Raw genomic sequence first — 57,671 nt, forward strand, 5'->3', positions numbered from 1 at the left:
GGTCAGGCAGTTTATGGCCGCCCGAGGTCTGGAACTCTCGGAAGAGAAGACCAGGATCACCAACATAGCGGAGGGTTTCGATTTCCTTGGCCAAAACGTGCGCAAGTACGGCGGCAAACTGCTGATCAAGCCAGCGAAGAAAAGTATCAAATCGCTGCTCGACAAGGTCAGGGAAGTCATCAAGGGCAACGCGAGTGTCACCCAAGAGGCGTTGATCCGTAGGCTGAACCCGATCATTCGGGGTTGGACTATGTATCATCGCCACGTCGTGGCAAAAGCGACCTTCTCAACGATCGACTCGCACATCTGGCACCTGCTCTGGAAGTGGGCAAGACGTAGGCACCCCACGAAAGGAGCCCGGTGGGTCAGGAAACGTTACTTCCGGTGTGACGGACATCGGTCCTGGGATTTTGCAACGAAGGGTTCGACCGAGGATGACACCTGCGGCCTGCAACTCTTCCGCGCAGCGACGGCCGCCATCCAGCGCCACATCAAAATCCGGGGACTGGCTAATCCGTTTGATCCGGCATGGGACATCTACCTTGCCCGCCGTCGAACCGCGAAACGTTCCGCCGGGCTGTCCGGTGCCACCCAGTGGCGCTAAAGGAATGGCTTGAGCCGGATGCGGGGCGACCTGCACGTCCGGTTCTGAGGGGGCGGCGGCGCAGTAATGCGTCGCTGCTACCCGACCAGGTCCACGGGGCGAACGCGCGAGAAAAGACGGTGCTGTGCAAGCAATTGTGCCGTGACCAAGTCGCAGCGTTCTTCGCCAACCTCCCGACCCGCCTGATCGGGATGGAATTCTGCGGCAGCGCGCACTACCGGGCTCGCAAGCTGCAAGCGCTTGGCCATACGGTGCGTCTAATGGCGCCGCAGTTCGTGAAGCCTTATGTGAAAAGCAACAAGAATGACGCGGCCGATGCACAAGCCATTTGCGAGGCTGTGACGCGACCGACAATGCGGTTTATACCGATAAAGAAGGTCGAACACCAGGCAGTGCTCTTACTGCACCGCGTGCGCCAGGGTTTCATAAAGGCTCGCACCGCTCAGGCCAACCAGATTCGTGACCATACTGGCTGAGTATGGCCCTGGTTGTGCCGCAAGGCATTGCCTACATCGCCCTGCTTGTGCCGGATCTGATCGAAGACGCGACTAACGATCTGCCTGGCGCGTTCCGGCAGCTTATCGACCGACCGCTCGAGTACCTCAAGTTGCTAAGTTGCAAGACAGACAGGTCGACGAGATCGAGACTCAGATCATAGCCTGGCATCGTAAGGACGAAATCAGCCGCCGACTCGAACAGGTGACTCCCCGCACATGCCACATTACCGACATGGCGACGACGCGACGCACGTCGCCGCCACGTTCGTGCTCAAAGACCGAGGTCGCTCAACCCCGGATGATCGTCGGGACGACGGCCCAAGGGCCAATGAAACTTGCGCTCCGATTCCTTTATCGGCATGTCGTTGATACAAGCAAAGCGACGTTGCATCAGTCCGTCTTCGCCGAACTCCCAGTTCTCGTTGCCATACGAACGGAACCAGTTGCCGGCATCGTCTCGCCACTCGTACGCATAGCGCACTGCAATCCGGTTGCCACCGAACGCCCACAGTTCCTTGATCAGACGGTAGTCGAGTTCCTTTCGCCACTTGCGGTCGAGAAACGCCTGCGCTTCTGCCCGGTTGTTCGCAAACTCCGTGCGATTACGCCATCTTGTATCGAGCGAATAGGCGAGCGCGACCTTTGCCGCATCCCGGGTGTTCCAGCCATCTTCCGCAAGTCGAATTTTTTCTTTGGCCGTTTCCAGCGTGAACGGAGGAAGCGGCGGGCGAACTTCATGTTGTTGCGATGACATATCAACTCTCCTTTACGAGGCACCTTATTGGGCTTTAGTCTTCGAAAAATCAAAACGGCCGGGTCGGCAGATACTTGCCGTTGAGCGTGATGATCGCGCGCTCGCCGCCTTCTGGATCCTGCACCGTTTGAATATCGAGCTTGAAGTTGATCGCGCTGATAATGCCGTCGCCGAACTTCTCGTGAACGAGCGCTTTCAACGTCGAGCCGTACACCTGCACCATCTCGTAGAAGCGATAGATGGTCGGATCGGTCGGCACGCCGCCGGGAATGCTTCCGCGAACTGGAATGATTTGCAGCAGGCGAACCGCCTCGTCGTCGAGCCCCAGACGCTCGGCAACGAGCTTCGCAGCCTGCTCAGGCATCGCATGCTGGCCGAGCAGCGCAGCCGTTGTATAAGCGACGCTCAGGCCCGTGCCTTCGTTGATGGCTTCGAACGTCAAGTTCTTGCGGGTTTTCGCGTCGATGATGTTATCGGTCAATGCCTCGCGCGCGTGCTGCCTGGTTTGCGATTGGGTCATGATGTTGCTCCTTGAATCAGTGAAGGGAGTAAAGCCGGTAGGCGGAAGGGATGTGTCGATCTTCAATGCGCCGCGATGCACTCGGCAGGCGTCGCGGTGACGTCCGGATGCTCCGCCAGCGAAAAGAACTGACGCTTCGCGTTATCGAAGGCGTCGATGGAGCCCGATTCGATGTCATAGACCCAGCCATGCAGCTTCAGGCGACCTAGCAGGCCGCTGAAATACCTCCAGCGGACGTCAGCGCGGGGACTGGCTGGGGCGTTGATCTGAGGAGTCCATCCAACCCAAGATTTCATGCGCGGCGCAGACACCTTCACGGAGAGCTTGTTCACTATGCGGCGGCTGGATGATTTCGTGCCGAAGTCCCATCCGCTGCGCTCGATCCGCACCATGGCGAATCAGGCGCTAGCGAAGATGGACCGGTTGTTCGCGCAGATGTATGAAGCCGATATCAAGGGCGGCCGGCCCAGCATCGCGCCGGAGAAGTTGCTGCGGGCCATGCTGCTGCAGGTGCTCTACAGCGTCCGGTCAGAGCGTCAGCTCATGGAGCAGACGCAGTACAACCTGCTGTTTCGCTGGTTCATTGGCTTGGCCATGGATGATGTGGTCTGGGTGCCCACCGTGTTCAGCAAGAACCGCGAACGGCTGATCCAGCACGACGCGGTAATCGAGTTCTTCAATGAAGTGTTGGCCATCGCGCAGAAGAAGGACTGGCTGTCGGGCGAACACTTCAGCGTGGACGGCACGCTGATTCAGGCGTGGGCAGGCCACAAGAGCTTCGTGCCCAAAGACGGCGGCGACAATGACGATAACGACGGCGCTAACTTCAAGGGGCGCAAGCGCGGTAACGAGACGCACGAGTCCAAGACCGATCCCGATGCCAGGCTCTATCGCAAAGGCAAGACCGCCAGTGAGTTGCGCTACATGGGCCATACGCTGAGCGACAATCGCCACGGCCTGGTGGTCAGCGCCATGGTGACCAATGCTGACGGATACGCCGAGCGCGAGGCCGCGAAGGTCATGCTCAACGATGCCAGGCAGGTGGCTGAGGACCTCGATTTGGAAGTCACCGTGGGCGCGGACAAGGGCTACGACGCGGAGGAGTTCATTCAAGCTTGCCTGGAGATGAAGGTGACGCCGCATGTCGCACAAAACACCTCGGGGCGGCGCTCGGCCGTCCCTGATGCCATCGCACGCAGCGAGGGTTATGCCATCTCGCAGCAGAAGCGCAAGCTGATTGAACAAGGTTTTGGATGGGCCAAGACCGTTGGGCGCATGCGTCAGGTGATGGTGCGCGGACGGAAGAAGGTCGACCAGATGTTCGTGTTGAGCATGGCCGCCTACAACCTCGTACGTATGCGTTCCCTGGGACAAATCCGTCCGCTGTCGCAGTAATCGCGGAAATGAGGCTGGAAATGGGCGTCAAATCACCGAAAAAATCGATGAAGTGACGCCAGGTTCCCGGATTGTGAAAAATGGCGAGCCCTTCAGCCTTGTAGGAAGAAACTTCGCCTTTTGTGCGGTGAGTACTTCAGCAGCCTGCTTCTATGATGAGTCGGAAGGCAAGAATTTTTACGCAAATTGATCCAACTTCTTCCTTAATCTAGCTCGCGCTTACCACAGGCGTCTGTCGCTGTTGTTCACCAGTTTCAAAGTTCCCGGTCATCTTTACGTGAGACTTCGACGTCCCACCAACTTCTATCCGCTGGTATTTGCCCAGCCCAATCCTGCATGCGCGTTGCGCTAAGGCGACCTTGATGCGAGAAGCCCCATCTAGTAGTGTCGGTTGCGTTTGCAACCAGCAGGCTGCACGGGCTTGTCTACTTCGAACTGACTTGCGATATGACGGACAGGAGCAGCTAATGCGAGCGTTGCCGCCATGCCTTCAAACTGCTGCCACCTCGCCGGCTGAACGTTTTAATCCTGTGGTCTTGCTGTTTTTCAGAAGCGCTCCCTCGGGTAGGATTCCATGCGTCAGATAGCGCCACAGAGCGATGACCAGCCGTCGCGCCACCGCGACTATAGCGATGCGCTTGCCCCGCTTGTTCTGGCTATTGCCTTGGGTGCGCTGCACGTACCACTGCGCCATCGCACTGCCGGGCTGATAGCGTAACCAGAGCCACGCCATTTCGATAAGCAGAGAACGCACGCGCCGGTTGCCCTGCTTACTGATCCCCTGGTCGACCCGGCTCTGGCCGCTGTCGTACGGCTGCGGCGCCAAGCCGACACAGGCGCCCACCTGCCGGCGGTTGTCAAAGCTGCGCCAGAACAGCTCGAGCACCAGTCGTGTCGCGCCGACCGGGCCAACCGCCTTGAGCCGTTGCAGGTCGGCAATACGCTTTTGTGCGGGTTCCGGCAATTGCCTGACCAGGTCTTTTTCCAGTGCAGCGAGTTGCTGCTGGGCTAAGGCCAAGCGCTGACACTCCCGGGTCAGCCGCGCATGCAACTGCGCAGGGATTGCCGCGCCGTCGTAGCAGGAGATTTCTCCCTTTGCTAGCCGCTTTGCGATATCGCCTTCGACGTCTTGCCAGCAACCCACTGTTCGCAGCAGCTTGCGTATCCGGTCGCGGTGCTGTAGCGTTTCTTTTTGAAGTTCACCCCGGTCGCGCACCAGGTGCCGCTGGGCTTCGGTTTCAACGGCCGGTACGCGAATCACGTGCATGCGGTCATGTTCGCCGCGCAGCCAGGCGCGCAGGCACAACACCAGCTTGATCGCATCGAGTCGGTCGGTCTTGGCCCGCCGCGCGTGCCGCTCCACCGGGATGCTGGCGGGGTCGCAGATCACTACTTCGTATCCGAGCTTCGATAGCGCCCGCTCGATCCAGAAGCCGTCCTGACCAGCCTCGTACAACACGACGGTGCGCACGCCAGGGCCAATTCCCCATTTCGTCTTGATCTTCTCGATCGCTTGCATCGCTTCGTCCAGGCGGCATGCCGGAACTTTTGCAGCTACAGTCTGGATCGCAGGCTTCTCCCGTTTGCCGTCGTGCAGGGCGATTTTCCAGGTGTTGTTGGACAGCTCCAGGGCCACTGCCAATACATCTTCTGCGGGCATAGTATGATTGATACGGGTCGGTTGCATGACGTGCTCCAAGGTGAATGGGTCGCACCTTTACTTTAGGATCGCTTTGCGTGCGTTACCGACCCGCCTTCATTCATAGGATCTAGCGCGAGCGCCAGCGCGACGGAAGGATGAGTCTTGAGGTTGTTCAGTTGAGCGATGACGTTCTCGCACACCATCGAGTCGATGCGCTCGCGCTCGGTTGCATGCTCGCGAGCATCGTTGACGAGCTTCGCTGAGTCGGCATAGCACAACCAGTTCGCGACGGCGGGCATGTGATCGAGACACTTGCTGGTGGCGACAGCTGTCATCGCGCCGCAGTCCGAATGGCCGCAGATCACGGCATCGGTCACGCCCAGCGCGGCAACCGCATACTCGACGGTGGCTGAAACACCTCCCGGCTCAGGGCCGAACGAAGGCACGATATTGCCGGCATTGCGCATCACGAACAGGTCGCCCGGTTCGCGCTGTGTGACCAGTTCGGGCACCATGCGGCTGTCCGAACATGAAATGAACAGCGTTCGCGGCGTCTGACTGGTCGCAAGCTTCCGGAACAAGTCCTTGCGCGCCGGGAATACGTCCCGTTGAAACTTCAGAAAACCGTCGATGATCTCGTGCATGATTCGCTCCGTTCAGTGACGCAGTGCGATGCGATGAACAAAGAATGGATGCAATCAGCAATAGTGTCCAAGATCGGTTTATGATCCTGACGATAGGAAATATCAATAGTTACGAGGCCCGCATGCTGCTGCGTCATATCCGCTCTAGCGGTCGCTGAACACCGGAATTTCACGCGCGCTGCCGAGGCGCTGCACGTTTCGCAGCCGACGCTCTCGCAGCAGATCAGGCAACTGGAAGACACGTTGCGCACGCAGTTGCTCGACCGCTCGGGCAGGACCGTGCAGCTGACGGATGCGGGCGCGGCATGGGCACGCTACGCGAAACTCGCGCTACAAGACATCGATGCGGGCATGAGGGCGATCCACGATGTGGGCGAGTTGAGCCGCGGCAATCTGCGTCTGGCCGTGACGCCGACATTCACCGCGTATCTGGTCGGCCCCGTTATTGACCGCTTCCATGGCTCGCACCCGGGCATCGCGATCGACATTCAGGAGATCCCGCAAGATCAGATCGAAGCCCAGCTCGCCGACGACAAGCTGGACGCAGGCATCGCCTTCGAACCCGTTCATGCCGCGGAAATAGGGAGCCAGCCTTTGTTTCAGGAGACGCTGAGCCTCGTGGTCAGCGGAGGCCATGCGCGTGCGACGCGCCGCAAGCCGCTGGCCGCGCCAGACTTCGCGAAGGAACCACTGGTTCTGCTGAACAATGCATTCGCAACGCGTCGCTATATCGACGAATACTGCGCACGACAACGCGTTCGTCCGCTCGTTGCCATCGAGGTGAGTTCAATCAGCGCGATCTTTGAGATCGTGCGCCGCGGGCAGCTCGCCACCGTATTGCCAGACGGGATCGCTCGTGAGCACCGCGAACTGCATCCCGTGCCACTCGACCCCCCGCTGCCCGCCCGCACAGCCGCGCTCCTGCAGCGCAAAGACGCCTACCGAACCGCGGCGAGCGACGCGTTCGTCAAGGTATTGAAGGAGAGCTTCGAACGTCATAGCGTCAACAGGCGGTAGCGCGCCGAGGCGCGCTTAAAACAGAAGTACCTGGAGACGGTGGCTTTGAGTATTTCCTTTCCCCTGCCCGACAGCTGAACACTTGCTGACTGTGACCGAACCAGGGATGGCCGTTTTACCTCAAGACCTGCCGCTCGTCGGTTGAGGCCTGCAACGGCAGCGTTGGGTCGCGAAAAGCCTATTGGAGGCGGCGATGCCGCGTGACGAGATAATTTCGTGAACGTGAAATTACGGATTTGGTACCGCTCATCTGCCTCTGCCGCGTGCCAAACCGGGCGGTGGATCAGGTTTCCCAGTCCGGTCACCTTGGAACCGGGTTTTTGGTGACACGTCTCAACGCGGTCGCTTCGCCTCGGAGAAAAATGGATGCAGACCGCGTAGACCCCACCACAAGCAGGGGCTGCACGAGTTTTCGTAAGGGTTTATACTACGTCCGTCTCCTCCCTTTCTCCTCAAGGGATTCGTGCCCGCCATTGCAGCGGGCTTTCTTTTGCCGGCGCTCCAAGGCGCCGTTGAGTTCCGGGGCCTGACGCGCACATTGCGCTCGCTGGCGGCAGGAAGGCATTGTCCAGCGTGGACGCGCATGGCGGTAGCTAAGCTTTGTGACCAGGCGAGTCCAGGTCGACAAAGCGGGGACGAACCATGCCCATTTGCCTCGGCGCTTTGCTGTGGACAGCCCGGCAGCTTCACGCAAGCAGCGTGAACTGCTGGACTGATCAGACGCTCTCCGACACAAGACTCCCTGCAACGAGCGCGTGGCGGCTCGTCAGCATCCGCCGCGTCTGCGGGACTGTGCCGATTCTGCAGGCGGTGATGCATCGTCTCGCAGCGGATCAACATCATCGCCGCGGGCTCCTCAGCCGCGCCGTCAGGTTCCGCGGCGACTCGCAGATAGACTTGCCGTGAGACAACGGCGATGATCACAATGATGGCGCCGACGCCGAGTGCTCGGACGGCGATGCGCAGGTATGGCGCCATGGCGAAATACACTGGATAAGCAAGAGGCGATGGGCTGCGAGCCTACACGAGGCTGTCTCGCGACGATGTCACGCCTTGGCAGGATTGACACGATCCGTTTTTGCCGCAGCGCCAGGGCTTGTGCATTACGTGACACCGAGCGGCGGTGATGAAAAGTATCCCGGTAATCGATCGAAGCCTTACCGAGCGGCCACTACTGGGCCGTGCCCACGCCCCCTTCCCGCTGGACGGTAGCAACGGCCACAATGAGGTGTTTCCCGGTGCCCATTGCATCAGCGGCGGCAAGTAGGCACCTTCTACAAGAACGGCGAGGAAGTCTAGGCGTGCATTGCCGTCTATGCAGCCGCCCATTTCGATTTTTCTGACCCAACGCCTGCGCGTCGACGCCCGCCACCGGCGGACACCCCTGCTCTTCGTCTCCAATCAAAACATAACACCCCAAGCCACAGTAAAATTTCGCTCTTCGGGCGTTATGTTAAAAACGCACCCTAATGCCCCCGAGCAAACCAAAGATTGGCCACGCCGCAAGCGGCCCGCAAACCGTTCCCTGCTGCGGCCCAAGGGGCCTCTAACTGCTAGCGTACCTCGCCGCTCTCGGATAATGCGGCAAGAGCAAGGAAAAGGCTCGCCTAATCATTAAAATCGGATGCGCTAGCCGACCATGCGATCAATCGCGTCGACGAGCTCATGCCGTGGGCTGTAGCTGACCAGCTTCCTGTCCGCTCATAACGCTGCCCGGAACTACGTCAATACGGTACTCACGCACCGCTTACTGGGAAGCCGCGCGCTCTTGTAACGCGATATGCTTGTTTGGTCGCCAGATTTCGTACATCATGCTCGCGCGAGCATTGGATTAATCCCTGTCAGATTCCATCGGGCAAGTCCCGAGCGTGCTTAGGGTTAGCGGCAATTGGAATCTGGCAATCCCCACCTAGGAAGGAAGTCATGACTGTTGCGAAGAAAGTCGCGGCAAAAAAAACTGCAGCTGTGAAGAAAGTCCTTGCGAAGAAGGCTGCTGCCGCCAAGACAATTGTTCCAAAGAAGGCGACCCCTGCAAAGAAGGCAGTGCCCGCTAAGAAGGCTGCTGCGAGGAAGGCAGTGCCCGCTAAGAAGGCTGCTGCGAGGAAGGTCGCGCCCGCTAAGAGGGTTGCCGCCGAAAAGGCCGTGCCGGCTAAGAAGGTTGCCGCCAAGAAGGCCGCACCCGCTAAGAAGGTGGCTGCTAAGAAAGTAGTCGCCAAGAAGGCGGCGGTGAAAAAAGTCGCACCGGCGCAGAAGGTCGTCGCGAAGAATACGGCTGCCAGGCTGTTCTCTTTCGGCATTGGCGGCTTCGGGGCGGCGCTTGCCAAACGTTGACGTTCGCGACGTCTTTCTCGGCCAACGGCTGAAGTCGGATTTCTGCGCGGTCTACGCGTCAGCGATGGCACTTTCGCTCTGTGGCGTTCCGACCTCCAAGCAGCAGGCATGTGCGATGTTCGGAGTCAGACGCCGCGGTTGGTGTCCGCCAGACCATGGCACACTGCGAGACGTCCTGGAATCGTCCGTGCAAGGTCTTTCCGTGACCGTAAGGAAGCACGCCGGTCGCCACCCCAAGAGCCTATTCGCATTGCTGCGCCAAAAGCTCAATTGTTCGCCGGCAGTCATGCTCACAGCCACGTGCAAGCTACTCAAAGAGAATGTGTCTGCGCACCATGCATTTGTAGCGACGATGGCGACGCTGGATGGCATTGGGGTCGTGGACTCCCTTGCGTCCGTGCCCCGGCGCGACGCCAAGTGTAATGCTTGGATTCCCTGCGCCCAGACGGCGTCTAATGGTCTTCTACACGTCGCCAACGCTCGCTGGGCAATAGATTTATCCGCCCCACTCTACACAGTTGACTTCGCATTCACCTCATTCCATGAATAACGCGATTGAAGAACTGAAGAAGTTCGTCCGCCGGAAGAACACGGCTTTTTCAAAGTATGTGGCGCTGGATATCGAGAAATCCGGCCCCACGATACAGGATGAACTTGTGCATTTCCTGAGTACGACGATGGACCAGGTGCGGGTGAACAAAGCACTCGACTGCACGAGGCGCGTTCTCGCCATCGCAGATCTCGAGGACTTCGAGATGTTCCGGGAAGGGGTCTGGAAACGTGAAGCCACGCGCGGGATGGCCTACGACAAGCAACGCGATCATACGGCGCACACGCTTAACAACTGGTTACTGGGATGGTACTTCTACAGCCACTCTGACAGGATTTATTCGGCCATCAACACCGCCATCGAGAGGCGTGACTGGAACCCGAGCGCTTCCCACAAGTTCTCCTTCGATCAGTATTTTGGCCATACGTGGCAGTACACGAGTCTATTGCACGATATCGGATACCTGTTTGAAGGGTCCATCACAAGCATGGATACCGGAAATCAGAGCAAACAGGCGGAAATCGGCCTGCGAACTGCGGACGAGTACTTCACGATGGCGTTCTGGAAGCAAACGGGTGCCACCTCGGTCCACGCGCATCCAGAGTTCCGAAAGTTGGTATCGATGCCCGACGCGCCGCAGGAAGCATCGTTGTCCAAGATTGCGATCTACCTGCGTGCCCTCGGGCGGCTCAACAACCTGGCGAAAGAGGTAGCGGCCGATCTTCAACATTCTGCAGGAAAGCGGAGATCCGCTAAATTGGAACTGCCAGGCGATGCATTCGATTTGTGGCAAGCCCATTTCAAGCATTTTGGACAGGCGGATGCGGCTCAACGCATTGAGGACTTGCAAGCCGCGTTCCTCGAAGACGTGACCAAGGGAATGCCCGGCGCCGACATTCGTGTCTTGGATCACGGCGTGTGCAGTGGCTTGCTGCAGCTGAAGATTGCGACATTCTTCTACAACTTGTTTGCGAACTTTGACAATCTTGAAGACGACGGTGGGGAGTATTCGCCCGCCGCTGTGGCAGCAAAGATGAGAGCTCGTGAAGACACTGTTGCCGTACCTCATGACTACGAGTTCTGGTGGAGCGGCATAGTGTGGGCCAGTGCATCGGCAGCCTTGCACAACATTCAACAACGCGGCGAACGATGGGCATCCGGCGTGAAGGGACGCACACTCGCACTCGCCGATGAGCCACTGACCTACCTCGGGATCCTCGTCGACTGCATTCAGGACTGGGACCGGTACTTCGTCTATGACTCCCGTACCCGGAATCCGGTACAAGGAATTGAGGTCGACCTCGGACATGAGCAAGGCAAGATTATGATCAAGGTGCCAGCCCCACTCTTCAAGAAAATGACCGAGGACCTCGATAAGGCCCTCTCGGATTGGACCGAGATCGTAACGCTCACAAGTAAATAGAGTGAGGCGTAAGCAATGCCCCGTGCTTTGCTTACGACGGTAAAAACCCCAGCTTTCCGATGGAAATAGCTGGGGCCTGTCTCAGATAGCGGGGACGGCGCTCGGAGCACAGGGACCCTCGACCGCAGCGCGTTTCCGGTCCGGACTACGATATGGCTAGGTGGCTTCGCGGCTGCTAGGATCCATTCCCGCGCATCGGCGACTACGTGAGCCGATAGCTTCGTTGCTCACTGCCGACCCAATTTTGCATCTTGCTAACGTCGGCCAGGAACTCGCTCGTCGACCCAAATGACGCCGACGGTGATGGCGACTCCCTCGTCCGGTATCCAGTAACGCGGGGCTTCGCAGCGGTTTTGGACGCGTGCCAACTGCCACGCAAAGTCGCTCTGCTCTGGCACGCACCTGATCTGTCCGAGCGTGCCTTCCCTGAACCGGGCGCCGTGCGCCCGATGTAGCAAGGGAATTCTATTTCCTGGCAGGGCCCCCCTATGAAGAACTCATGCCTGCGGCGCAATCACCAATCCCGCGCCGGCATCGAATGGGTCAAAGCCCTCACCCATACCTTCGAACGTAGCGGAGCCGACCAATTTCGCCGTGAGGGCCATAACGCTCAGCGGAGCGACTTTCACGATTGCCTCCGCCCACAAAGCCGCGACGCCGGCTACATGTGGCGTGGCCATGCTTGTACCACTCATTTTGACCAGACCACCTCCGAGCTTTGCCGAGTCAATCCCAACCCCAGGTCCTGAGACGTTCGCTCCCGTATTAGAAAAGTCAGCGACCTCCAACCCACCGTCCCGCTCACCAAGCGCAGCCACCGAGATCATCCCCTCCGAAACGGCAGGAGGCGATACGGATATCTCGAAGCGCGGATCAACCTTGCGCTGACTTTCATTACCTGCCGCGGCAATCATTACCGTAGGGTGTGCTCGGGCTCTAATGAATGAGGCCAATCGCTCAAAAAGCATTACATTAGCTCTATATCCCTCGAGCGCCCGCGATGTAGCTATCGGAGGCGGATATCCCATATCCATCAGTTGCTGCTGATAGCTAGGGAAGTCAAGTCCCAGCGACATCGAGATGACATGAGCACCATTCTCTGCAGCCCACTGTATCGCACTAGCTATCGTTTCAGTGGATCCTCCGCGCCCACCACCAAGCACTTTACCAATCAGCGCCCGTTTGACACCAGGTGCCACCCCGATGCGCATCCCATCCACTGCGCGTCCGAAGATGGTTCCGGCACAATGCGTGCCATGGCCGTCGGTATCCTTGGCCGTGCCGTTGTCGCCCGTGAAATCTCGCTGGACCAATTCAACACCATCAAAGGCCGCATGGGATGCATCGATACCTGTATCCAGTACCGCCACGACTATGTCCTTGCCAGTGTACGGGGAGGTGTTCGCCTTTACAGCCTTCACTCCCCACGCCAACGTCGCCCCGCCTACTGGAATAGCGTCTTGAGGAGTCACATACGGCTCTATCAGGCTCATAGGCATCGCCGGAGCAATAGCTAGGACATCTGCATCCCTCGTGACGCTTGGAATGTCATTCCGGTGTAGTTCAGCTACCTCAACGCTCACTTCTCCACGAGGAAACATTACGTCCATTTGATTGGCGAACGCTCCTCTGAAAACATCGCGTGCTAGCATCCGGTTCCCGCGCAAAATCACGCATTTCTGCTTCATGTCATTCCCCCCTACCGCCTTGAATTCTCCCCTCCCCAAACTATGAAGCCCTTGAGCGGGAGTGGCCCATCCTACCCGCGCTCAAGAGCAACCAGATCAACAGCGGTTCTTACACTCTTCAACGCCTGCTTGAGCAACTGCCATACAAGCGGCCGCCGCTATTGGGTTGAGGCCGGCACAGGCCGCTGCGGCAGCAGCACCGGCAGCAACACAGGCAGCCTGACATGCCGGCTTAAGTATGTCACCTGGAAATCCGAGAGTCACCGCCTGCGGTTGAGCGTCCTTCGCGATAGTAGTGTCGGGAACGATCTTGTCCTCATGCGACATTACCTTCGCGGCCAGCATAATGCCTTCAATCTTTCCCTTGTCCTTTTCAGACACCTCCTCCCACAATTCTGATGAAACTTTTAGTTCTCGCATGATCATCTCCTTTGTTCAGTCCCTATCCGACATTGGCAAACGAAGTCTAGTAAAAAATTACGCATCTGCTAACAAACATTTGTTCCGCCAATAACAAATGACAGACGCATTTTCCCCTCACCTCCATTGCGAGGGGATCGAAACATGATGAAATTTCTTCCCACAATGAAACTCTCGTTTTCCTTGGCCATCGTTGATGGAGGAAGGCAAGAACAACAGTATTCACAAAAAGAAAAAAGTCAACGTTTAGATCCCTCCCCCATAGCAAGATTTATAGAATCTTGGCGACGTAATGTCGCATTCGGAATGAGCGCAGCACGCTTGCATGCGTTTCACGACATTTCAGGCGTCAAGGGCCTAACAACCGGGCTCCGATCGAATGTCCGTGAAACATACGACACCGAAATACCAAACCCAGCTCCGAACGGAACTTAATACGCGAGCGTCTTGGATTTAGTTGGGGTGCCGCAGACGAACGACAGCTATAACACCAGGATATTGTCACCCGACTGGGGGAGAGCCGTCTGATTGCGCTAGCAAGACGATCTCAGCGCACTCCAGTGCAGAACGCGATCCGGTATAGCACAGGGGAAGATCAATGGCAGCCACTGTTAGCGGCTGCTGCGTCGAACAGGCAGGTCTTTTTCTTTACACGCCTCTCTGCCACTAGAGCGCATACATTAGAAAATTGCGGAAGACAAACGATGGAGTCCACTGACGGTCGACCTGCCTGTGTCGGTGCGCCGAAACGCCGGCGCCCAAGCTGAAGGCCCATCCATTGATCAAACTGCCATGCGACCTGAGCACTAAAAGGGGGCATCAGCATGTGAGTTGTCTGTCCCAGATTAATATTCGCTTGGCTACGTAATACCGCTTTCGTAGCTTGGACGGCCGTGGCACTGATGTCGGTGAACTACCCTGGTCGCTTGGAGGATCAAATCGTATGGCGCTCGACACGGCCGGGTGCTGACGACGCCCGACAAGCACAACGTTATCGTACCTTATCGCCGCATCCCAGCAATGCCAGCGCCTCACGGGCGTCCCGACCCAGCGCGCTGCGGCTAACCGTGACTGGCCAGAGATGGCGGAATCGCAATGGCGGTAGCCGGCGGTCAGGGACAGTCGCAGCTCGGCAGTAGACAGCCGGCCGAGGACGGCTGCGAAAAAGCAGGGATTGAAAGGGACGCGCGGGCGGTGACGTACCTAACTCGGACTGACCGTGCCGTATGGCGGGGCCTATGCAACTGGTGCGCCGCTAGGCATTAATGAACGCCAACGGGGCTCTTCGACTCCACCGGGCCGGCCTTGGCCTTGGAGTTGGGGCGGACATTGGGACGCCGAAACCGAGGTTCGCCAAGCCCGACCGCACGTGGTCGAGGTGAAAGGCAATATGGGCGTTACGACCTTCACTAGGGTGCGCGACTGGCAGATACTTGTATGCATGGCCCATGGTTCGCAGTTCAAGGATCTCGCCGGCGAGATGCTCAGTGACTTCCATAATCATCCCTGGGCGGATTGACCGGCGTGCGCGGCTTCAATAGATCCCACGGCATCGCGCCCCAAGAAATGATTGTCACGTCGTTTGGCCTGTAATGGGGACGGGTGGCCTCCAGCAACGCCTCAAAGCCTTCCAGACACCCGTCGTAGCCTGCCCGCACCTTTCCGGTTGTCCTCTCTTCTGGCTCTCGGTAATCAGGATAAATGTTCACGAACAGGAGCGTGCCGAGTTCCCCGGACAGCAGGGGATTGGTTACGGCCACGAAGTAGCGCTCAGCGCGCCCGGGCAAAACTTCACGTATGCGATGCAGGCCATCTTGGCGCATGGGCCAGCTCAAGCTATGTGGCTCCAATACACGTTTGGGTACGATGGGATACCAGTCGTGTCCGACGATGACGACCAAGCGCCGGCCGGTCGCCTTCCCATACGTGCGGTGCAAAGCATGGTCGGTCCACGGACAGATGCCGAAACTGAAGCCGAGGTCATGGGTCTCGCACAAGGCGATCATGCGTGCGGCCAGTTCGGCTGCCGGCATGGGGTGATTCTTCCGCGCTTCGCCCTCAAGCTTCTCTACGGCCACGCTGAAGGCCTCGTACTCACTAAGCGTGGCCCGGTGAAAATCCGGGGTCAGGTAGCCCCACGGACGGGTTCTCCCGAAGTCCCAATAGCGGGCCAGTTCCGGCGTGATGCGCGGAAAGATCTCGCGATAAGCCTCAATGATCCTTTGGGCTTCCTGGCGGTCATAAGGATCGATGTCGGAGGGCGATTTACTTACCGGTGGGGCCATAGGAGTGTGCCATTCTTGTCCGAGCCGTAGCCCCTAGCAGGGTTCATCGTCCTGCCATTCTCGCAACCTTCTGGAGCGTTTCAGATTTTATTCTTTTTTGACCCACCTCACCCTTGAATGAGAAGTTTTCCTCGTCGAGAGAAGCACCAACGTCGTCAGGGCAGCCGTGGCCCGGCGGTACGCAGCCGCCCGAGGACGGCTGCTTCGGACAGACGATCGCCGACGTACGCGAGCGGACACTAACGGCTGTTCCGACCGAGATTCATGATGGCTACATGAAAAAATGTACAGCCAGCGTTATGATGGTGAGAATAATCTCGAAGGGGGTCCATTCAAGCATGCCACTGACTTACAAACAATATCAGGATGAGGTAACGCAGGACATTGCCAATGTCCTCAAGTTGGCCAGTTGTCAGCCAATTCTTTTCGTCGGATCGGGCTTTGCGAAACGCTATGCTCAGGGGCCCAACTGGTCAGAGCTGTTGACGCTACTTGCCAAGGACTGCCCGCTTATAGACAAGGACTTCGCTTACTACGAGCAGACCTATAATAAGGACTACGCGAAAATCGGGACCATCTTCACTGATGCGTATCGCGAGTGGGCATGGGGGAAGGGAAAGGGCAAGTTCCCTGCAGATTTCTTTGATGGCCAGTATAAAAGCGACATCTTCATCAAGCATGCGGTTAGCGAGCATCTGAAGAATCTCGGGCCGAAGAAGGGATCGTACGGAACTGCAGCGATGGATGCAGAAATTGAAGCCCTCAAGAAGATCAGTGCCCACTCAGTGATCACCACTAACTATGACACTCTTGTAGAGTCGATATTCCCGCAGTACGAGAGGGTTATCGGGCAGCAGATTCTGAGAAAGCCGTACCTTGCAATTGGCGAAGTGTTCAAAATTCATGGCTGTGTGACCGACGCACAATCAATCGTGATTAACGGGGCCGACTACGCTAGGTTTGAAGAGGACCACAAGTATCTGAGCGCTAAGTTGCTGACTTACTTTGTGGAACATCCTCTGATTTTCATCGGCTACCGCGCTGACGATCCGAATATCAAGAAGATTCTCTATGATGTAGACAAGATGGTTCGTATGGACCACAAGGGAGATTACGACCTCGTGCCGAACATCTACATACTTGAACGTGATGAAACGATAGGCGAGCTTTCCTATCCGGCGCGAGACAAGGGCATCACTGTTGCCAAGGACACCAACGTCCGTATCAAAAGCATCTCCGCATCGTCTTTCGAATGGGTGTACAAGGCTTTTGGCCAAGCCGGCAACCTTGAGAAGATCGATACGAAGCTCCTGCGCTCACTCATGGCGCGTTCGGTCGAGCTTGTGCGATCTAGTATCCCGAAGAAGCATGTGGAGATCGATTTCAAGACGCTGGAGCATGCCGTCAACTCTGGGGAAGAGTTTGCAAAGTTGTTTGGAGTTACGTCGCTGTCAGATCCATCACAGGTAAATCTGAGCTATAAGTACCTGCTCAGCGGTGTCGCGACAGCACTCGGACTAAAGAAGGGCTGGAACGATGCGCAGAAGCTGCTTACTATCCTCAAGGAGAACGACGACTTCGATATGAAGGCGTCAGACAACAAGTACCATATCTCGATTCCGTCCAGCAGAACTAACGTGATACATCGATATACAGAAGCGGCTGTCGATCTGCTTCGTAAGGTCCAGTCAGGTGAGCCGTACGTCATTGATCGCCAAGAGGTGAAGGTAGACGATGCAGCCAAGGGTGTGGCTGCTTGAGCGAAGGAACGGCGCAAGTGCGCCGTTCTTTATTGGGCTACTTGAAACGGGGCAAAACCACTCACAAATCCTGTGGGTTGTCATCTCGCTCTTCCCCCCAATACCACGCGTCCGAGCCGGAGCCGTTGGACTGATCGTGATTGAGCGCATGTTGCTGCTCCCATAGGTGTTTTCCCTTACCCCTTGTAGACGAGAAGGCGTTACTGAAACTGGCATACACTTACCGCCTCATTTTTATCAGTTTAACAACGCCGTGAGTGACAAAAACAAACCGTCTCGACCGACGCAGGTTCCGAATAAGCCTCTACCTTCCAGGCCAAGCCGGCAGATTAATGAGTCCACGGGCGACAGTTGGGAACGGAAAGGGGGATTTGTGAGGCCACGCGACAGTTGGGCGCCCCCGCCGCCCATGCCGAAGAAGAGCAAGTAATGGCTTGGACCGAGGAGGACGTCTGGAATAAGCGGCACGACCTTTTGCGATGGTGTCGCCTGTCCCGCGCCTATCATCAGAAGCGGGAGCGCTTCTTCGACATCCTGGACAACTCCACAAAGGCGCTTTCGGTGCTTGGCGCGACAGCGATCTATCCCAAGGTAGTGCCGCCGGGATATCAGGCATACATAGCAGCCATTGTAGCGATCACATCCACACTGAGTCTTGTGCTCGGCTACGCAAAGCGTTCGCGGGCGCATGCGGACTTGGCGAAGACCTTTGTTGACATCGAGAGTCGCATCATTGCAAAGGGCATCTTCGATGACGCAGTGGCCGATGCATTCGAAGCGGAGATTGTAAAAGCGGAAGGTAGCGAGCCGAGAGCGTTGGGCGCACTAGTTCGTATCTGCCAAAACGAAATTCTGGCTGCAGAAGGCAACGGCTCTGCCATTAGGCCTTTGCGGGTCCATCAGAGGTTGTTCGCGCATTTCTATGACTTCGACCTATCGGACGACAAGAAAAAGCGCTATTCATTGCCGACGGTTCTGCTAGTTGCCACCGCTGCAGCCGCCGGCTTCATGGCTCAACAAGTGCTTCCCAAGTAGTTCTACGGGAATGGGTTGTCCAATCCCGTAGTGTTGCGGTCCCCCTCCATTTACCAGCAGCGATCCGCTGCCCCGAGCGTCCTTACCATCCACCATGGCGTTACCCGCAGCTTCCTGCGGCCCCACCGGACTGAGCTGATGGATGCCGAGCCGGCGCCGGGCCTCGCGAGAACCGCATGACGAGCAGATACTTACCACCTGGCCGCTGTATCTACTGCGATGCGCCAGAAAATTTGACCCGAGAGCACATTATTCCGGCCGGCCTGGGCGGCAACTGGGTCTTGCCCGAGGCGAGCTGCAGAAGATGCGCCGCAAAGACAAGCGCTGCAGAGCTCCACGTCATGCGCGTCATGCTTGGCGATTTTCGAGCAACGGCCGGTGTTGGGTCGAGTCGTCGCAAGAAGCCGATGACACGGGATGCGATACGAGTTGCAGACGAAAGCTCAGCGCCCATGGGAACTGGTCGGCGGACCGGACCCAAGTGTCTCGGTTCCGCCGGTCCCGGGATCGCAGCATATCGTCAGCCTGTATGGCTGTGACGACGGCTACATCGTGGCGCGAGTTCATCTTTTTGCTGCTATTGGGATGCAGCCGTATGACGCGGTCGTGGGGCGCCACAGATAGAGACGTCCTGCCAATGCGCCAGCCTCCTCCAACACACGCCTAGAATTGCGCTGCAACTCCCCTTTTTAACAACGTAGCCACCATATGGGGCCAGATTCTACATCGACATCTCTGCGAACATCTGCACTCGCTTGGTCTTGAATTTGTTTGGCGCATAGTCGTTAAGCCATTCATGCGGCGTTTCCTTGAGAAACTGAGGAGCCTGATCGGGAGTTCGCGACTGCCTGTAGCGCATGCGGGAGGTCAACTGAACGACCGAGCGATAGTAGTAGTGGAAAAAGAGGCGATTAAATTCGGTGAAGTAGATGTCGGCTACGCGCCGGTCACCGCGGATGATCATCATGTTCTCGTCATTGCCGCGCGTCGATGCGTCCGAAAAATTAGCAGAGCCGGTGACCACAATGGGGTCGTCACCGATCGGATCGACCAGCATGAACTTGGAATGAATATACGCGACGTGCTGGTTCATATCCAACAAGCGCGTATTGGTTTCCTTGGCGAACTGATAGACCGGATCCTCAAGGTAAGCGCCAAACGCCTTATAGACGTTGTTCTTTGAGTTTATTGGCGTCCAGTCCTCATTATTCTTGCTATTCGGATTTGGGCCATCTTCCTTCTCTATAAGTAGAAGGGTGAGCGGTCCGTCCACATCGTGCTGTAGCAGCGCCTCGCGGAATTCCTTGCCAACACCAAATGCGAGTGTGACGCAGGCATGGGACCGCGACTCCGACAACATCGACACATAACGCTGCAGCATCTTCAAGCCGCGGCGTGGACTAAAGATCGGCGTGATGCCCGGTGCGATGTCGGCGTCGTCGACAAATGTCGGACTCAGCTCCTCGATGCTCGAAGTGAACGCCTGGTTGTCCGCCCTGCCGTCGGGCGAGCTACCATTTAGGGCGCCGGGGTCCGATTCGAGAATCAACCAATAGGCGCGAAACGCTTCGGCGGTGGCGCGGTCACGCACCCAGTGGCCGACATTCGTTTGTCCGTGAATACCTCCCATGGAGAGATTCGTCGATCCTGTCCAAACCGCCTCGGCATACGACTTTCCTTTGCGGCGTAACACCATGAACTTATTGTGCTGGATGTCGTTTGGCCGCATTTGGCGGAGGTGGTAGTGCTTCTTCGGTATCTTCACCTCTTTTAGCATCGCCAGATTCTCCGTGCGGGGAAAGGCTTTATGAAAGACGCCTTTCTTATCCGTATAGGAGTTGTCCTTGGCATCAACAATCAGGCGCAAGTGAACGCCTGCTCTGGCGGCATTAGCGAGAGCCTCCGCAACCGGCTGATATCGGAACTCGTAAAAGCAGCCCAGAAGCTCGTCTCCTGGCCGTGCCTGATTGATGAACTTGAGAAGCGCCTCGTCAAGTTCTCGACTCAGCCAGTCCAGCGCACGCTGGCGCTCCTTCGAATCCTCGATTTTGGTGGGCGGCAGGTTGCGAAATTCCCGGGCGTAGGCCTGGCTGCTAGCGGCTCCGCGATTAAAGAAGATGTCGTGCGTGCCTTTTGTAAAGAGCTCCTCCGTGGTGACTTCGATAGCAATAGGCGTAGCGGTGCGATCGAGTTTCTTCGGCGTGCCGCGAAGAGGGTGGAATAGATAGGTGTAGCGCCCGCCGGGCTTCGCCGTGAAATCGTCCCAGACGAAACTTTGAATTGGGTGGTCGTAAGTAGATACGCGTGTGGTCTCGTCCGGATTCGGCAGGACTGACGGGAATACTTTCATGCCTGTCATGAAATACTGCTCATTCTCCTTGTGATCGATGCGTTCGACACCGAATCCCAGAAGCCCCGTGCGAGCAGCGTTTGTTGCCGTGATACCGAATGACACCGTATTGACCCCAGCAACCGCGAACACCTGAAAGCCCTCTTCCTTCCTTGATTTGAATCGCATCGCACCTCTCCCGGTAGTTGGTGTGACACGATTTGTAGTTGGTAAGCTGCCAAGTACGCGATGCAACTAAGGCAGGGTGTTGTCGCGAAGCGACAGGGAGTCGCGAAATTGTAGACGTGGCATTCACTATCACAGCCGGCAGCGGCAACGTGAGGCCCACTTCCTCGGTGCCCTGCATCACGGCAATCAGCTCGCCCTCCTGCGAATAGGCGCGCAGATACAGGTCAGCCCCATAGAAGCCGTCGAAGGGTTCGCCCTCGCCCTCATGCAGCGCCGTGGCCTGTGCCAGCGCGTCGCACAGTCGTTCGGCCGTGATCGGCCCCTTGATCCTCGCCCGCATGTGTCGCGCCTCGTTGTGTCATACATGCGGGCGCATCCTAGCGCGAATCGGGCGCGAATTACCTCCCAACGCGTGGGCCAAGAAGCAGTGTGCGATTAGCGGCCGGGGAGCTGGTATGCGGCGCCCGAATAGCCAGCGATCCCCCGCCAGGCAATAAGCTCATGCCGACGCAATCTACGCGGTTGCTTCCCTCGGGGCCATGCAAGATAAGGGAATACGCTATCACTAGGGATACAGATCGGAAGCCTGGGATAACAGGCGGGGGTTATCCAGCGCGGAAAAATTCCCTACTCTGCCCCGCATTGACCGCCCGCCGCAGCCAGTCGGGCATGTCGCCCTGCCCGTCCCAACTCTGCCCCGCGGCGTTGCGGTAGCACACCACGGGCGCGGGTGCGGGTGGCGGCGGCGGTGGCGGCGGATCGAAGCACCCGGCCGCTGCCAGCTCCTCCATGGTCAGCCCGTAGTCGGCCATCTCCGCCTGGATCCAGCGGATCGCCGCCGCCCGCTCAGTTTTTGCTGTCATTGCTGTGGTCACTGCTGTCGCTGCCGTCTTCCGGGGGGGAGGCCGGCCGTCGGCGCGCCCTCGCCCTGCTTGTTGTCGTCCTGCTTGTCGTCCTGCGCCCCTGACCAAGATACGCCCTTATGCGCTGCAGAGCATAAGGGCGTATCTTGGTCGTAGGCCTCGACATCCCGCTAGCCGCTTCCCTTATCCCCGGCACATGCGCAGACCTGGGCACCCGTCAGGCCGATCCGGCTGATCGTCCCGTACGGACCAGGCGGAAGCTCTGACGCCATTGCCCGCGTCATCGCGGCCGCGATGTCGAAAGGCCTGGGTGGTGGATAACAAGGGCAGTGGCCAGGGTGTTATCGCCATGCAGGAGACCGCGCGCGCCGCGCCTGACGGATACACGCTGGTGCTCGGTCACGTTGGCACGCTTGCCGTTAGTGCCGATGGTGTTCGCGGTGGGGCCTACCGTTCATAGCGATTCCATCAAGGCATTCATCGCTCAGGCCAGGGCGAAGCCTGGCGCCATGACCTACGGTTCGGCGGGCAACGGAAGCGCTGGCAATGTTGCCTTCGAGATGCTCAAGCAGACCGCGCATATCGTTAGCAAAGCCGCACCGCACGGTCGTGCTCATGGCGGAAACTTCCGAACGGCGTCAGGTGCCCTCGATCACCTGGCGAGCGGTCCAGGTGGGGGCGGCTCCCGATGAGAGAGCAAAACGACAAACCCGCCGACTGGCGGGTTTTTTTCGCTGGCACTATGCAATGCCCGCGAACGGCCTTAAGCTCAGGAAAGACTCTGGTCTGCCAGGACCGGAGCCTTCCCCTCTGCGCTGTTACGTCAGCAGCCAGAACTTCACCAGATGGGTAATGCAGTAGATAAGACCCACGGCGTGATAAGCCACCTCCAGGTGGTGATTGAAGTCAGTCATTTAATATTTCCTGTAAGGGTTTTTTGATCAGTCCGGATTCCCCCCGGACTGGTCGCATTATATTGGCAAGCCTGGCGCGCCGCTAGAGTTGCGAAAACCGCAACACCAGTCCTGGCAAGGGTTTTCGGGTTTTCGATGCTGAATCACGAAGCGAAATCGAAACGAAATTAATTAGCCGATATATGGATAGCCTTTAGTTTCTGCGCGCATATTCATCGGACGGGTACGACGATTTTTCGTTATGCCACAAGGGATTTTTGCCTTTCTGCTGTCTTGGCGACGCGGCGTTAGGTTTTAGGGTGTCTTAGGTCGCCTGTCCGCGCGAACATCCCAACGACGACCACAGCGCGCGACCGGCCCGCCCCTCACCGCGTTGTCGTTTTCGCGCAACAGACCACGGCACCACGACAAGCGTCGCAGGCCGCTCATGCACACCGCCAGCCCATCATCCGCGGATCCACGTAGGCTAGGCGAATGCGCGATCGCGTCGAGCGCGGCGGCCGCCCACCACGTATCTGCAGCATGGCCCCCCGGAGATGGCCAGGCGCGCGCGCAGGCGCTCGTAGACGGCCGGCTCCAGGTTGACGCACCCGTTAGTCACCCGACGGCGATCGAGCGGCGGCCGCGCGTAGAGCTGCTCCCGGACGCCCTTCCGTCCTGGTCAACCGCTACCAGGCCGGTGAGGGTTTGCCAGCGGCGAACGATGACGTCAACGTAGCGCGGATCCAACTCCACCAGGCGCGCTTGCATGCCCTGGCGCTCTGCCGCGATCAGCGTCGAGCCGGATCCGCCGAACGCGTCGACCACCACCGCATAAGGCCGCGCCGACATCGAGAGGTGCCGCTCGACCAGGGACACCGGCTTCATGGTCGGATGGCGGCGCGGTCGTTCCACGAACGAAGCGTTGGCGACCACCTTGGCTTTGCCGTCGACCACCAGCAACGAGTCGCCCCACGCGATCGCCCATCGACCATCCTCGAGCTGCTCGATACCGCGCCCCTTGGCCCAGGCCTCGACCGTGCTCTGCTTGCGACCCCCGTAGAAGCGATGCGCGGCGCCAGGCTTCCACCCGTACAGGATCGGTTCATGGATCCACTGGTAGTCCGAGTGGCCGAGCACCAGCGAGTCCTTACGCCAGATCAGGCAGGATGCGAGCTTTAGCCCTGACTCGGTAAACGCGCACCTGAACGCGAGGCCTTCCGTGTCGGCATGCGCGACATAAATCGCGGCGCCAGGCTTCATCACCGCGACCAGGCGCTCGAACGCCGCCGCCAGGAACTCGGCAAAGGGCCCGGGCCGACATCGCGTCGTTATGAATCTTCCCCGCCATGCCCTCGTAGTCGACGTTGTAGGGCGGGTCGGTCCAGACCACGCCGCATAGGCACCGTCCACCAGGCGGGCCCACAACGCCGCGTCGTGCGCGCTTCCGCAAGCGACGCGGTGCTGGCCGAGCGTCCAGATCTGTCCAGGTCGTGTCACCGGCTCGGCCGGGAGCGGCAGTGTTTCGTCCGGATCCGCACCGCGTGCAGCAGCAGCTCCCCGATCTCCTTGTCCGAGAAGCCGGTCAGCAGCTTATCGAATCCGAGCGCCTGCAGCTCGGCCAGTTCCTCGGCCAGCAGCTCGCGGTTCCACCCGCCGTTTTCCGAGAGCTTGTTGTCCGCGATGACATAAGCGCGGACCATCTCCGGCGACCAGCCCTCGGCCACCAGGACAGGGACGTCCTCGAAGCCGGCCTTCGGCGCAGCGAGCAGGCGCCTATGCCCGGCGATGACCGCGCCGTCTTCCGTCGCCAGGACCAGGGATAGTCCAGCCCCAAGTGGGCATCGACGCCGCCAGCTGCGCGACCTGGGTCGGCGAGTGAGTGCGCGGGTTGCGCGCGAAGGGTTTGAAGCGCGTCAGCGGCCATTTCTCCAGGTGATCAGCGGGATTTGCTTCGCCATCGCCGGAACGCCCAGGGCTACGGGCAGGGCATTTTGCCGCGAGCGAAAGGCATGGGAAAGAGTTGGGTCTTCTCTTACCAAGTGGCGCGGTAAAATCCGCCGGCCAACATAACCAGATACTCCGATGACCTTAGCCGCCAAAGTGCATGAGCTTGTAGCGCTGATTCCTTTCAAGGACATCCTTGTCAATGCGATAGGCGGATTCTTAGGAGGGCTTGCGCTCTTGTGGATTGCGGTGGGCTCTCGCGGAATCCGATCTCTTAGATCAAAGCTGGAAAGGCCAAGCCTGCGTATTGAGCGACGGATGACGCCGGAAAACATCTTTACGGGAATCGAGCTTGGTGCTCCTGCAGAGTGGGTACAGCAGCAACTAGGTGCGCCAACGAGGGTGGGAGATAAGTGGTGGGGATACAGATTCTCGGACTCTCTGGTCTCATTGAGCTTTAGCTCGAGTAACTCGGTGGAAACCATCGCTGTCGCACTGACCGACGACAAAACGACATTTGAGTTTCCAGCTTGGCACTTTGACTGTCCGCGACTCGGGAAGATGACACTTAAAGATCTACTCGCTGCGGAGCACCTTTCGATGGAGTTTCACGATTCGCTTCGCCACAGCGAACTGATGGTTACCGGAAGGGAGGGGCCGAGAGGCGCCTGGCATTACATCGCCTTCGGGGCATTAGACCCTCATTTTCCGGGCCCACTGCTTCCTGCTGAGTTCGTATGGGACAAGGAAAAGGAAGTACTCATCAGTGATCCACACAACGTCAAGATCAACTGGGCGGCAGTGTCCAGCACCTCTGACATTGGAGTGTTTCCCTGGGATTTTGGCATTGCGGTGGGTTGAACCCGGAAGGAGCGGAATCCCCGGTCGCTTTCTTGCGCCGCGAAAAATGAATCTTCCAGCCGGCTTACGGACCCCTCGGCCCGTAGTTTTGACCCACTCCCCTGGTGCATTTCTCATCACTAGCGATCGGAGTGCCTTCTTCGGCGCCCATACGCAGCACCTCCAGTTCCATGCCGTCCTCCAGGAGCAGGGGTGATCGCCCTTTTGCTGAAAATTGATACGGTCGCGCTCACAAATTTCTTGTAAATCAACGACTTGCGAAAGAGTCGACCTTCTCGATAAAAGGGAAGTCGAAAAAGCCTTGCTGCGAGAGGCTTTCCGGACAGTCACCGTATCAATCTGCAGCAAAAGGACGATCACCCCGCTTCGTGGCGCGCTGTCGCCAGCTCCGCGCGCAGCTCTTCGCGGTTGCGCTCGCTCTTCTGGCGTGCAGTGCGCTCCTGATCCAGTTCGCGCAGGGCTCGTCGCTCGCTGGCCTCGGCCCGCTCCTGGGCAATCTTCACCTGTTCGCGGGCGCGCTCCAGCTCGGTCGAGAATTGGGTACGCAGCTCCGTCAGCTGGCGGCCCGCCGCCTCCAGTTCCGCCCTGCCTGCCTCGAGCCGGGCCTGGGTGGCGGCGTGCGCCTGGCGCTCGGCGGCGAGCTCCGCCTGGCTTTCCGCGAGCGATTGACGCGCTTCATCGAGCTGCGCCGCGATCGCCGCGGTGTCCTCGCGGGCGGCCGCAGTCTCGGAGCGCGCCGCATCGCGCTCCGCTTCCGCGGCGCTGGCCGCCGCGCGCGCCTCGGCGCGCAGCTGATCCCAACACACTCATGCGTGTTGCAAGCATCACCTTGAGAAATCGTGCACGATCAGCACCAACCTTCCCGAAAATTACCGCTTACTTCCCGAAAACGGTCCAATCGCTTCCCGTTCTTCCTCGGGTTAATTAACAAGATCGGGACTAGCGAGCATTGAGGCGCTTGGACAAAATGAGGCCACGACATCTCCACTGAGGTCCGCCATGTCAACACCACTCAACTCCCTGACCCACCACGCAACGGCTAGGGCTCAACAGCGTGGCTTACCGCCGCTCATCATGGATTGGCTGGATACGTACGGTGCGCGTACATTGGGCGGGGGTGGCGCTGAGATCATCTACTTCGACAAGGCGAGTCGGCAGAAGCTCGAGCGCGATGTAGGCGCGCAGGTCGTAGATCGCCTGCGCCCGCTACTCGATGCGTACTTGGTGATGTCCGGCGATGGAGCGGTGATCACAGTTGGTTGGCGCTTCAAGCGAGTGTTGCAGCATTGACTTGAAAAAGAGCACTGACTTAAGAATGGGAACACTGGGGAGATCATCATGGCAAGCAAGAAATCAACGTCGCGCATACCTTCAGCTGCATTGGGACAGAAAGAGGATCCAGCACATGTCTGTCAACAAGCGATGCGCAGGATGCAACTCGCCCACCGTTGGAAGTCGGCAGACGGGCGAAGTGCGTGGAGCGAGTTAATTCGTATGGCGTATGGGGACAACAAGGGACGCGACCCCAGAAAACTCAACCCCGAAGACCGCATCATCCTGGCCCGTCGACTGCACGACTTCCTCGAGGAAGTCGCACCTCGCCTGAAAGAGCGAGGTATTTCCAGAGGCGAGTTGTGCCGAAGGGCCGGATTTTGCGGACGACGGCACTCTGACGAGAAATTCTACGACGACGCCAAGGAGTTGTACCGGCTCACATTGCCGCCCGATACAAATGCACGCAAGCGCGGCATTCGGAGCGGCGCAGAGCGATATCTAAGACTAATAGAAGTTCTGGCAGCCGAGCTCGACCACCTAAGCGTGCATCGCGTGGCGGATAGGCTTCTGCGCGGTACGAGCCTGCACCCTTTGAGCAAAACCGAGAAGGAATGGTCCGACCTGGAAAAGGTGCAAAGTTATTTGCAGCGAATCGTCGACGAACTGGATCAGGAGTTCGACCTGCTCAACTTGTACCGCCGTACCGCTGAGTTGAAATGCAGTTGGATCAATGAAGGCAGCAAACTGTGTTGGCCACTGTGGGACCTAGATCCGTTCGACTGGGTTACGAGCGCCTCCAGCCCCGAAGACATTCGGGAATTTCGCGCGCAGCGCACCGCGGCGGCAGATCTCAGCCAGGCCTACTACCGTCGGCATCAATACTTTGGCCGCCGCAGATGCGAGGGCGAATGGTGGTTGTACGGCTTTGAGACCGGCGCCCTACAAAACGACGAATTCTTCTTCGTACCGCATGCACCTCTAGGGCATGTCCTGATTTGGGATCTTCCTGACCGGCGGGCCGATCCCACGGACTACGACCTCAAGGTCAGACATGAATTGCGGCATTTCAGAAGCAATCCAGACTGGCTGGCCCTACCGAGAGACGATTGGGATCCAGAAAAGGCCTGTCCTACCGGCCAAACCGAAGGCAAGTCGGGCAACCCAATGTTTCAGTATCACTTCTGGGTGTTGGCCTACCCCCATCCAGACGGGCAGCGGTTGGTCCCCGCGCTCTATCAGCCCGGGGAGGAAGGTGGTGCCTATCTGCTGCCCTTGGATATGGAAGGCATGGAGATGATGTCGGACGCAGTCTGGGTATCCATGACCGAGCAGTGCAGTGTGGCTGAGCGTCTGAAGACATTGCTAGCGGAGCGGGGCGACGATGGGCTGAACCCGATCAAACGGAATATGCGACGCACCGCTGAATGGATTGCTCACAACCCGATATTGAAACTGCAACGGGAGTGCGAAGAGCGTAGTCGACGACTGGATGAGGAGTTTCGCGCAGAAGGTTGACCCGCGCCGTTCAAGCTTCACGCAAGCAGTCAAAGGAATCGCCCTATCAACTAGGAACTAGCATGAATCCTTCTTTCTTCCGTCTGAATTATGCGGATCCGAACGATCTAAATGAAGGTCGGCCGGGATTCGCAAATATGTGAAGCTTAAGATATTCACGAATCCCGGCCAGCCCTCATGTTGCCACTGACTGGACCAGCGCCAGTCCGGGCCGCGGGCCCGACGGGACTCACAGCCCTCGCAGAAGCTGTCCTTGGAGCCCGCCCCAGGGATTGGCGAGCTAAAAATCTCGTCGAGCCTCCACCCTCCCGCCGTATGGCCCCTTTTCAGACAATGCAGCAGCTTTGCAACCAGCCGACGGCAACCCAACTAATTGGGCAGGCACCCCGAGCGCGCGTCCAGGCACCATGAGAAGTGATTCACAGTCCTTGACCACCCGCTCTCCGGGTTGTAGTCGAAGCAGCCCCTGATTGGGCGAGCTGCGGCAACGCGCTCGAGCAGCTGATGCCGCGCGCATAAAAGCCACGTTCTTTATTACTTCCGGGAATATGTGTCATTTCCGACTATCCCGGCCATGACCCCCTTGGTCCCTTGGTTCGTTCCCAGCTATCAACCATTTGGTGTATAGCTTGCATCACCACGACTGCCTGCCTAGTCTAGGAGCATGCTCGAAGCCCGCTTCCTGAGCGAGGTCCAGATTGACAAGGGGAAGCAATGAAAAAACGTACCCTCAAAGAATTGCAGGAAAGTCTTCGCGAGGTCCCGCAAGAGGAGCTATTGGCATTATTCGACTCGCTGTATTCACGAGCAACAACTGAAATAGCACAAGGAAAACAATATTCCCCAAAAGAAATCCGCCAGATCAATAAGGCTCGAAAATCAATCCAACGCTTTAAGGAGAGATCTAAGTGAGCTGGTAAAGCATAACTCTTACTCACTTCTTTGGGGGCAGAAATGCGATTTTTTAGAGGGCCAGAAGGCAAATCCTTGGAAGATTCCTCGTATGAGGGCGTCGACACGTACGACTTCTCGATGAACGATGAGGCGTGGACAGGGACCATGACAATCCGCATCAATATCGCGAAGGACAAGAGTGCTGAAAGGCAATCTGCCTTATACGTCGCGATTGATGAAGCCGACGTCTTGATGCTCCACAAGATGCTTCTAAGAGGTTTGAGAGAAAAAGTCGCGATGCTTGAGGGAGATGAGAGGCACCTACAAATAGCACAAAAAAAGGCCTCCCGTCGCCGTAAGGCGGTAGCCCCCGAGTGCGTCGACATCAGCGGAGATTATGCGAGACAAACTGACAGCTCTTCTAAGAAATTGGCGATGAATGCCCCGGCAGCGGAGTGGCCGTTCCCAACCGGCTCTCGTCCTTGACTCGGCGCTAAGCCGAGCAAGCCTTGCTGGCAGCATTGGGAAGACATCACATCATGATCAAGCTGGCCCGTATGATCCTAGCCCTGATCCTAGGCATGGCCGCATTCCTCTACGCGTTGTATCGCATCGTGATTGGCGACGATGCCGCCGGCCTCCTCATAATGCTTTGTACCCTGATGGGCGCCCGCGCCTTGGCTGGCCCCCCTTATTGACAAAGGTCGGAGGTAGTCTCCGGCTCCAAGTGGAGCCCGATGTGCTCCCCTCCAGTGAGATGGCGCACAAGTTGCGCATCATAATCTCTTGTCGGTGTCACGCTACCGAGCGCGACTGGCCCGGCAGTCCACTAGCATGCTGCTGAAATAGCGCTTTCCACGTTACCTCGCGCGGCGCACCCGCTTATCATCAAGTAACTGATTCCGAACGGTTTTCAGGACTGAAACGCCAGATTTTGCATCAAAAGTACGATGACCCGCATTGATCAAGCCGGTCGCGAATGGTCGGGTCGACAGAGACCGGTATGCCTGGACGCTACCCGCGTTGCGCTCCGGCCGCCGTGTCCAAAAACTCGCGCAAAGATTGGGCTCACGCCTGCTGCGCCAAGGTCAAAATAAAACCACCGTCTGAACTCAGTCGCCAGGCGTTGAATAAATGCGAGCTAGCCGCTGAAGAAGCTGATGTCTGAGTTGACTTGCCCGTTTACCGTAGTGAGCCTCGCGGTGGTCATTAGGACAGAGTGCTACAACATTGTGCACATTGTCTTTCCCCTCCTCACATAGCGGGATGACGTGATGTGTTTCCAGAAACAAGGCTCCCGTAGGCAATACGAAACCGCGAACTCCGCATAACTCGCAGGATCCACCTGCACGGCGCAAGACAGCGTCGCGCACCGGCCGGCTCCTCTCGTATTCAGAACGAGTAACCTCCCGCCTGTTTGCGCCTATGTCGTTCAGAATCGTGTACTGGTCCACATAGCTTTGCGATTGCTGAGCAAAATCATGAACCGCATCCGACTCGGCAGCAGCCATTTCCCCTGCTTCGTCCTGCCCTGCCTCCGCAACGTCCGCATCCTCAGCTTGCGCTGCCTGAACCTCTTCTGCCTCAATGTCCGCTGCAGCATCGATGGTGGCTCCAGACTCCGTCGACTCCGCCGAAATGAAACTGTCGAGGCGTCGAACACAAACAGTACCTGTTTTGACATCGTAGGAGTCGACGAGCCAACTATTGCTGTCCAAGGAGCGAAGTGCGACGGTAGAGGAATCCCGACCTAGCGATTCCGCCGGCCTACGTTGACCATCAACCACAATGACGCGGATCGGCAGCTTGTGGTCCCATGCGCGATATAGCTTTGCGTTGAGGTCCTTGGCTCTTTCACCCTGGCTGCGAGCTCGCAGGCGATTCTCCGGTTCCTCCTCATCATCCTCTGTGACTTCTTCGAGCCGCTCAGCAAGGGCAAGAATATTTTGCTCGACAACAATGCTCCCGTCCTTGATGGCCATGGACGCGTACCAAAAGCAGACGGCAATCGGTTCCCCGACTTCCCCGAAAGCCCAGTCATAGCAGTACGCAGGATTGCTTCGCGGTCGCTTTGCCGGCGTCCCGTCTTGCTTGGTGAACCACGGTTTTGTGCTAATTCCTGCCTTCGCTACCAGGTCTATCACGGCACTGCTTGAAGAAGGCCTTAGAGCGGCTAACGTTGCTCGGAGCATGCTCGAAGCCCGGCGTTTCTCGAGATCAGCCAGCTCTTCTCTGGTCAGATAGCCCTTGCGAAGCCGCTGACAGCCCTTCAGGAATTCATTCGCTTCGTTGAATGTTAGGCCGAATATTGGCCAATCACTTCCATACTTGTGCTCGTTGCACTCGCGCGAGTGGCGCTCCCTCTGACCGTCCAGCCAGCCAATGACATATCCAATATCATAATTTTCTGTTAGTCGATTTTCGCAAACGGCGATTTCAACATCATTATTCTTCGCATTACGCGACCAGTACACAGCGGCAATCTGCATTCGGTCTCTGACAATACGAAATCCATGCACGAGATCCGCCTTAATCTGGCCCCCGAACGCGAGAAGTGCGGCGTCCTCTAATTCACCTCTGGTCAACATCCCTTTCCGACCCATATTTTCCTTTGTATTACTTCGCCCGAGGGTTACTACACCAAATTATTTTGAAACGGCCTAGGCTTAGACTTATGCGGACGACGGCGCTTTTCGATTACCCGGGACTCACATAAAGACGCCGATGCGCTCAACCGTTCGAGAGGTTCGCCCCAGCTCGCAGCAAGGCTTTGTGGGCTGCCCGCACGTAGTGCGGAGGCGTTGTTGAAAGTCATTGATCCATATTGATTTTCTTGAGCCAAAGGCGCCAAATTTCGCACCAAAAGTACGATCACCCCTAGAAATGATAGCTGATAGCGTTTTCGGCCTCAGACACCAACTTCCGCCGGAACATGTCATCAACCAACCTGGCCAACTGATCCTTCGTGAGCTTGTTGCCGAACAGGGTACTCACATGCTTGGTCAGAGTGGCTCTCTTTCTGGCCTAGGACCAAGATACGCCCAATCCGCTATCATAAGCCGTTCAGTTATGATGAGTCCGTCTAACTGAGCATTTTCGATATAAGGCGAGCGCTCGAGGCGCGGCGAGCTGTCACGCGTCGCTGGAAGGTCGGAGAAATTCTAGTGGGCGCAGCGCGTGCACAGCGCGTTGGAGCACCCGTATCAAGTCTTCCAGTTCCTCCACAATGGTCTCGGCCTGCTCGACCAACGCTGGATTCGTTGCTCCCGAGACGAGACTGGCACCATTGATAACTGTATGGGCCATGCCATGTAACTGGAGTAAGTCGTCGCGAATGCCTGCTGGCTCGCTGACTCGGGTTCGTATCGTATCGACGAGGTCCACAATGCGCAGGATCTCGCTGGTGTCAAAACTGTCCTGCAGGCGATGCAAGGCATCGGTGTCAACCGGGCCATAAGGGGTCTGGGTGTTAGGCATGGCGTGGTTTCCGAACGGAGAATGCGGGGGCAGCGAAAAGACTGTCGCGGATCCAGGCCTCCGGAGTCCGCTCAAGGTTTAGCTTGTAGTCGCCAAAGCGCTTGATGTTGCTGGTGAGATATGGGCTGAGGAAGCTGATGTCGTCTACGTCGACCTTGATACCGTCCTTCTCCATGGCACGAAGCGCCTGCATCATGTCGGCGGTGTTCTGAAGGATCACTGCGGACGCGATCAGATCGTTGTAGCGCAATCGCTTTTGCTGCTCGTCGGGATCGTTCACAGGCAGCACATCGCCGCCAAACGAGAACCACTTGGCAAAGCCATTGTAGGACTCGATTTTGTTGGTCGTCGCTGTGATTTCCTGGCGCAGTTCGCGGCTGCCGATCCACTCCAGCAGAAACACGGTGCGAACAACCTTACCCAGTTCCCGGGCGGCCAGAAGGAGGCGATTCTTACGACTATCCGATCCCAAGCGGCGAAGCAGTAGGGGAGAGGATATGGTTCCGGCCTGGATCGACAAAGCGACCTGCATCAGGTCCTGCCAGTGAAGGGTGATCAGGTCCCAATCCACCACGCCCGAAAATAGCCGCTCAATATGACGATACTTGGAGGTGGGATCGGCTCGGTAAAGTTTCAGATCCTGCCAGTTACGAATCCGCGGCATCAGGTTGATGCCAAGCAGGTAGGTAAAGGCAAAAACGGCAGCTGACTGGCCCTGGGTGTCGGCATGCACCGTGTCTGCCTCCACGCTCAAGCCTGCCTTGAGCAAGCCCTCGATGACGTAGACAGCCTCCCACACGCCGGGCGGGATGAAGTCATCTCCTTATACAGAAGTAGTACCGTGTCCGCAGCGGCGGCATGGAGCATGCGGCCGCGGAAATTTCGAGGTAAGGGGTTGTTAACTTCGCCAGACTCGCGTTTACTCTCGGATTTTCGGGCAGCAATGGGCAACGAATCGGGGGCATGGGTGGACGAGGAATTTGAGAGTCTGGATCTTGGTGATCCGCGGCGGGATCGGCGCGCCAAGGAATTGCTCAAACGGTTTGCGGCCCTGCCTACGGCCAGCATTCCCGGCGCATGCGATGACTGGTCGCAAACCATTGCGGCGTATCGGTTTCTCGGCAATGAGCAGATCGATTGGCGGGACGTGATGCGGCCGCATTGGGAACGCACGGCGGACAGAGTCGCGCAGTTTCCGGTGGTGCTGTGTATCGCTGATACGACCGAGCTGAACTTCAATGGTCAGGAAATAGAGGGGCTGGGGCCGCTGAGCTACGAAGCCCAGCGAGGCATGTTCTTGCATCCGACCTACGCGGTGACGCCTGACCGTGAACCGCTGGGGGTGATCGATGCCTGGATGTGGGCTCGGGAATCAAAGGACGCCGACGGCAACCGCGGCGGGATCAAGGAAAGCGTACGCTGGACTGAAGGGTATGAACGCGTTGCGGAGCAAGCCGCGCTGTTGCCCCGGACACGGTTGGTGTATGTGACGGACCGCGAGGGTGATATTGCCGAGTTGATGGCGCGCGCCCAGGAACTGGGCCAACCGGCCGACTGGTTGATCCGCAGCCAACACAACCGCAACCTTGCTGAGGGCGGCAAGTTGTGGGATAGCGTCGACGCCAGCCCGGTACTCGGGGAAATCACGTTTATCTTGCCAGGGCGTGCAGGCCAGAAGGCGCGCGAGGTTCAACAGGAGCTACGCGCACAACGTGTGAAGCTACCCGGCCTGGATGGCCCGACTCTCACCTGTGTAGAGGCCAGGGAGATCGGAGCGCCCGCAGGCGTCAAGCCAGTGGTGTGGCGGCTGTTGACGAACCGAGAAGCACAGGATGCCGATGCGGTCATCGAGCTGGTTGAATGGTATCGGGCCAGGTGGGAGATCGGTGTGTCCAGATAAGGACACGTTATCCAGTCGGTGTAAGTCCGACCGAGGCAAAAGACTCAAGCCTCGTAGCTTGGGAGGCGTCATGGCGCGAAAGCAAGATGACGGAGCCCTCCGACAGTATGCTCAGAAAGGAGTGTATGCAACGCACCAGGTTGCAACGTGCAGTGAACGCAGATGTAGCCTCGTCACACGAAAACCCGGTGGCTGAGACGGTCGATAACGCGCGAAAGCAGCAAGAGTTGTCCGAAACGAGTCCGATGCGGCAACTCTCACCGGCGGGGTATCAGCGGCGACATGGTGTGAAGGATAACGTGGAAACTGGAGAAGCCCTCGGCACCCGGCGGAGAAATCCCGTCGAGGAGATGTCCGCTATAACCGCGAGTGGGAAATGCGGGCATAGGTGCCAGGGTGACGGATCGGGTCGTAGTACTGTCGATGGGCGTGCAGCAAAACGCGCCCGGAGGGAAGGGCCCGGACCGGTGAGTACTCCGCCCAACAAGGTGAGGCAGGGATGAAATGACAAAGGCATCCGGCAGTCTGCAGGAACTGAGAAGGCGGATATATCGCAAGGCGAAGTCTGACAAGACTCATCGCTTCTGGGGGCTCTTCGTACATATTGCGAAGAGTGAAACCCTCGACGAGGCCTACCGTATCGCCAAGAGGAACGGCGGTGCGCCGGGAATCGATGATCTGAGTTTTGAAGACATCGAGGCATCGGGACGTACTGTATTCCTTGCGGAGATTCAGGCAGACCTCAAAACAGGCAGGTATGAACCCAAGCCGAACCGCAGGGTAGAGATCCCGAAGAGCAATGGCAAGGTCCGCGTTCTCCAGGTTCCTTGCATCCGCGACCGCGTGGTGCAGGGGGCGCTGAAACTGATCCTCGAAGCGGTATTCGAGGCGGACTTCTGCCCGAACTCCTACGGGTTCCGACCGAAGCGGTCCCCACACCGCGCGCTGGCGGAAGTCAGACGCAGTGTGCTGCGGCGCATGTCGACGGTGGTTGATGTGGATTTGTCGCGCTACTTTGACACAATTCAACATTCAACCCTGTTGGGCAAGATCGCGAAGCGCATTCAGGATCCTCAGGTCATGCACTTGGTCAAGCAGGTTATCAAAGCAGCGGGCAAAGTTGGGGTACCGCAAGGTGGCCCATTTAGCCCACTCGCTGCGAACATCTACTTGAATGAGATTGACTGGATGTTCGATGAGATTCGACGCAAGACGGCACAGGGCCCTTACGAGGCAGTGAACTATCACCGGTTTGCTGACGACATTGTCATCACCGTCAGTGGCCACCACACCAAACGCGGCTGGGCTGAACGTGCCCTGCAGCGTTTGCGGGAACAACTCGTGCCGCTAGGCGTCGAGTTGAACACGGAGAAAACCATTGTGGTGGATACATTGAAGGAGGACGCCTTTGGGTTTCTGGGATTCGACCTGCGTCGCGTGCGCAAACGAGCGGGGAACGGGTACTTCGTCCTGATGACCCCCAAGAAGAAGGCTCGCCAAGCCATCAAGGCGAGGATCCGCGACATCATCCGGCATGGAGGCTCGACCCCGGCCGTGAAGCTGGTCGCGAAACTCAACGCTGCGGTGGCGGGATGGGTCAACTACTTCCGGGTCGGCAACGCCAGTCGCGCCTTCAGCGAGGTGCGCGACTATCTGGAAATGAAGGTTCGAACCCTGCTAACGCGGCGCAAGCGACGCCAGAAGACGAGCATCGGGTGGCGACGATGGAGTAACGAGTACCTCTACGGAGTCCTGGGACTGTTCTGGGACTGGAAGACGCGCCCGCTGTCGGGCGCGGAGGGGTTCGCGTGAAAGTGGTCGCCACACCGATAGGACTCATAACCCTTGCGATGAATCTCACTGGGTGAGCTGCTTGAGGGAAAACCTCACGAGCAGTTCTTATGGGGAGGGGCTGGAAACGGGCCGGACAAGCCGAGCACCGCGCCAGTCCTTTACCCGACAGATGTACTTCCATGTCCTGAAGACCGGCTGCAAAGTCGAAGCGCTACAGCTATCGCACATGGATCGTGTGGAGCGGGCCTTGGCGTTGTATATGGTGGTGGCGTGGCGCATTGCCCGCCTGATGCGGTTGGGCAGAACTTGCCCGGATCTGGATGCATCCCTGTTCTTCGATACCGACGAGATTCGGGGGGCATACGTGCTCGCCAAGAAAGCTCGCCCGAAGACACCGATCACACTCAATCAGATGATTCGGTTGGTTGCTTCCCTGGGTGGGTTCCTTGGGCGCAAGAGCGATGGCGAGCCTGGCGCCAAGACGATCTGGATCGGCATGCAGCGAACCATGGACGCCGCGCTCACCATTCAGGCACTGCGGGAAGAGTCATGACTTCTGTATAAGGAAATGGGATGAAGTGCCGGAATACGGCGATGTAGTTGTCTGCAACATGCCGGTAGGCCACCGCGCCCTTCTTGCGGTAGCGGAAGTGGTAGCCCGTGAGCAGGTTATTGTCGTAGAAGTCGTATTGCGTGCCGTCAGACGCTACGGTCTTACCGTCCCCCCAATGCTTGGGCAGGTCGAGCTGGAGATACAACTCGATCAGTTCGCGCTGCGCGGTTTCAAGCCGTTCGAGACTCATATGCCGCCGATTGACGAACGACATCATGTGCGGCGTCACCCGTTCGCCCATGTGGCGAGCTGCTTGCGTGGGCCCGAGATTGCAGCCCATCGCGAAGATCGTCAGCAAGTAGCGCTCGGCGGCGTGGCGGATCTTGGGATCGCTGCCTGAAAGCGGGCCGAAGTGGCGCGTGAAGTGGGTCCAATGCTCGATGTTGGCCAGGACGTCCAGCAGGTTGCGGTTCGGCATGTGGCGGATCAGCGCCTGCTGAAGCGCAAGCGCGCTGGCGGGGATTTCCTTGGCGACGGTCCGGCGGAGTACCGGCTCGCCGTTGCGGCCAATGGTGACGTGCTGACGCTTATCCGGAAAACTATCGTCCAGGTTCTGTGCCGTCGCGGCCAACCACTGACGTAGGTGTGCAACGAAATCCTGCGCGTTGGTGGGCATCTCCAGCTTGGCGCAGTAGTCAGGGAGGCGGCGCTCGCATTCACGCCAGGGCAACAGATGCAGCCGGTAGTCGGCAAACGCGTCTGAGCCGACGACGCAGAGGTCGCCAGAGCGCAGTTCGCCGACCATATGCGAAAGCACGCAGAGCTCCAGATAGCGCCGATTTATGCCAGGCCCCAGATTGTCAGAGCGATGTACGAGCTTGCGCCAGCGCTCCGAGGCGAAGCTCAGATCGACGTCGGCGGCAAACCATTCGCGGTGCAGGGCCGCATTCTTCAACACTTCTGCCAGTGCGGCCAGCAGGGTGCACGACTGGCTGGTTGACTGCCACTTCAGCACCTCGGCCAGGCGCAACATTACCGAGCGGTGCGGGCGAAAATGCCGCCACAAAAGGGGTAAGTAGTTGTTCCCGCTGAAGGCGCGGACCTCGGCGCAGCTCTCGCGTAGAGGCTCCAAATCGCCTGAGGGGGCAAGAAGGCGCCGTACCTCTACGCCGATCTGAGCATCGTCCTCGCCCTCGGCGACGATCTGGACCACGCCGTCGAGCAGCGCGACGAGCTTCTCCATTTGCGCGCGCCGGCGGGACTGGATTTGCTCCAACTCCTCCCGTGCCCGCTTGTGGATGGCGCTCATGCGCCGGATAAACATTTCGGCGAGATCGTCCCGCACCCGTACCCGCATTTGATTGAGGAGCGTCACCATCAGCGTATAGCGCTTCTCCGGCAAGATCTCCTTGAGATTGGCCGCGTCCAGGCTCATGGCCTGGCTCGCCAAGGACCGCAGCTTGGAAGCCGGCACGCCTGCCACGGTCTTGGAAAAGTCTCCAATGGTGTCAAGCCAGGTCAGATGCTCGATCAGCAGAGTCAGGTGCTTGCGCGAGGGACGCAGCGCGTGGCGCTTGATGTTGTGATAAGCGGTCTGTCGGCTTGCTAGGTCTCGGGTCAGCAACCGGTCCAGCCGTTGCTGCTCGTCCTCGGACAGGCGTCGTCTGATGCGGCGAAACAGGGCCGTTTGCGTGCGAGCGTGGACTTGCTCGACGATGGCATCTAACGTGGAGAAGGATGGCAGTTCGATCTGACGCAGGACCAGCGCATCGATCGTCGCGTTGATGATGTCAACCGGCTGGTCCATCGTTTCGGCGGCGTCGCGCGCAGCGCGGATAGTGACCTCGTTGGCATCGGTGCCGAGGTAGGCCTGGATGCCAAGGAACTCTCGCACGGCCGTGTAGTGCCGGAACAAGGTCGGCGACACTTTTCGGTCGTAGCCAAACTTCGTACCTGGGTTCAGGCCGGCGCTGATGCGCACCAGTTCCGGCACGCTGGCAGGAATCGTGTCAAGGTTTGGGAAGTGGTGTAGCTGCTGAAAGACCTTCAGGAGCACCAACAGACCAAGTCGCGATTCTTGCCCGCGTGTGGACCGGGTCGCCCAGTCCAGCTCTTCCGCGCTTGGTGTGTAGCAGGCCCGCAATTCCTTGAGGGAAAAGACCTTTGGGAAACGCGGGTAGGCGGTACGCTCGACGGTGGCCATACAGGATCTCGACAATCGCTGAAAGGCCGGCCAGCCTAGCTGGGGCAGGTGACAGTTCCGTGCTTATTTCTTCAAGTTATTAGCGCTGCAATCTATATAACCAGAAGGATTATGATAGCCGTTTGGGCGTATCTTGGTTAGGGGCCAGATGTACCAAGGAGTCCCAATGCGCCTCGATGGCTGCAGTATCCACATTCGCAACGCAAACGGTTGCGATCTCATCGGGGATAGCGGTTCCGCGGGGCACAAATAGCCGACGCTGCTTGAGCTCGCGCAGCCGCGGGCAGAGGTCGAATCCCAGAAGCCTGGCCAAGGCCATGGCAAAATCCGTATAGCCATGGGTGTCGACCGCCAATTGTGTGGTCTCGATTCGCTCCTGCCGAACGACACCCTCGATTGCCGCGCCGGCCTGCCTTTCGTTGAGCACAATCGGCTGGGCGTGGAAGATCCCCCACCGATCTCGAACGTGAGTATAGATGCCGACCGCGGCGGTGTGGCGCCGTGGGTCTTGCCGAGCTTGCCAGACACGCTGACTCGTTTCCAAGCTCATCATGTCCGAGGACGCGAGGTCCGACCGGCCCCAACTTGCCGCGATCGGATGGCGGTGCATGAACTCCAGAACTGCCTTACAAGCCTGAGCCAGTCGCCGCTCATCGCCCGCCCAGCGCATGGCTTGGCGGATGCTTGTGGCCGACAATTGCGGAATCATCCTGGCACACTCGGCCGCCGTCAGACTCGTGCCATGCGCCAGGATGCCGGCGTAAACCATCAACAGCTCCTGCTCAGACCGGGGTTCGCGGCCGAGCATGTGCCAGCTGAAGCGCGCCTGGGCGTCCACTGCCAGGATGACCTCTGGTAGCTGGACATCGCCGATGTGGTGGTCAAGGCGGGCCCGCAGCCTTGAGACCTCAGGATCCTCTTCCTGTGCCGCTAGTGGTGCCAGGTGCAACTCGTCATCAACGCGTAGCGTGCCGGCGCGCGTCGCTGCCGCCACTGCGGCAATGCCTGTGCGCACGCGCTCAAGTAACGGCCTGAGGAAGTCGTCAGCTTGGGCTGGCAGCGACAGCCGCGTATGGTGTCGCCGAGCTTCAGCCTGCCAACGCTCGGCTGGCAGAAATAAGCGCTCTCGACCTCGGAAGCTCAATGAATGCTCGATCCAAACCGAGCCGTTGCGAACGGCCCGACGTAAGGCAAACAGGGTGGCGACTTCAAATGCTCGGAAGGCGCGCTCGCGATCCGCACCGCTGACGGCCTCGAGCCAGGGTTGCCCTAGGCGAGGAGCGGTCACATCATCGGGTAAGCGTCGATCGCCCCTTGCATACAGGTCGCGCAGCTTGCCCAAAGCGTCGATTACTGGGTGTTCTCCGATGGCTTGCCAGGGTAGCTTCGCGATGGCCACTAGTAACGCGCGCACCGGCCTAACGGCGTCGATCAGCCGCTGCCTGATCGCAGACGACCGGCTCGGTATGCGCTGAGTAAGCTTGCCGGCTACCAGCTGAGCCAGATGCGAGCGCAACTCCGCATCTGAAATACTCGCATCGCTATTCAAGCTGGCTAGCTCGTCGAGCAGTTGCCGGTACTGCGCGGCCCAGTCGACGGGAGCCGTTACACCGTCGGCACTCTGCCGCCAAAGATCTGCCACCCGGCGCTGAAACATGAGGATCAATTGATCAGTGGCAGTGAGCAGGCAATATCGTAGGAAGCAGCCCATTTCGAGGGTGCGTGCCGGCTCCTTGATTCTTGCGCTGAGCGATGGCGACCGAGCCGCCAAGCGATGCGCAAAGCGGCGCACCAGAACATCGTTGAGGCCGATTGGATGGCAGGCGACGCCAATTCCGACTAGCCATTCGATACGTTCGAGCACTTGGGAGAACTGTCGCGTCGAGTGCTTCGCCGGGACAGCCCACAGCCAGTTCTGGATGTGCTGACCATCTGGTCGTACTTGTTCCATTGCGGCTACCCATCGTCGCCAGGTAGCGGGCGGGACAGTCGAGTGTATCGAGGCAGCGGCGCTGGCCTCAAGCTCGGTCAATGCCGACACGACAAGACTTCGAAGGGCGCGCTCGTGGAAGATGATCAATCGGTGCTGATACAGCCACTGGCGGGCATACGACAGCAGCCGTTCCCGATCTCCGCAACGCAATACTTCGTCGCGCAACGCCCGCACAAGGGCCGGGCGCTGGTGTGCCACCATCCAGCGAAATCCGAGCGTCTGGCAAGCTAAGAGCTGATGGTCGGATAACGTTCGGCCGCGAGCATAAAGCGCCCGTAACGAAGCTAGATCGGGTGTGTCGATATCTAGCTCAATAGCTAGATGGCGAAGCAGAACCGGCGGCAGGATCCCGAACGCATTCAATGGGCAACCGGTCATGCGCAGGAAGCCGACGTGCAGCGCCAGCCCCAGCTTCATCATCGAGCCGCGTCGTCGCCCGATTAGTTCGTGCTCGGCGCGGCTGTATGTGAAAAACGTCTGCAATTCGAAACTGCTGAGTTCACGCGGCACCTCCCGCGCGCCTAAGTACGTGCTCTGCCAGCCTTGCATCTCGTGCGCCTCCCGTGCGGTGGGCCAAACACGATACGTCAAGCAAAGGCGAACAGCAAATCTCAGAAAATCAAGAACTTAGGCTCGATGGCCCAGACCTGGGTTAGGTTTGTGAACCGTCGTAAATTGCACCGAAATCAAAGCTACCCCATGAAGGTGTTCAACGACCTGAAAACGCGAGGCACCCAAGACATCCTGATCGCGGTGACCGACGGCTTGAGGGGCATGGAGCAGGCCCTGAACGCGGTGTTCCCGAGCACGACACTGCAGACATGCATCGTGCATCTGATCCGCGGCAGCTTGGACTACGCGAGCTGGAAGGACCGCCGTGCGGTGGCGGCCGCGCTCAAGCCTGTCTACACAGCAGCCACGGTAGAGGCCGCACAGGCGGCGCTATTGGCCTTCGAGTAAAGCGACTGGGGCAAGCGCTACCGCCAATTGCAGCCTCCTGGCACTGCGCGTGGGACCGCGTGATTCCATTCTTTGCGTTCCCGCCAGCCATCCGTAAGATCATTTACACCACGAATGCCATCGAGAGCATCAACGCGCAACTGCGCTAGATCATCAAGACCCGCGGACACTTCCCGAGCGATGAAGCGGCCACCAAGCTGCTGTGGCTAGCCTTGCGCCACATCACCTGCAAGTGGGGCAGCGCCACGCACGACTGGAAAGCGGCCATGAACCAGTTCGCGATCCTCTACGAGGATCGCTTCACACAACCCCATCGCTGAGATAGGATCAAGGCCTGCCCGGCAGGCAGGCCTTTAGCCTTGCACACAAAAATCCTGACACCCCCTGGCGAAGAGCGCAGATTGCTGGTAGCTTCCCTCTGCTTACACGTTAGATAGGAAAATCAGGATCAGCACAAGCGATATAGCGATGTGCGCCTTGTCAAAACCGCGAAGCTTCCCCTTACCAAGGAATTGATACCCTCCCGCGGAAGGAATCACACGATACCGCGCGATCGGAAAGACCGGAACGAACAGGAACACGAAGTAGTAGGTCGCCAGGTACGACCCGTTCGACGGGATTCGATCGGTGTTGCCATACAGCGAGAACCCTACCCCGTTGATCGTCCGCAGCGAAGGCGCCGACTGGATGGGGTCGAGGTCGCCATAAACGACGTGGTTCTCGCGAGCGATATCCAGGTTCTCTTTTACCTTCTGCTTGAGTCGACCGTCGTTCGCGATCTCACTGGCCCGATCCAGCAGCTCGACGCAAGGTCCCCACTTCGACGTTCGATTTCCATAAGCCACCGCGCACGTCATGACGGAAAGCGCGATAAAGTCCAGACCCTCGCGATAGTTGGCAGAAGTTTGGGTCAGGGCCGACTCACGCAGGAGAGTCATGCCAGAATCGAACACTCGGTGTCCCTCGGTGATTCCGCTACCCGGATCGCGCTCAATGGCTTCCCTCACCGACGTGCAAAGGTCCATGAGTGGCTTGAGAGCGCCCTCACCCTCGCGCCTTTCCGTCACCGCCTTCAGCACACCCTCGTCCGCCTCAACACGCTCCACGAACTCCGGCAGATATTCGAACATCTCCTTAAGGAGCAAGGTCAGGCGGCGCGCCTGGTCGAGTCTGTCGTGGTCGTTAAACAGGTCGATTGCGAGACTGCGCACGCTGTACGCGACACCCGTACTAGGGTCATGATCGAGTCCGCGCGACGTGAAGCTCATAGTCAGCGGCTTCGCGACCTTGCACCAGTTGCGAACGACAGTGTCGATATGCCCGACGATCTGACCCAGCACCGTTTCCGGGGCGTCGGCCTTCTCACGGGCCGACGCTACTAGCTTGTCGATGTTAGCCGCTTCCTTCTGGAGAAAGTCCCTGGATTCGACCGCGTAGGCGTCCACCAACTCGTCAACGAACTCCGGCGCGTGCTCCGTCCCATCTGTCGTGGCAAGCTCAACCACGTTGGTCATCACACTAATCAGGTCGTTGGTGTAGAGCTGGCCAAGGGCATCCTGAACGACCTTACGGTAGTGCCGCTTACGCTCTGCCAGTTGCTCCTCGACCTGGTCGACGCCGCGCACTTCGGGAAACCCAGAGACAGAGCGGTCTTCGTTGATCTCACGCAGGATCTCTTCGGGATCCAGGTCTTCGGCGCGGTAAGCCATGTCCCACACCAGCGCTTCCACCTTCGCCGGCTCGAGTTGAGCATCCACCGCGTCAAACGCCGCCGTCAGGAGGTTGCAATGGGCCAAGGCCGGCAGGCCATCCTGTGTCCACGCGGATAACGGATTCGCCCGAATCGCGTCCACGAGCTCAGCAGCCTTACGGGGCGACACGCCGGGCAGCCAGCCCATCTCTGCGCTTAGGCGTGTGCGGGCGTTAGTGAGTTCTGCCCTAGCCTGCTGGCACACGTCATGATCAAGACTGAGCGACGCCTCATCCGCAAGTTCGACAATCCGCGCTTTGTTGTCGCGCGTCGTGGCGCCAAGCACAGCAAATGGGCTGCGCAGGAGAGCGATACGTTGGTCCAAGTCAGTAGCTGTCGTCATCTTGTTGTTCCTCGGATGCGTCGCATCAGTGCCTGCGTCCTACTGGCAGGACAGCAGCGTTACTCTTCCTTCTCTTCCTCATCTTCCTCGACTTCCTCGACTTCCGTCGTGGAGTATTGCGGGAGGCGAGACGTATTGCTGTACCGGGACGATGGCGTTGCGGCTGCTCCATACTGATTACGGTCGAAAGGCTGGCCATAGAGTGCCTGCTGAGCGCTGGGCGCTGGCTCCGGAGCGCTCGAGCGGAATCGCACCATCGCCTCGACCTCGATTTCGCCGCGAAATTGCTCTACCTCAGCCTTGGCCGTCACGACATCATTGCCGTGGTAACGGAACGATCCACAGCGGCTGTTGAAGTCCATCACCCCCGTGTTGTACGTCTGAATCGCAAGCTGGTTGGACCGATCCGTCAAGCGCTCTCCGGCGTCGAGGCGAATCTTCTCGGCCGCGCAGTACCGAATTTCAGCCAGTGACAGCACGTTATTCGAGCCCACCGCCGGCTTGACTTCGGTCGGTCGCGTGGCCACTTCTGGGACAACGAGAGCCGGCGGCGTCGGCTCGGCAATCACAGGCCCCGGCGGTGGGGGCGATTCTTGCGGCGTGTATGTCGGCGCGGGATCAGCGGACGCAGAGGAAGCCACCGTCGTCGGCTCATGATCCTTTGGCGATAGTGCATAGGCCAGCACGATTACAGCAATCGCGATCCCCGCCAAGACCCAGTTTCCGACGGAGCTACCGCTTTTTTGCCCCGCCGATGCAGGCAGCGCCGCGGAACTCGATTCCTCTGGCGCATGGACCGTTTCCGCCTTCGGCGGTACCGTTGATGCTTTGCCACGCGAAGCCGAGTCCGACGACCCGCTGCGCTCGGGCTGGCTAGAAGCGACATCCGCCAGCGCCGCATCGACGTCGGAGATCATCGACGACAGGCCGGCAAACCCCTTATTCCCGTTCTTGCTCATATTGTTCTGTGTTCTTGCTATCTACGACCACGCCTCAAATGAACCCGATCTTTCGCTCGCTGCCATCATCGGTTCGTGACGGCGTGGCGGCCAGCGCATCCTTGAGGCTCTGTTGATCCAAGTGATCCTTACCGGCCCGGGCAGCCAGTCTGGCCCCCTCCCTGACGACAAAGGCCACGTCTGACAGCGGCCTGCCGGCAAGGTTGGAGGCGAGCAGCGCGGGGGACACGGACTCATCTTTCGGCAGGGTTGCCAGCAGACTTTCGAGCAATGCCCGGACCTCGTCTTCGCTCGCATAATCGACCTTGAGCACGTGGTCGAAGCGGCCCCTACGCAGGATCGCCTGGTCGATCATGTCAATCCGATTCGTCATCCCGATAATCAGCACGTCGTTCTTCGTCGCCTCGGGGATGCGTCGAAGGAACTCGGCAACCTCCTCGACGCGATGGTGGCCGCTACCCATCTCCCGATCGGCGACGAAGGCCTCCATCTCGTCGATCACAAGCACGGACGGAGCATTCTTCATCGCCTCTTCAAAGACCGCTGCCACCTTCCGGCTGGTCTCGTGGATATAAGGGCTGGCTACACTCGAGGCGTCAATCTCAAAGCTCGGCCACCCTAGGAAGTTGACCAACTGCTCCACGGCGTACGTCTTACCGCATCCTGGTGGCCCATGAAGGATGACGGCGCTTGGAAAGCCGATCCCCAGTGCCGTGTAGCGCTCGCGGTTCTCGATGATGTCGACGATGTGCTCGTTGAAAAAGTCAGTGAGCTCCGGCCGGCCCGCCAGCAGGAAATGGTCATGCTCCGACTCCCCATCGCCCCTCGCGACTGGTGTCTTAGCGCGGACCTCCACCGCCTTCTCCTGCAAATCTGCGTTCGTTTGCGCGGCCGCGGCACTCGAGAGCACGATCCCTGCGGCCTGGACGACATCCTGCAGGTGCCTCGCGCCCAACCAACTCAGTGTCTGACGGAGCCGGCGCGTTGACTTAGCCGAAATCGGCGCACCGCCAGTCAGCCAGTAGCCGAGGACGACATCATCGTCCACCCGGGACGTAAGCCCATACGTGGGAAGCAGGCGGCTTATCCTCTCCACGTAGAGGGCATCCTGAAGGGGTGTTGCTTCGTCGATCCGCCGGGTCTCCTTCATGGCCACCGCGAACGAGAGCGCTTCCGACTTTGTGTTAGGCGAAACCCCATTCGCCACCGGGCACAGGATCTGGTCACGCCCGCATCCCAACGAATAGAAGCGCTGCGGGCCGAACTCGAACGCCTGAAGCTGGCCGTCTTCGACAAGCCCCGACTCGAGCCAGCGCCGTTGGAGCTCCTCGCTGACAACAAGCGCGCGACCGCCGTCCCGCGTCTCGAGGATCTGCCAGCAGGCACCCTCGAACAGCGCCATGCGTGTCTGGACGCCGCCGGCCAGCCTGAACCCAATGGGCAACCACGCTTCGAGCGCCATGATCAGTTCCGCACAATATTTGCAGTGGCCATCATGTCGTCACTATCCGCCGTCGAACCAAAGCGCATCGAATCGAGATGCAAGACAACCGTGCGCAACTTGTCCATATCTTCTTCGCGCAGCGCTTCAGCACCGAGCTTGGCAAGCTGGGCGTGCTGGGCAGCGTCCGGGAAAAGATGCGCATCCTTTGCGAGCCAGTTGAACCGGTCAATCACAAACCAGTCCTGACGCCACAGGATCAGGAAATTCTTGCTGCGCATCTCATCGGAGAGGGATTCGAAATCCCCACTCTTGTTGTCGATCGCACGCTGCGCCGTTCTCGCCAGGTTGTCGTAGGCCGAGGCCTCAGTCGGTCGAGCATGCTCGCGTACGTATTCATCGAAGTAGCCAACCAGCCGGTCCATCTCCATCTGCCGGATCTCACGCAGGTTGTCCTTACGCGCCATCGCAAGAAGCCGCTTCGCTTCCTGCACGTGATCCATCGCCTGCTTCGCGGACTCCTCGTCCGCATCGCGGGAGTTAGCCTTCTTGGCCTGAGCGAGCCGTTCGCGAGCTTGATCCAGCTTCGGATCCTCCACCTTCGCTGCCATCTCTTCAAGACGCTTCAGCGTATGGTTAGTCTCTTCCCGCACCAGCGCAGCCGCCTTTGTGTAGTCGATCTGTGCGTCCACGCGCGAGTAAAAGTTGCGGTCGGAATCGAACGAGCCGCCGATCGACGGCACAGACACCTCGACCCTGATTGCGCCGGAATCTGACACCTCATAGTCGCAGGCCAGTTCGGCGCCCGCAGCGATGACCGCATCATGGAAATCGGTGCCCTTAATGGCAAACATCCCGATGAAACGGTTATCCGTGATGGGGTCCGAGATATCGCCTTCCCAGAGCTTGAACTTGAGCGAATCCGACGATCCGGCACGTAGCGACTCCTCGGCGCGGAAGACCTTCCTGCCTTTCTTCGGCAACTGATCGCCTTCGCGTACTAGATAGTCAAGCACGGCGCGACCGCCGATCTTGTCGCGCGCCTCGACGCCGATGGAATGCGATGCCGGAATCGCGTCGATGCTCGCCGCCGTCCGCGCGATCACGATCTTGTCGTCCTTCAGCGAGAGCGGGCCACCCGCGGCATCGAAAACGAACACCTTGAAGGTGTTGTCGCCGGGTTTCGGCAACATCAGATCTAAAGATGCACCATCTTTGAGCGGCACGCGGCCAGACGACCAGCCGGTGTCCAGGCTGTCGATCTGGAATTCCGCTCCGGCGAGCGCTTTGCCGCCAAGCTTTACGGCGATCTTAGCCTTTGCGTCAGGCGTCCGCGCGATGAAATTGAACGAAATGTCCAGCGCGCCGCCCGCGCTCAACGCACCGCGCGCGCTCTTGCGGCCTCGATTTTGCGATTGCCAGTCGATCGATTCGGCGAACACTGCGGCGCCTTCGGCGACGGCCGTCATCGGATTGACGTCCAGCGATGGAGCGATGCCAAGCTCGAACGAGACCTTGTCGCGAAGCGGCTTGTACTGGGTGGGCCCGCCCACGAAGACGACACGCCCGACGTCCTGCGAACTGAGGCCCGCCTTTTCCAGCGTTTCACGCGCCGACTGAATGCCCTCTTCCACCTTCTCGGCGATCAGCGCATCGAGTTGCGAACGCGAGAACGGGATGTCCACGTAGATTTCTTCGCCGGCCTCGTCACGCACACCCAGGTCGGACTCCGTCAGGCTGATGACGGATTCTTCCTTGGCGGAGAGCTCGATCTTCGCTTTCTCGCTTGCCCACAGGCACATCCGCAGCAGCGACTTGTACTTTGCTGACGTAGTGAGGTCTGCCGGCAAGTCGAAGTTCTGCAGCAGCCAGGTTTTTACGACGTTGTCGAGGATGGCGCGGTCGAAATCCGTGCCGCCGCACATCGCGACGCCACCGTGCGCGAGCAGGCTCACACGACCACTGATGCTTTCCGCAATGGCAATGTCCAGCGTCCCGCCGCCGAGGTCATAGACCAGGAAGATCCCGTCACCTTTGCGCTGACGCATGACGCTCATGACGGCCGCCACCGGCTCTTGCATGAGCGCGACCCGGCCCAAGCCCGCCATCTCGGCCGCAGCCATGGTGGCGTCCTTTTGCATCTGGTTGAACGCAGCCGGCACCGTGATAACGGTCCCCGTCTCACCGCTGTTGCGAATCTCTTCCGGCAAATAACCGAAGCACAGCTTCAGGATCTCTGCGGAGCATTCTTCAGGCGTCATCGTGACCGAGACGGCGCTGAGCTTGACGGGCGTGCTGGTGCCCATCATCCGCTTGAATTTGACCGCCGCGTTGTCTGGGTTCTTTGCGGCGCTATCGTATGCACGCTTGCCGAGATACTTGTTTCCGCGACGATCGATGAAGATCGCCGACGGCGTTACGTCGTTTTGCTCGGGGCTCTTGTAAAGGCGAACATTCTCGCCATCGTACGAGCAGATTGCGCTATTGGTCGTACCGAGGTCAATACCGATGTACTTCATGCTTGCCCCTTCTTGAGCATAATGGTTCCCTGCCGCTTCAGGCCTTCCGGGCCCATGATAATGGGCTCGACCATTTGATCAACAATTAGGGGATCTTCCGGGGCGAAGTCACCGAGGTTCAATGCTGACGCAGCAATACCCGGGTCAAAGGGCTGCCCTTCAACGTTCACGAGCTTCAACCCGCTCGCGGCCAGGCTTTCCTCGACCTTCTTGTGAAAGTAGCGAACTTGGTTGACGTAACGGGATCCTTCACCCGCGTCCATCTTGCTCAAGACCCGTCCGAACAGTTTTGCGAAGCGCCAGCTCTCTACAGCGATATCGAGCAGAGACTGCTCAAGCTGTTGGCCTTCCGGATTCTGATTTGTTGTCATTGATCGCTGGCCGTCTCGCTTAACGCGAGGCCGAAGGGCATCGGACGGCCACTCCCTATTTGGATTGATTGTTATTTCGAGCCTGAACCACCCTCGCACAAAGGCACTGGCGAGTTTAGCAAGGATCGACACCGCACAAAGCGCTGGTTCCAGCAAACAACACTTGCTCAATGCCATGGCTGCAAGAAGAGCTCAGGGGCTTTCACGAACGTGAAACACGCCCAGTACCAGGGCGCCGTCAAATCCAACGAGAAGTGCCGGCACCTATACTTACCGTGGTCACTCGCTTTGGAGAACCCTCGATGGATTACGCCAAGTTGAGATCCCTGATGAACGAACAGATGGAACTGACTGCGAAGCTCTCGCGTGAGAGCGCGCGCCTAGCAGAACAGCCAGCTTGGCACCCCTTCGCCATCGCCGCCACCATCCTCGGACTAGCCGTTCTAGTCACAAAATTGATCGGATAGGTTTAGCAACGAACAGCCTACTGAAATGCCGCACTTCCGGCAAACAACACTTGCAAGTTTTGGAGGCTCACCAAACGTACCAGAACTTTTGGGGGATTGACGGCCGGTGGACAAGCTGACTGCATTTCACAATCGTGAACTACCGATCAAAGCGAGTTCGCCAGCGTGACCGGCGAGCCTATCCGACCCTGGTACCCGTCCTGTGCCAGCTCAGCCTCTCCGCGTTGCGGTAGCAAAGAGCCTGCGGTGCAGGCGGAGGCGGCTCAAAGCACCCAGCCGCCTCCAGTTCCTCCATCGTGAGCCGGTACTCGGCCATCGGCGTCTGGATCCAGCGGATCGCCGCCGTCCGCACAATTTTCGTTGCCATCGCTGCCATCGCTGCCATCGCTGCCATCGCCGCTGTCGCTGCAGTCGGCCGGGTGGGAGGGTTGCGGCAGGTTACTTCGTGTCCTTCACCTTGTTTTTCGGCCGGCCCTTCGTTCTGTGCTGCCTTCGCGGTCGTCGCCGGCCCGGCCGCCGTGCGGCGCCATCCCCAGCACCGTCCCGCTCGCGCGACGCCACCCGCGATTCTGCTAGCAGCTGGCGCGCCAGCGACGTTTCGGCCTCGGCCCGCTCGACCCGGCGCTACACCACCGTTAGTTCGCCGCGCAGGTCGTCGGCCGTGCGCTCGCTCTGCCGGCGCGGGTGGCTCCGCGTCGAGCTCGCGCAAGCTGCCCTGCTCGCTGGCCCTCGGTATTTCTGTTGGGGGGACCGGCTCGCGGGCGCGCGCCAGCTCCGCCAAGAATTGAGTACGGATTTCCGCGAACTGCCGGCTGGCTGCGCCCAGCTCCACCCGCCCCGCGTCGCGCCTGGCGCTCGGCGGCCGGCGCCGCACGGTTTTCCTCGATCGCCTGCCGCGCCTCGGCCACTTGGGCGGCAATCGCGGCGGCGTCCTCGCGCGCGGCAGCGGTCTCGGCGGTGCTTGCCGCATCGTGCGCCTCGGCGCGCAGCCTGGCCAGCTCGGCGCAAGCGGCCCCGTTGGCCACCTACTCGATCATCTGCACCGCCCCAGCGGCGATATGCTTAGCGAATCCGGCAGATTCGGGTGTTGATGTTGACGCGCGTGCGACCGCGCAACTCGCCCTACGCCAGCTACCGGACAGGGGCCAGTCAATCGCCCTCCAACAGGAAAGGTAACCGGCCGGCCGGTGCTCCAGCTGGTGAACGTAGGCAAAACGATCTTTGGTATCCTTATCCTGCATTGACTTCCAGAGCCTGCATATAGAGCAGACGCACCGATTGCTCTATTAAATAGCATTACTTATAACGCAGCTCACTAGTCTAGGGGGTTAATTTCCGGAAAGTGTGATTGCACGTCCGACATGATATATCAAGCAACTTCCCTGCTGGAACTCGAAGTCCTTGGTCGCACCTCGGACATTTAACTATAACCGTCATATTAAGCTCTGCATACTTAGGCCACGGACGACGATGATTTGCTCTAGTGTTTAGAGACTCAGCGGCTTCTGTTCGTGCAGTAGTCCCTTCCTTTGGATGAGCTGCTTTCTCCATCTCGTTATCGGAGCGCACAGTAGCATGGCCACAGCTTGGCGTTTCGATTTTCCGTTGACGTTCCAATGATCTAACTGCATCAGCCATCTTTGACGCGTTTTCCCGGGCGATCTCCAAACTAACGTCCAGTCTCTCCTTGATCTTCTCGTCGCTTGCGATCTGGCGGGCCCGGGCGAGCATACCAATACATGAGTCCCATTTCGACGTCTTTTTGCCATATGCCACCGCGCATAACATGGCAGTAATTGCCATATAGTTGCAGCCCTCAATCCAACGTGAGGTGTTTTGAGCGATGCCTGCTTCCCGCATGAGTGGCATCCCAGAAAGGAGGACGCGCGTACCTTCATCGAAACCTACCGTAGGATCGCGCTCCACCATCTCTTTGACGGACACGCAAAGATCCTGCAAGGACTTCAGAGCGGCCTGAGCGGCGCGCTTCTCAGCGATGTTCTTCAAGACTGCCTCGTCGGCCTTCACGCGTTCAAGGAACTCCGGCAGGCATTCGAACATCTCTTTGAGAAGCAAAGTCAACTGGCATGCTTGTTCGAGCCTGTCGTGATCATTGAACAGATCGATGGCGAGACTGCGCACGCTGTTGGCCACGCGTGCACTGGAGTCGTGGTCACGGCCTCGTGACGTTAGGCTAACCAGTAGCGGCCTGGCGAACTTACACCAATTGCGAACGACGTTATCGAGCGCTCCAACGATCGAAGCCAACACGGCTTCCGGCGCGTCGGCCTTTTCTCGAGCGGCAGAGGTCAGCTTTTCGATGTTAGCTGCTTCCTTTTGGAGGAAATCCTGCGTTTCGACTGCGTAGCTGTCCACCAAATCGTCAACGAGCTGCGGGGCGTGCGCCTTCCCATACATCGTGGTACCTTCGACCACGAAGGTCATGACATTGATGCGATCTTCAGTGCTCAGCCGGTTAAGGGTATCTTGAATGACCTTCCGATAGTGTCGCTTTCGGTCGACCAATTCCTCCTCTACCTGGTCGACTCCGCGTACCTCAGGGAACATCGAGAGGGCGCGATCCTCATTGATCTGCCGCAGAATGGCTGGTGCGTCCAGCCCGTCAACGAGGTACGCCATCTGCTCAATGAGATCTACCAGCCTCTCCCAATCCAGCCGCTCATCCACCGCTTCAAACGCTGCAGTTAGCACATTGCAATGCGCCAGCGCTGGCAAATCCCTCCTGTCAATGAGAGACATCGGGTCCGATCGGACCGCATCGATCAGCGCCACCATCATGTGCGGAGACACGCTCGGTAGCCAGCCAATCTCGGCATTCAATCGTATCCGAGGGTTGGTGAGGTCGGCACGCGCCTTTTGGCACAGATCGTAATCGAGGCTGAGCGACGCCTTATCTGCGAGTTCGATAATCGTCTTTCGGTTGTCGCGTGTCGTTGCGCCAAGCACAGCGAACGGGCTGCGCAGGATATCGATACGCGGTTCCACGTTATTCGCCGAATTGATCATTTTCTGTTCTCGAATGGTTACGCAAGAGCACAGAGAGTTCTGACCGCAAGACGCCCGCTATTCTCCCTTCCGTTCGTCGTCCTCGTCTTCGTTCTTGTCGTTGTTTTCGTCCGGGCCCGCACAGCGCTGGGCGATGGCTCCGGAGCGCGATCTTTGATCGTCTACTTTCACCGCCATCTCTTCAAGGCGCTTCAGGGTGTGATCCGTCGCTTTCCGTACCAAGCCAGCGCTTCGTGCTTCATGGACTTGAGCTGCGCGTCGAACCGGGAGTAGAAGTTCTGCCTTTTCGCACGCCTAGCGATGTTGCAACCCCATGAGTCGCAACAGCTTTTTGAACCAGACCGCCAGATTTAGCACGAAAGGTACAATGACCCCTAGTCTAGTCGGTAGAACGTAGTCGCGTTCGTTGGCTCGATGGCCTCCTCTGAGTGGAAATAGTCGAGGTAGATATCCAGTATGTACGGTTCAACATCCACCGCAGCCAGGCCCATAGCGTTCGCCATCCTGCCTGCGACCGAAAGCTCGTGGTCCAGGTAAGCAGATTCAAGTACTTGGTCCTGCGCCGAATGAATTCAGATAGCGAACGTTAACTCCTTCTCCGAAAACTTCTCTCACGATAGAGAGTAGGTGGTCATGGTGACTCAGGAAAATCACTTGGGTGCGCTTGGATAGGTGGGCAAGCACCTGCAGCCCCGCGCGAGTCCTCTTATCGTCGAAGTTGATGAAGAGGTCGTCGGCCACGAAGGGCAATGCCGACGCTTGCTCTAGCTGCAGCTCAAGGGCGGCAAGGCGCAGAGCCATATACAACTGGTCACGTGTGCCTTCGCTCATACCCGAGATTCCCACGGAATTACCGTTGGTCCGAATAGCAGACAACGCCATCGGTTGCTTATCGTAGTCGACTGAGAGGCGCGAGAATGCTCCGAGCGTCAGCTGTGAAAAAATGGCGCTCGCTCGGGAGAGCATCGGGCCCTGCCGGCGTTCGCGATATCGGTCAATTGCCCACCGCAGGAGCGTGGAAGCGGTCTCCACTTTGATGAAGCGCTCAGCCGCCTCTGCCATTGCAGATAGCGCTTCCTGCCTCTTTGCTTCGGCGATAGCCGCATTGGCAGCACCAGAAATCGCGGTCAGCGCCTGACAGGCGGTCCCAAGCTCTGTTGCGATATCACCGTGAGCCTTGACGGAAGCTGCCAGCTCATTCCCAACTCTGGTAAGCTCGGTATGAACGGTCTGGATATCCGAGCCATCCAGTTCTTCCACGAGCTCTTCGAGGGCCAGCCCATCCCCTCCACTCAGGAGGTTGTTCTTGGCGTCCCCTATGGCTCCGAGCAGCGCCCGCTTACGGTCTGAGCGAGCAATCAGTGGACGCAACAAGTCAGGGGAACCAACAGCAGCAAGTAGGTAAAGCGGCCGGAGTTGAGCGGTAGCCTCGTCAACTTCCGTCCGCGCCTTCTTCACCTGGTCATTTGCGACTACGAGTTCCTTCTTGAGCCGGTCCACGTCAGACTGCGCTAAGCTAGCCACCTTAAGTCGCTTCGACAGCTCAATCGAGATACCCTCGGCGTCCAATTCAACCAGGGACGCATCGAGGTCCTGCGCTAACCGCCTGGCCTCCGACGAGAACGCTTCCAGAGCCGAGCGCATTACATTGACTTGACCGGTGCGGATTGTCTTGACCCGATCCAAGCGCTCACTAATCCTATTCACAATCGCGATGGCGGCCTCGGTTGACGCCTCCGAGCCTGAAGCGGTAGCAAGACCGGCCTTGGCAATCGCGTCTGACCAATCGATTTCCCAGCGAGCATAGGTATCTTTCGCGAGCTTTTCATCCCGGCGAAGGGCGACGAGGTCAACCTGCGCCGTGTCCAATTGCCTCTCTCTGTGCTTGCGCAGCGCTTTTGCTTGCTCAATGTCCCCGACGTAATGCTCCGCTGCACTGCAAAGTGCATCAATGTCAGACTGTCCTTCTGTCACTATCCCAGCTTTGGTCAGGCTCTTGGCAAGATTTGCTCTGGCCTCCCCAGCATCCTCAACTTCTCGCCGAAGGTTCTCGGAGCTCTTCCTGACCTCCTCTGCCGCCTTCATCGCGTCGTCCCGGCGCGCAGCCCATGACGAAATGTCGTCAAACGCCATTCCTGCCAGTTCCTGGGCGGCCACCAATGATTCCCACTCTGTGTCGAATTTGACGACAGCTGCGTCAGCGTCACGGGACAACTTCTCTTGACGAGATAGGGCCTCCTGCTCGCGGATAAGTCGCTGCTTCAGGTTTAGGAGCTGCGTGGCGTCGGTGACTGTGCCTACGTGCTGGTCGGAAAGGTCATCCGCAGCCCTAATTGCTTCTTCAAACGCCGGTGCGCCACTGCCCAGCGAAATCTCCCCGGACTTTATTGCCGTCCATGCCGAATCCCGAATGCTACGAGCATCTCGTACGTGGTCGACTGTCACCACCTGATGAGCCTGAGCAAACTTGTCGACTTCGAGGTTGGTCGAGTGGACGCGCTCTTTGGCATCCTCCAAACGCTCTTCGGCGAGCTTCTTCTTGGAGAGCAACTCCTGCCGCTCGGACCGCAAGGACGAGATGCGTTCCGTCGAGGGTAGCGTCATCGACCTCAGCTCAGGAGTCGGCCGACTCCATTTACCCAAGATGGCGAGACTCGCCTTGAGGGCAGATTCGGCGCTGTCGAGGTCGCCCTTCAATCGGCGCTTGGTCCCTTGAGTGTCACGATACTTCTGTGCCGCCCGTAAAGCAGCCTGAAGCCCTATTGGGGCCTCAGGGTGAGGCGCTGCTTCAAGAAGTTTCGTGAGTTCCTTGATATCGGCAAGCTTGTCGTTAACGGATTGCTCTGCTGTAGAGGCTGCCAACTCTAGCGTTCCCCGGCTGCGCATCAGGCTTGAGACAGTTTGAAGTAACATGGAGTTGGGGCGCGCCTTCCGCGCTCCCTCTTCGTCCTCAGGCCAGCCAAGCTCCGCACATCCGTCGCTCACCTCTCCTAGCAGAAGACCGACCTGTTGTTCTAGCTGGGCAATCTCCTCCCCATAGTTGCGGCATTGGTGTCGCGTCGCTTCGAGGTCCTGAATATCCGTCTGCAAGGAGAATAGCGCCTGGTCTACGGAAATACCGTTCAGGTCGGCTTCCAGCTGCTCGGCCGATTCGTTGTGCACCTTGAGCCTACCCTCTGCCGCCGCCAGCTTCGTCAGCGCGCTATTGAGCGTCGCCTCCGCATCTGCCGGCAGGTCAAGGACTTCCCCAAGGGCGCTCAACTCGCCTGCATTCTCCCGCCAGACATTGAGATGGGGCGCGAGCCGTCGGACACGTTCAAGCTGATTGCGCTTGAGCTCCAGCTCGCGGCGACGTTCCTCTTCGACTTCTTGGCGCTCTTTCGCCTCTCCGACAGCGCCATGTGCAGCCCGCCAAGCGGCGGTTCGAACGATGGCAGCCTTAAGTTCTACATTGGCTTCGTCTAACTGCCTCTGGCCGACGTAATATGCGCGGTCGCCCGACTTCCGCTTGGCCCAGAGACGGTCAGCCTCTTGGGCGAGCTCATCCCGGACACGTCCAAGACTTGCGATACCAGCGGCTGACTGGAACAAGACCTGACCAACGTCACTGGATGCGTCGAGAATACTCTGGCCACCCTTGATGAGAGCCGTATGGTCCAGGCAAAACATTTGCTGAAAGAATGCTTTGTCTGCTACGCCAAGGAGCGGCGCGAGGCTGTCGACAGGTAGCGACTCACCGGCCGGTGTCGTTAACGGAGACTTCCTGGCCTTCGACCGATGGAACGTAAGAGCCCCCTCAAGATTCTCCAGTGCTGCGCCAAGCCTCAGTTCGCTCTGAGGGTGGATGAAATCCAAGGTGGAACTGTGCGGCATCCCGAACAGTAGCTCCGAGATGGCAGTCTTGATGGTCGATTTTCCCGCCTCGTTCGGACCAACAACGAAGTGAAAGTCGAGCTCGGAACGAGGGAAATTCACTGTGTCACCAGTGAACTTCCCGTAGCGGATGAGTTCCAGTTGCTTGATACGCATAACATCACTCCGCCTTTGTCAACTGCGCGACCAAGCCCGAGCGCACGTCGCGGACCAGCTGGGGCAATTCGTCATTGCGCACCTGGGAAAGCGCCGGTACTAGCTCCTGCAGTTCATGTGGTGATTGTGTCACCAAGGGGACTAGCCTCTCTTTGAGCATCTTGAGAAATTCGGGGTCAGATTCGGCTTCGACCAACAGGCCGTGAAGGTCTGCAATCGCGTCTGCTCGGCCTTGCAAGTCTTCATCGCTGCCAATCGACGTGGTTTCGACCTTTACTTTCTCAAGCCATAGCCGGTCGTGACTGATGACCGCAATCTGGCCCAGTACCTCGGAGCGGAGTTGAGCCTCGAGACCGAAGAGTTCACCATGCGCTTTCGAGGCGCCGGTTATAGTGACTCGAACAGCGTGGGGAATGGATGCGGAGCCAGACTCAACCAGAGCTTCCAGCCGGCGGCCGACTTCCCGTGCAACATCGTTGAGTGTCGAGCATTCGGAAGCGTCTACCGCTACAGACTCCCAACGCAGGACATCGATGAGTAGCCGCTCAACAGAA

40 protein-coding genes and 9 pseudogenes (2 of these 49 running past the window's edge) are annotated in these 57,671 nt (G+C 58.6%); 23 read left to right on the forward strand and 26 right to left on the reverse strand.

The genetic code is table 11. The annotated features are described in order from the left end of the window. Together ltrA (K307_RS04395) and K307_RS45525 are read left to right on the forward strand one after the other, a co-directional pair. On the forward strand, positions 1-604 hold the end of the coding sequence (gene ltrA / locus K307_RS04395) for a group II intron reverse transcriptase/maturase (protein WP_042876565.1). It extends 896 nt beyond the left edge of the window; 604 of the gene's 1,500 nt are visible here — the last part of the coding sequence; its start codon lies off the left edge, out of view; it ends in the stop codon at positions 602-604. Positions 605-648: 44 nt separating this feature from the next. After that, positions 649-1,306: pseudogene (locus K307_RS45525) on the forward strand (IS110 family transposase); the annotation flags it as partial. Positions 1,307-1,372: 66 nt separating this feature from the next. Here the strand turns inward: K307_RS45525 and K307_RS04405 are convergent. The 3 genes and pseudogenes from K307_RS04405 to K307_RS45530 form a co-directional block, all read right to left on the reverse strand. Next, positions 1,373-1,855 carry a DUF1348 family protein gene (locus K307_RS04405; protein ID WP_042881301.1) on the reverse strand — a complete coding sequence of 161 codons (483 nt, stop codon included), beginning with the start codon at positions 1,853-1,855 and terminating at the stop codon, positions 1,373-1,375. A 49-nt stretch (positions 1,856-1,904) separates the two neighbouring features. Next, positions 1,905-2,375, reverse strand: coding sequence for a cyanase (cynS, locus tag K307_RS04410; protein WP_042876567.1), 471 nt, complete (start codon positions 2,373-2,375; stop codon positions 1,905-1,907). Positions 2,376-2,437: 62 nt separating this feature from the next. Further along, positions 2,438-2,581, reverse strand: a pseudogene (locus K307_RS45530) (carbonic anhydrase); the annotation flags it as partial. 88 nt (positions 2,582-2,669) lie between these two features. On the opposite strand from K307_RS45530, the gene K307_RS04420 reads away from it, so the two are divergent. Further along, entirely contained in the window at positions 2,670-3,770 is a 1,101-nt protein-coding gene (locus tag K307_RS04420; protein WP_042876572.1) for an IS5 family transposase, read from the forward strand. A 490-nt stretch (positions 3,771-4,260) separates the two neighbouring features. Here K307_RS04420 and K307_RS04425 read toward each other — a convergent pair whose 3' ends face one another. Both K307_RS04425 and K307_RS04430 read right to left on the reverse strand, forming a co-directional pair. Continuing rightward, positions 4,261-5,457 carry an IS110 family transposase gene (locus tag K307_RS04425; RefSeq protein ID WP_051974647.1) on the reverse strand — a complete coding sequence of 399 codons (1,197 nt, stop codon included), beginning with the start codon at positions 5,455-5,457 and terminating at the stop codon, positions 4,261-4,263. A gap of 35 nt (positions 5,458-5,492) precedes the next feature. Next, positions 5,493-6,056 (reverse strand): carbonic anhydrase, encoded by a 564-nt coding sequence (locus tag K307_RS04430; protein WP_329955789.1) that lies wholly within the window; start codon positions 6,054-6,056, stop codon positions 5,493-5,495. Between the two features lie 122 nt (positions 6,057-6,178). Here K307_RS04430 and cynR point away from each other — a divergent pair. From cynR to K307_RS04450, 3 genes and pseudogenes are all read left to right on the forward strand, one after another. Next, positions 6,179-7,073: pseudogene (cynR, locus tag K307_RS04435) on the forward strand (transcriptional regulator CynR). Positions 7,074-8,996: 1,923 nt separating this feature from the next. Then, positions 8,997-9,404 (forward strand): hypothetical protein, encoded by a 408-nt coding sequence (locus tag K307_RS45540; protein ID WP_196251520.1) that lies wholly within the window; start codon positions 8,997-8,999, stop codon positions 9,402-9,404. A gap of 542 nt (positions 9,405-9,946) precedes the next feature. Continuing rightward, positions 9,947-11,377, forward strand: coding sequence for a hypothetical protein (locus tag K307_RS04450; RefSeq protein ID WP_042876575.1), 1,431 nt, complete (start codon positions 9,947-9,949; stop codon positions 11,375-11,377). Between the two features lie 497 nt (positions 11,378-11,874). Here K307_RS04450 and K307_RS04455 read toward each other — a convergent pair whose 3' ends face one another. Both K307_RS04455 and K307_RS47475 read right to left on the reverse strand, forming a co-directional pair. After that, positions 11,875-13,065, reverse strand: coding sequence for a S8 family peptidase (locus K307_RS04455; RefSeq protein WP_042876577.1), 1,191 nt, complete (start codon positions 13,063-13,065; stop codon positions 11,875-11,877). A gap of 96 nt (positions 13,066-13,161) precedes the next feature. Beyond that, positions 13,162-13,485: a hypothetical protein gene (locus tag K307_RS47475; RefSeq protein WP_155301070.1), complete on the reverse strand. Its 324-nt coding sequence runs from the start codon at positions 13,483-13,485 to the stop codon at positions 13,162-13,164. A 144-nt stretch (positions 13,486-13,629) separates the two neighbouring features. Here K307_RS47475 and K307_RS47480 point away from each other — a divergent pair, with 144 nt between their 5' ends. Continuing rightward, positions 13,630-13,920, forward strand: coding sequence for a hypothetical protein (locus K307_RS47480; protein ID WP_155301071.1), 291 nt, complete (start codon positions 13,630-13,632; stop codon positions 13,918-13,920). Between the two features lie 1,049 nt (positions 13,921-14,969). Here the strand turns inward: K307_RS47480 and K307_RS04460 are convergent. Further along, positions 14,970-15,770 carry a hypothetical protein gene (locus tag K307_RS04460; RefSeq protein WP_042876579.1) on the reverse strand — a complete coding sequence of 267 codons (801 nt, stop codon included), beginning with the start codon at positions 15,768-15,770 and terminating at the stop codon, positions 14,970-14,972. Positions 15,771-15,883: 113 nt separating this feature from the next. Here K307_RS04460 and K307_RS04465 point away from each other — a divergent pair, with 113 nt between their 5' ends. The 3 genes from K307_RS04465 (at position 15,884) to K307_RS50905 (ending at position 19,104) form a co-directional block, all read left to right on the forward strand. Next, positions 15,884-17,530 (forward strand): SIR2 family protein, encoded by a 1,647-nt coding sequence (locus K307_RS04465; protein ID WP_230625471.1) that lies wholly within the window; start codon positions 15,884-15,886, stop codon positions 17,528-17,530. A gap of 429 nt (positions 17,531-17,959) precedes the next feature. Further along, a complete protein-coding gene (locus K307_RS04470) occupies positions 17,960-18,565 on the forward strand; it encodes a hypothetical protein (protein ID WP_155301072.1) in 606 nt (201 codons plus the stop codon). A 176-nt stretch (positions 18,566-18,741) separates the two neighbouring features. Continuing rightward, the gene (locus K307_RS50905; protein WP_080744877.1) at positions 18,742-19,104 is read left to right on the forward strand and encodes an HNH endonuclease; all 363 of its coding nucleotides are present in this window, start codon (positions 18,742-18,744) and stop codon (positions 19,102-19,104) included. Between the two features lie 182 nt (positions 19,105-19,286). On the opposite strand, the gene K307_RS04475 is transcribed toward K307_RS50905, so the two are convergent. Both K307_RS04475 and K307_RS04480 read right to left on the reverse strand, forming a co-directional pair. Beyond that, the gene (locus K307_RS04475) at positions 19,287-21,083 is read right to left on the reverse strand and encodes a phospholipase D-like domain-containing protein (protein ID WP_042876584.1); all 1,797 of its coding nucleotides are present in this window, start codon (positions 21,081-21,083) and stop codon (positions 19,287-19,289) included. Positions 21,084-21,688: 605 nt separating this feature from the next. Further along, positions 21,689-21,946: an H-NS family nucleoid-associated regulatory protein gene (locus K307_RS04480; protein ID WP_042876585.1), complete on the reverse strand. Its 258-nt coding sequence runs from the start codon at positions 21,944-21,946 to the stop codon at positions 21,689-21,691. Between the two features lie 349 nt (positions 21,947-22,295). Between K307_RS04480 and K307_RS50285 the strand changes: the two genes are divergently transcribed. Both K307_RS50285 and K307_RS49120 read left to right on the forward strand, forming a co-directional pair. Then, complete coding sequence (locus tag K307_RS50285) at positions 22,296-22,406, forward strand: hypothetical protein (RefSeq protein WP_268989205.1); 111 nt, start codon at positions 22,296-22,298, stop codon at positions 22,404-22,406. Next, entirely contained in the window at positions 22,375-22,638 is a 264-nt protein-coding gene (locus K307_RS49120; protein ID WP_268989173.1) for a tripartite tricarboxylate transporter substrate-binding protein, read from the forward strand. Before K307_RS50285 ends, K307_RS49120 begins: the two co-directional genes overlap by 32 nt. Before the next feature lie 819 nt (positions 22,639-23,457). Here the strand turns inward: K307_RS49120 and K307_RS45555 are convergent. Next, positions 23,458-24,339, reverse strand: coding sequence for a DNA-methyltransferase (locus K307_RS45555; RefSeq protein WP_329955790.1), 882 nt, complete (start codon positions 24,337-24,339; stop codon positions 23,458-23,460). Beyond that, entirely contained in the window at positions 24,336-24,566 is a 231-nt protein-coding gene (locus K307_RS45560; RefSeq protein WP_051974650.1) for a hypothetical protein, read from the reverse strand. Before K307_RS45560 ends, K307_RS45555 begins: the two co-directional genes overlap by 4 nt. 358 nt (positions 24,567-24,924) lie before the next feature. On the opposite strand from K307_RS45560, the gene K307_RS04490 reads away from it, so the two are divergent. Further along, positions 24,925-25,647 carry a hypothetical protein gene (locus tag K307_RS04490; RefSeq protein ID WP_042876588.1) on the forward strand — a complete coding sequence of 241 codons (723 nt, stop codon included), beginning with the start codon at positions 24,925-24,927 and terminating at the stop codon, positions 25,645-25,647. 362 nt (positions 25,648-26,009) lie between these two features. Here K307_RS04490 and K307_RS04495 read toward each other — a convergent pair. Continuing rightward, positions 26,010-26,438 (reverse strand): annotated as a pseudogene (locus K307_RS04495) (KfrA protein); the annotation flags it as partial. A 208-nt stretch (positions 26,439-26,646) separates the two neighbouring features. Here K307_RS04495 and K307_RS04500 point away from each other — a divergent pair. From K307_RS04500 to K307_RS47490, 5 genes are all read left to right on the forward strand, one after another. Beyond that, entirely contained in the window at positions 26,647-26,937 is a 291-nt protein-coding gene (locus K307_RS04500; RefSeq protein WP_042876590.1) for a hypothetical protein, read from the forward strand. Between the two features lie 48 nt (positions 26,938-26,985). Further along, positions 26,986-28,437, forward strand: coding sequence for a hypothetical protein (locus K307_RS04505; RefSeq protein WP_155301073.1), 1,452 nt, complete (start codon positions 26,986-26,988; stop codon positions 28,435-28,437). A 714-nt stretch (positions 28,438-29,151) separates the two neighbouring features. Then, positions 29,152-29,349 carry a hypothetical protein gene (locus K307_RS47485; protein ID WP_155301074.1) on the forward strand — a complete coding sequence of 66 codons (198 nt, stop codon included), beginning with the start codon at positions 29,152-29,154 and terminating at the stop codon, positions 29,347-29,349. A gap of 147 nt (positions 29,350-29,496) precedes the next feature. After that, positions 29,497-29,817 carry a hypothetical protein gene (locus K307_RS04510; protein ID WP_155301075.1) on the forward strand — a complete coding sequence of 107 codons (321 nt, stop codon included), beginning with the start codon at positions 29,497-29,499 and terminating at the stop codon, positions 29,815-29,817. A gap of 53 nt (positions 29,818-29,870) precedes the next feature. After that, positions 29,871-30,029, forward strand: a complete 159-nt coding sequence (locus K307_RS47490; RefSeq protein ID WP_155301076.1) for a hypothetical protein — start codon at positions 29,871-29,873, stop codon at positions 30,027-30,029. 414 nt (positions 30,030-30,443) lie between these two features. Here K307_RS47490 and K307_RS44200 read toward each other — a convergent pair whose 3' ends face one another. From K307_RS44200 to K307_RS04525, 3 genes and pseudogenes are all read right to left on the reverse strand, one after another. Then, positions 30,444-31,820 carry an HNH endonuclease gene (locus K307_RS44200; protein ID WP_196251522.1) on the reverse strand — a complete coding sequence of 459 codons (1,377 nt, stop codon included), beginning with the start codon at positions 31,818-31,820 and terminating at the stop codon, positions 30,444-30,446. Positions 31,821-32,463: 643 nt separating this feature from the next. Beyond that, positions 32,464-32,808, reverse strand: coding sequence for a Tn3 family transposase post-transcriptional regulator TnpC (gene tnpC, locus K307_RS04520; RefSeq protein WP_042876596.1), 345 nt, complete (start codon positions 32,806-32,808; stop codon positions 32,464-32,466). Then, positions 32,801-33,622, reverse strand: a pseudogene (locus K307_RS04525) (Tn3 family transposase); the annotation flags it as partial. The gene tnpC and the pseudogene K307_RS04525, both read right to left, overlap by 8 nt. 129 nt (positions 33,623-33,751) lie before the next feature. Between K307_RS04525 and K307_RS04530 the strand changes: the two are divergent. The 3 genes and pseudogenes from K307_RS04530 to K307_RS04540 all read left to right on the forward strand — a co-directional run. Continuing rightward, positions 33,752-34,693, forward strand: a pseudogene (locus tag K307_RS04530) (IS4 family transposase); the annotation flags it as partial. A 519-nt stretch (positions 34,694-35,212) separates the two neighbouring features. Then, positions 35,213-36,520, forward strand: coding sequence for a group II intron reverse transcriptase/maturase (gene ltrA, locus K307_RS04535; protein ID WP_042876603.1), 1,308 nt, complete (start codon positions 35,213-35,215; stop codon positions 36,518-36,520). 148 nt (positions 36,521-36,668) lie between these two features. Continuing rightward, positions 36,669-37,055, forward strand: a pseudogene (locus K307_RS04540) (IS4 family transposase); the annotation flags it as partial. Here the strand turns inward: K307_RS04540 and K307_RS04545 are convergent. Both K307_RS04545 and K307_RS04550 read right to left on the reverse strand, forming a co-directional pair. After that, entirely contained in the window at positions 37,024-39,258 is a 2,235-nt protein-coding gene (locus K307_RS04545; protein ID WP_230625473.1) for a Tn3 family transposase, read from the reverse strand. The pseudogene K307_RS04540 and the gene K307_RS04545 overlap by 32 nt on opposite strands. 142 nt (positions 39,259-39,400) lie before the next feature. Beyond that, a pseudogene (locus K307_RS04550) lies at positions 39,401-41,800 on the reverse strand (Tn3 family transposase); the annotation flags it as partial. A gap of 150 nt (positions 41,801-41,950) precedes the next feature. On the opposite strand from K307_RS04550, the pseudogene K307_RS04555 reads away from it, so the two are divergent. Next, positions 41,951-42,531: pseudogene (locus tag K307_RS04555) on the forward strand (IS256 family transposase); the annotation flags it as partial. A gap of 102 nt (positions 42,532-42,633) precedes the next feature. Here K307_RS04555 and K307_RS44205 read toward each other — a convergent pair. Genes K307_RS44205 through K307_RS04580 form a run of 5 tightly spaced genes read right to left on the reverse strand, consistent with a single transcriptional unit; the run spans position 42,634 to position 49,594 of the window. Further along, on the reverse strand, positions 42,634-44,304 hold the full coding sequence (locus tag K307_RS44205; RefSeq protein ID WP_051974652.1) for a hypothetical protein: 1,671 nt from the start codon (positions 44,302-44,304) through the stop codon (positions 42,634-42,636). Positions 44,305-44,363: 59 nt separating this feature from the next. Then, positions 44,364-45,263 carry a hypothetical protein gene (locus tag K307_RS04565; RefSeq protein ID WP_042876608.1) on the reverse strand — a complete coding sequence of 300 codons (900 nt, stop codon included), beginning with the start codon at positions 45,261-45,263 and terminating at the stop codon, positions 44,364-44,366. 34 nt (positions 45,264-45,297) lie between these two features. Continuing rightward, positions 45,298-46,725 carry an ATP-binding protein gene (locus K307_RS04570; RefSeq protein WP_042876609.1) on the reverse strand — a complete coding sequence of 476 codons (1,428 nt, stop codon included), beginning with the start codon at positions 46,723-46,725 and terminating at the stop codon, positions 45,298-45,300. 2 nt (positions 46,726-46,727) lie between these two features. Beyond that, on the reverse strand, positions 46,728-49,223 hold the full coding sequence (locus tag K307_RS04575; RefSeq protein WP_042876611.1) for an Hsp70 family protein: 2,496 nt from the start codon (positions 49,221-49,223) through the stop codon (positions 46,728-46,730). Then, a complete protein-coding gene (locus K307_RS04580) occupies positions 49,220-49,594 on the reverse strand; it encodes a hypothetical protein (RefSeq protein WP_042876613.1) in 375 nt (124 codons plus the stop codon). Before K307_RS04580 ends, K307_RS04575 begins: the two co-directional genes overlap by 4 nt. Positions 49,595-49,896: 302 nt before the next feature. Between K307_RS04580 and K307_RS47495 the strand changes: the two genes are divergently transcribed. Then, a complete protein-coding gene (locus K307_RS47495; RefSeq protein WP_155301077.1) occupies positions 49,897-50,061 on the forward strand; it encodes a hypothetical protein in 165 nt (54 codons plus the stop codon). A 1,320-nt stretch (positions 50,062-51,381) separates the two neighbouring features. On the opposite strand, the gene K307_RS44210 is transcribed toward K307_RS47495, so the two are convergent. The 3 genes from K307_RS44210 to K307_RS04600 form a co-directional block, all read right to left on the reverse strand. Then, entirely contained in the window at positions 51,382-53,088 is a 1,707-nt protein-coding gene (locus tag K307_RS44210) for a hypothetical protein (RefSeq protein ID WP_051974653.1), read from the reverse strand. Positions 53,089-53,631: 543 nt separating this feature from the next. Then, positions 53,632-57,117, reverse strand: a complete 3,486-nt coding sequence (locus K307_RS04595; RefSeq protein ID WP_042876614.1) for an ATP-binding protein — start codon at positions 57,115-57,117, stop codon at positions 53,632-53,634. Positions 57,118-57,121: 4 nt separating this feature from the next. Then, positions 57,122-57,671 carry the final stretch of a metallophosphoesterase family protein gene (locus K307_RS04600; RefSeq protein WP_042876616.1) on the reverse strand. Its footprint extends 707 nt past the window's final position, so the window shows 550 of its 1,257 coding nt (coding positions 708-1,257); its start codon lies beyond the right edge, outside the window; its stop codon occupies positions 57,122-57,124.

It is taken from the genome of Cupriavidus necator A5-1, from assembly GCF_000744095.1.
Classification (GTDB): domain Bacteria; phylum Pseudomonadota; class Gammaproteobacteria; order Burkholderiales; family Burkholderiaceae; genus Cupriavidus; species Cupriavidus necator_A.

Excerpts from the sequence above, each read along its gene's own strand:
- K307_RS04450 (WP_042876575.1), top strand. The coding sequence starts at position 9,947 with ATGAATAACGCGATTGAAGAACTGAAGAAGTTCGTCCGCCGGAAGAAC.
- K307_RS45540 (WP_196251520.1), top strand. The coding sequence starts at position 8,997 with ATGACTGTTGCGAAGAAAGTCGCGGCAAAAAAAACTGCAGCTGTGAAG.
- K307_RS04510 (WP_155301075.1), top strand. The coding sequence starts at position 29,497 with ATGACAATCCGCATCAATATCGCGAAGGACAAGAGTGCTGAAAGGCAA.
- K307_RS04575 (WP_042876611.1), bottom strand. The coding sequence starts at position 49,223 with ATGAAGTACATCGGTATTGACCTCGGTACGACCAATAGCGCAATCTGC.
- K307_RS47485 (WP_155301074.1), top strand. The coding sequence starts at position 29,152 with ATGAAAAAACGTACCCTCAAAGAATTGCAGGAAAGTCTTCGCGAGGTC.
- K307_RS44200 (WP_196251522.1), bottom strand. The coding sequence starts at position 31,820 with ATGCAGATTGCCGCTGTGTACTGGTCGCGTAATGCGAAGAATAATGAT.
- K307_RS04500 (WP_042876590.1), top strand. The coding sequence starts at position 26,647 with ATGTCAACACCACTCAACTCCCTGACCCACCACGCAACGGCTAGGGCT.
- K307_RS44210 (WP_051974653.1), bottom strand. The coding sequence starts at position 53,088 with ATGATCAATTCGGCGAATAACGTGGAACCGCGTATCGATATCCTGCGC.
- K307_RS04580 (WP_042876613.1), bottom strand. The coding sequence starts at position 49,594 with ATGACAACAAATCAGAATCCGGAAGGCCAACAGCTTGAGCAGTCTCTG.
- K307_RS04565 (WP_042876608.1), bottom strand. The coding sequence starts at position 45,263 with ATGAGCAAGAACGGGAATAAGGGGTTTGCCGGCCTGTCGTCGATGATC.
- K307_RS49120 (WP_268989173.1), top strand. The coding sequence starts at position 22,375 with ATGGTGTTCGCGGTGGGGCCTACCGTTCATAGCGATTCCATCAAGGCA.
- K307_RS47490 (WP_155301076.1), top strand. The coding sequence starts at position 29,871 with ATGATCAAGCTGGCCCGTATGATCCTAGCCCTGATCCTAGGCATGGCC.
- ltrA (WP_042876603.1), top strand. The coding sequence starts at position 35,213 with ATGACAAAGGCATCCGGCAGTCTGCAGGAACTGAGAAGGCGGATATAT.
- K307_RS44205 (WP_051974652.1), bottom strand. The coding sequence starts at position 44,304 with ATGACGACAGCTACTGACTTGGACCAACGTATCGCTCTCCTGCGCAGC.
- K307_RS04570 (WP_042876609.1), bottom strand. The coding sequence starts at position 46,725 with ATGGCGCTCGAAGCGTGGTTGCCCATTGGGTTCAGGCTGGCCGGCGGC.
- K307_RS04460 (WP_042876579.1), bottom strand. The coding sequence starts at position 15,770 with ATGGCCCCACCGGTAAGTAAATCGCCCTCCGACATCGATCCTTATGAC.
- K307_RS04490 (WP_042876588.1), top strand. The coding sequence starts at position 24,925 with ATGACCTTAGCCGCCAAAGTGCATGAGCTTGTAGCGCTGATTCCTTTC.
- K307_RS47495 (WP_155301077.1), top strand. The coding sequence starts at position 49,897 with ATGGATTACGCCAAGTTGAGATCCCTGATGAACGAACAGATGGAACTG.
- K307_RS04420 (WP_042876572.1), top strand. The coding sequence starts at position 2,670 with ATGCGCGGCGCAGACACCTTCACGGAGAGCTTGTTCACTATGCGGCGG.
- K307_RS04505 (WP_155301073.1), top strand. The coding sequence starts at position 26,986 with ATGGCAAGCAAGAAATCAACGTCGCGCATACCTTCAGCTGCATTGGGA.
- K307_RS04475 (WP_042876584.1), bottom strand. The coding sequence starts at position 21,083 with ATGCGATTCAAATCAAGGAAGGAAGAGGGCTTTCAGGTGTTCGCGGTT.
- K307_RS50905 (WP_080744877.1), top strand. The coding sequence starts at position 18,742 with ATGACGAGCAGATACTTACCACCTGGCCGCTGTATCTACTGCGATGCG.
- K307_RS04430 (WP_329955789.1), bottom strand. The coding sequence starts at position 6,056 with ATGCACGAGATCATCGACGGTTTTCTGAAGTTTCAACGGGACGTATTC.
- K307_RS04545 (WP_230625473.1), bottom strand. The coding sequence starts at position 39,258 with ATGGCCACCGTCGAGCGTACCGCCTACCCGCGTTTCCCAAAGGTCTTT.
- K307_RS47480 (WP_155301071.1), top strand. The coding sequence starts at position 13,630 with ATGATGAAATTTCTTCCCACAATGAAACTCTCGTTTTCCTTGGCCATC.
- K307_RS04595 (WP_042876614.1), bottom strand. The coding sequence starts at position 57,117 with ATGCGTATCAAGCAACTGGAACTCATCCGCTACGGGAAGTTCACTGGT.
- K307_RS50285 (WP_268989205.1), top strand. The coding sequence starts at position 22,296 with ATGCAGGAGACCGCGCGCGCCGCGCCTGACGGATACACGCTGGTGCTC.
- K307_RS04480 (WP_042876585.1), bottom strand. The coding sequence starts at position 21,946 with ATGACAGCAAAAACTGAGCGGGCGGCGGCGATCCGCTGGATCCAGGCG.
- K307_RS04405 (WP_042881301.1), bottom strand. The coding sequence starts at position 1,855 with ATGTCATCGCAACAACATGAAGTTCGCCCGCCGCTTCCTCCGTTCACG.
- tnpC (WP_042876596.1), bottom strand. The coding sequence starts at position 32,808 with ATGCCTAACACCCAGACCCCTTATGGCCCGGTTGACACCGATGCCTTG.
- K307_RS47475 (WP_155301070.1), bottom strand. The coding sequence starts at position 13,485 with ATGCGAGAACTAAAAGTTTCATCAGAATTGTGGGAGGAGGTGTCTGAA.
- K307_RS04425 (WP_051974647.1), bottom strand. The coding sequence starts at position 5,457 with ATGCAACCGACCCGTATCAATCATACTATGCCCGCAGAAGATGTATTG.
- cynS (WP_042876567.1), bottom strand. The coding sequence starts at position 2,375 with ATGACCCAATCGCAAACCAGGCAGCACGCGCGCGAGGCATTGACCGAT.
- K307_RS04455 (WP_042876577.1), bottom strand. The coding sequence starts at position 13,065 with ATGAAGCAGAAATGCGTGATTTTGCGCGGGAACCGGATGCTAGCACGC.
- K307_RS04470 (WP_155301072.1), top strand. The coding sequence starts at position 17,960 with ATGGCTTGGACCGAGGAGGACGTCTGGAATAAGCGGCACGACCTTTTG.